Annotated in this window: 43 protein-coding genes (2 of these 43 only partly in view); 17 read left to right on the forward strand and 26 right to left on the reverse strand. The window is 53.1% G+C overall.

All coding sequences use genetic code 11. The features are described from left to right. The 4 genes from MTX78_RS17080 to MTX78_RS17095 all read left to right on the forward strand — a co-directional run. On the forward strand, positions 1-944 hold the 3' portion of the coding sequence (locus MTX78_RS17080; protein ID WP_243796823.1) for a bifunctional GNAT family N-acetyltransferase/carbon-nitrogen hydrolase family protein. 769 nt of this gene lie to the left of the window's left edge; 944 of the gene's 1,713 nt are visible here — the last part of the coding sequence; its start codon lies beyond the left edge, outside the window; the stop codon is at positions 942-944. 134 nt (positions 945-1,078) lie between these two features. Next, positions 1,079-1,495, forward strand: coding sequence for an RDD family protein (locus MTX78_RS17085; protein ID WP_243796825.1), 417 nt, complete (start codon positions 1,079-1,081; stop codon positions 1,493-1,495). A gap of 162 nt (positions 1,496-1,657) precedes the next feature. Beyond that, entirely contained in the window at positions 1,658-2,377 is a 720-nt protein-coding gene (locus tag MTX78_RS17090; protein ID WP_243796827.1) for an SDR family oxidoreductase, read from the forward strand. Between the two features lie 286 nt (positions 2,378-2,663). Beyond that, positions 2,664-4,643 (forward strand): DUF4394 domain-containing protein, encoded by a 1,980-nt coding sequence (locus tag MTX78_RS17095; RefSeq protein WP_243796834.1) that lies wholly within the window; start codon positions 2,664-2,666, stop codon positions 4,641-4,643. Between the two features lie 140 nt (positions 4,644-4,783). Here MTX78_RS17095 and MTX78_RS17100 read toward each other — a convergent pair whose 3' ends face one another. Further along, positions 4,784-5,506 (reverse strand): RDD family protein, encoded by a 723-nt coding sequence (locus tag MTX78_RS17100; RefSeq protein WP_243796836.1) that lies wholly within the window; start codon positions 5,504-5,506, stop codon positions 4,784-4,786. A gap of 180 nt (positions 5,507-5,686) precedes the next feature. On the opposite strand from MTX78_RS17100, the gene MTX78_RS17105 reads away from it, so the two are divergent. From MTX78_RS17105 to MTX78_RS17130, 6 genes are all read left to right on the forward strand, one after another. Further along, complete coding sequence (locus MTX78_RS17105; protein ID WP_243796838.1) at positions 5,687-6,676, forward strand: stage II sporulation protein M; 990 nt, start codon at positions 5,687-5,689, stop codon at positions 6,674-6,676. Between the two features lie 93 nt (positions 6,677-6,769). After that, positions 6,770-7,687, forward strand: coding sequence for a hypothetical protein (locus MTX78_RS17110; protein WP_243796840.1), 918 nt, complete (start codon positions 6,770-6,772; stop codon positions 7,685-7,687). Between the two features lie 76 nt (positions 7,688-7,763). After that, positions 7,764-8,528, forward strand: coding sequence for a DUF4129 domain-containing protein (locus MTX78_RS17115; RefSeq protein WP_243796847.1), 765 nt, complete (start codon positions 7,764-7,766; stop codon positions 8,526-8,528). 11 nt (positions 8,529-8,539) lie between these two features. Next, positions 8,540-9,952, forward strand: coding sequence for a DUF4350 domain-containing protein (locus MTX78_RS17120; protein WP_243796848.1), 1,413 nt, complete (start codon positions 8,540-8,542; stop codon positions 9,950-9,952). A gap of 168 nt (positions 9,953-10,120) precedes the next feature. After that, on the forward strand, positions 10,121-11,257 hold the full coding sequence (locus tag MTX78_RS17125) for an AAA family ATPase (RefSeq protein ID WP_243796850.1): 1,137 nt from the start codon (positions 10,121-10,123) through the stop codon (positions 11,255-11,257). 63 nt (positions 11,258-11,320) lie between these two features. Beyond that, complete coding sequence (locus MTX78_RS17130; RefSeq protein ID WP_243796852.1) at positions 11,321-12,676, forward strand: DUF58 domain-containing protein; 1,356 nt, start codon at positions 11,321-11,323, stop codon at positions 12,674-12,676. Between the two features lie 76 nt (positions 12,677-12,752). On the opposite strand, the gene MTX78_RS17135 is transcribed toward MTX78_RS17130, so the two are convergent. Together MTX78_RS17135 and MTX78_RS17140 are read right to left on the reverse strand one after the other, a co-directional pair. Continuing rightward, positions 12,753-14,555, reverse strand: a complete 1,803-nt coding sequence (locus MTX78_RS17135) for a hypothetical protein (protein WP_243796853.1) — start codon at positions 14,553-14,555, stop codon at positions 12,753-12,755. Positions 14,556-14,863: 308 nt separating this feature from the next. Continuing rightward, entirely contained in the window at positions 14,864-16,624 is a 1,761-nt protein-coding gene (locus tag MTX78_RS17140) for a T9SS type A sorting domain-containing protein (RefSeq protein WP_243796854.1), read from the reverse strand. A 613-nt stretch (positions 16,625-17,237) separates the two neighbouring features. On the opposite strand from MTX78_RS17140, the gene MTX78_RS17145 reads away from it, so the two are divergent. Next, positions 17,238-19,298: a beta-N-acetylhexosaminidase gene (locus MTX78_RS17145; protein WP_243796856.1), complete on the forward strand. Its 2,061-nt coding sequence runs from the start codon at positions 17,238-17,240 to the stop codon at positions 19,296-19,298. 68 nt (positions 19,299-19,366) lie between these two features. Here the strand turns inward: MTX78_RS17145 and MTX78_RS17150 are convergent, their stop codons facing one another. From MTX78_RS17150 to MTX78_RS17255, 22 genes are all read right to left on the reverse strand, one after another. Continuing rightward, a complete protein-coding gene (locus MTX78_RS17150) occupies positions 19,367-20,659 on the reverse strand; it encodes a cation:proton antiporter (protein WP_243796857.1) in 1,293 nt (430 codons plus the stop codon). Positions 20,660-20,967: 308 nt separating this feature from the next. Beyond that, entirely contained in the window at positions 20,968-21,939 is a 972-nt protein-coding gene (locus tag MTX78_RS17155) for a YitT family protein (protein WP_243796858.1), read from the reverse strand. Positions 21,940-22,128: 189 nt separating this feature from the next. After that, positions 22,129-22,530 (reverse strand): hypothetical protein, encoded by a 402-nt coding sequence (locus MTX78_RS17160; RefSeq protein WP_243796859.1) that lies wholly within the window; start codon positions 22,528-22,530, stop codon positions 22,129-22,131. 242 nt (positions 22,531-22,772) lie between these two features. Next, positions 22,773-26,543 carry a hypothetical protein gene (locus tag MTX78_RS17165; protein ID WP_243796860.1) on the reverse strand — a complete coding sequence of 1,257 codons (3,771 nt, stop codon included), beginning with the start codon at positions 26,541-26,543 and terminating at the stop codon, positions 22,773-22,775. A gap of 310 nt (positions 26,544-26,853) precedes the next feature. Then, the gene (locus MTX78_RS17170) at positions 26,854-30,450 is read right to left on the reverse strand and encodes a sensor histidine kinase (protein ID WP_243796861.1); all 3,597 of its coding nucleotides are present in this window, start codon (positions 30,448-30,450) and stop codon (positions 26,854-26,856) included. 247 nt (positions 30,451-30,697) lie between these two features. Next, on the reverse strand, positions 30,698-31,027 hold the full coding sequence (locus MTX78_RS17175; RefSeq protein ID WP_243796862.1) for a DUF983 domain-containing protein: 330 nt from the start codon (positions 31,025-31,027) through the stop codon (positions 30,698-30,700). Between the two features lie 68 nt (positions 31,028-31,095). Beyond that, positions 31,096-31,356, reverse strand: a complete 261-nt coding sequence (locus tag MTX78_RS17180) for a hypothetical protein (protein ID WP_243796863.1) — start codon at positions 31,354-31,356, stop codon at positions 31,096-31,098. Positions 31,357-31,394: 38 nt separating this feature from the next. Beyond that, the gene (locus MTX78_RS17185; protein WP_243796864.1) at positions 31,395-31,955 is read right to left on the reverse strand and encodes a DUF420 domain-containing protein; all 561 of its coding nucleotides are present in this window, start codon (positions 31,953-31,955) and stop codon (positions 31,395-31,397) included. Next, complete coding sequence (locus MTX78_RS17190; RefSeq protein WP_243796870.1) at positions 31,939-32,604, reverse strand: SCO family protein; 666 nt, start codon at positions 32,602-32,604, stop codon at positions 31,939-31,941. The genes MTX78_RS17185 and MTX78_RS17190 overlap by 17 nt, the downstream gene beginning before the upstream one ends. Positions 32,605-32,608: 4 nt before the next feature. Further along, complete coding sequence (locus MTX78_RS17195; protein WP_243796883.1) at positions 32,609-32,950, reverse strand: cytochrome C oxidase subunit IV family protein; 342 nt, start codon at positions 32,948-32,950, stop codon at positions 32,609-32,611. 122 nt (positions 32,951-33,072) lie between these two features. After that, complete coding sequence (locus MTX78_RS17200; protein ID WP_243796885.1) at positions 33,073-33,852, reverse strand: cytochrome c oxidase subunit 3; 780 nt, start codon at positions 33,850-33,852, stop codon at positions 33,073-33,075. A gap of 21 nt (positions 33,853-33,873) precedes the next feature. Then, positions 33,874-34,467: a cytochrome c oxidase subunit 3 gene (locus MTX78_RS17205; protein ID WP_243796886.1), complete on the reverse strand. Its 594-nt coding sequence runs from the start codon at positions 34,465-34,467 to the stop codon at positions 33,874-33,876. A 102-nt stretch (positions 34,468-34,569) separates the two neighbouring features. Continuing rightward, complete coding sequence (cyoE, locus tag MTX78_RS17210; protein WP_243802916.1) at positions 34,570-35,421, reverse strand: heme o synthase; 852 nt, start codon at positions 35,419-35,421, stop codon at positions 34,570-34,572. Between the two features lie 52 nt (positions 35,422-35,473). Further along, positions 35,474-36,517, reverse strand: a complete 1,044-nt coding sequence (locus MTX78_RS17215; RefSeq protein ID WP_243796888.1) for a COX15/CtaA family protein — start codon at positions 36,515-36,517, stop codon at positions 35,474-35,476. A 199-nt stretch (positions 36,518-36,716) separates the two neighbouring features. Then, positions 36,717-38,579, reverse strand: a complete 1,863-nt coding sequence (locus tag MTX78_RS17220; RefSeq protein ID WP_243796889.1) for a cytochrome c oxidase subunit I — start codon at positions 38,577-38,579, stop codon at positions 36,717-36,719. Between the two features lie 29 nt (positions 38,580-38,608). Continuing rightward, entirely contained in the window at positions 38,609-39,670 is a 1,062-nt protein-coding gene (locus tag MTX78_RS17225) for a cytochrome c oxidase subunit II (RefSeq protein WP_243796891.1), read from the reverse strand. Between the two features lie 95 nt (positions 39,671-39,765). After that, positions 39,766-41,091, reverse strand: coding sequence for a quinol:cytochrome C oxidoreductase (locus tag MTX78_RS17230; RefSeq protein ID WP_243796892.1), 1,326 nt, complete (start codon positions 41,089-41,091; stop codon positions 39,766-39,768). Then, entirely contained in the window at positions 41,091-41,837 is a 747-nt protein-coding gene (locus MTX78_RS17235) for a c-type cytochrome (protein ID WP_317258910.1), read from the reverse strand. The genes MTX78_RS17230 and MTX78_RS17235 overlap by 1 nt, the downstream gene beginning before the upstream one ends. Beyond that, positions 41,837-42,361, reverse strand: a complete 525-nt coding sequence (locus MTX78_RS17240; RefSeq protein ID WP_243796894.1) for a DUF3341 domain-containing protein — start codon at positions 42,359-42,361, stop codon at positions 41,837-41,839. Before MTX78_RS17240 ends, MTX78_RS17235 begins: the two co-directional genes overlap by 1 nt. Then, complete coding sequence (nrfD, locus tag MTX78_RS17245; protein WP_243796896.1) at positions 42,354-43,811, reverse strand: NrfD/PsrC family molybdoenzyme membrane anchor subunit; 1,458 nt, start codon at positions 43,809-43,811, stop codon at positions 42,354-42,356. The genes MTX78_RS17240 and nrfD overlap by 8 nt, the downstream gene beginning before the upstream one ends. A gap of 103 nt (positions 43,812-43,914) precedes the next feature. Continuing rightward, on the reverse strand, positions 43,915-46,953 hold the full coding sequence (locus MTX78_RS17250) for a TAT-variant-translocated molybdopterin oxidoreductase (protein ID WP_243796897.1): 3,039 nt from the start codon (positions 46,951-46,953) through the stop codon (positions 43,915-43,917). Positions 46,954-47,094: 141 nt separating this feature from the next. Then, positions 47,095-48,465 (reverse strand): c-type cytochrome, encoded by a 1,371-nt coding sequence (locus tag MTX78_RS17255; RefSeq protein WP_243796899.1) that lies wholly within the window; start codon positions 48,463-48,465, stop codon positions 47,095-47,097. A 384-nt stretch (positions 48,466-48,849) separates the two neighbouring features. On the opposite strand from MTX78_RS17255, the gene rpsF reads away from it, so the two are divergent. The 6 genes from rpsF to priA all read left to right on the forward strand — a co-directional run bounded on the left by rpsF (position 48,850) and on the right by priA (position 57,598). Beyond that, positions 48,850-49,227 (forward strand): 30S ribosomal protein S6, encoded by a 378-nt coding sequence (rpsF, locus tag MTX78_RS17260; protein WP_243796901.1) that lies wholly within the window; start codon positions 48,850-48,852, stop codon positions 49,225-49,227. A 9-nt stretch (positions 49,228-49,236) separates the two neighbouring features. Next, entirely contained in the window at positions 49,237-49,488 is a 252-nt protein-coding gene (gene rpsR / locus MTX78_RS17265; protein ID WP_022822548.1) for a 30S ribosomal protein S18, read from the forward strand. Between the two features lie 101 nt (positions 49,489-49,589). Next, positions 49,590-50,033: a 50S ribosomal protein L9 gene (gene rplI, locus MTX78_RS17270; RefSeq protein ID WP_243796902.1), complete on the forward strand. Its 444-nt coding sequence runs from the start codon at positions 49,590-49,592 to the stop codon at positions 50,031-50,033. A gap of 248 nt (positions 50,034-50,281) precedes the next feature. After that, the gene (locus MTX78_RS17275; protein WP_243796904.1) at positions 50,282-52,822 is read left to right on the forward strand and encodes a GSCFA domain-containing protein; all 2,541 of its coding nucleotides are present in this window, start codon (positions 50,282-50,284) and stop codon (positions 52,820-52,822) included. A gap of 66 nt (positions 52,823-52,888) precedes the next feature. Further along, the gene (locus MTX78_RS17280) at positions 52,889-54,925 is read left to right on the forward strand and encodes a thioredoxin domain-containing protein (protein ID WP_243796906.1); all 2,037 of its coding nucleotides are present in this window, start codon (positions 52,889-52,891) and stop codon (positions 54,923-54,925) included. A 129-nt stretch (positions 54,926-55,054) separates the two neighbouring features. Beyond that, complete coding sequence (gene priA / locus MTX78_RS17285) at positions 55,055-57,598, forward strand: replication restart helicase PriA (RefSeq protein ID WP_243796907.1); 2,544 nt, start codon at positions 55,055-55,057, stop codon at positions 57,596-57,598. 13 nt (positions 57,599-57,611) lie between these two features. On the opposite strand, the gene MTX78_RS17290 is transcribed toward priA, so the two are convergent. After that, positions 57,612-57,671, reverse strand: the end of a protein-coding gene (locus MTX78_RS17290; protein ID WP_243796909.1) for a DUF308 domain-containing protein. The gene runs 543 nt beyond the window's last position; 60 of the gene's 603 nt are visible here — the last part of the coding sequence; its start codon lies off the right edge, out of view; the stop codon is at positions 57,612-57,614.

Here is a 57,671-nt window from a genome sequence, read left to right on the forward strand (position 1 = left end):
GCATTGGCATTGTGCAGTGGCAGATGCGGGCTACCCGTAGCCTAGAGGACTTGTTGCAACAGATTGAGTTCTTCGTGGATACAGTGTCGGGCTATAAGGCCGACTGTGTGATGTTCCCCGAGTTTTTCAACGCGCCCCTCATGGCCCTCACCAACGAGGACTCGCCAGCAGTGGCTATCCGGGCCATGGCGGCCTTCACGGCGCCCATCAAAGCCAAAATGATGGAGCTCGCCGTGAGCTACAACATCAACATTGTAGCGGGCTCGATGCCGGTGTACGAAGACGAAAAACTGCACAATGTGGCCTACCTCTGCCGCCGCGACGGTACCGTGGATGAGCAGTACAAGCTGCACGTCACGCCCGACGAAGCCAGCTACTGGGGTATGCGCGGCGGCGACAAGCTGAAGTGCTTCGACACCGACTTCGGCAAAATCGGTATCCTGGTTTGCTACGACGTGGAATTCCCGGAACTAGCCCGCATGCTAAGCGACGAAGGCGTGAAAATCCTGTTCGTGCCGTTCTGGACCGATACCAAGAACGCCTACCAGCGCGTGCGGATCTGTGCGCAGGCGCGGGCTATCGAAAACGAGTGTTACGTGGCCATTACCGGCTCGGTGGGTAACCTGCCGCGCGTCGAGAACATGGACATTCAATACTCGCAAAGCGCAGTGTTCAGTCCTTCCGACTTCGCATTCCCTCACGATGCCATTGTAGCCGAGGCCACACCCAATACAGAGATGACCCTCATTGCCGACCTGGATTTGGACTTGCTCAAAGACCTCAACTCCAGTGGTGCAGTACGCAACCTGCGCGACCGGCGTAAGGATCTGTACTCGCTGAGCTGGACCATCAAAAAAACGGACCGTGACGATGAGTTACTGGCGCAGGGCACCGAGGAGCGTCATCCGCGCGTAACCAAGCGCAAAGCCATTGCGGCCGGGTGAGGCTGCTTTTCAGTGCTTCATACACTAGATAGCCTGCCCACTTGGGTGGGCTATTTTTTTACTTATCAGCTGGCAGTGGTCTCATAGCTGGCTTTGTATATATTACCCGCTCTTTCCAACCTAACCATCATTATATGGACCCCATTAACCCGCGTATCTCTAGTCCCTCTGATTCATCTGTTGTTCCCGTCGGTAAAGGCACCCGCTTTATCAATGCCTTAGTCGACGGCTTTCTGATTGGCATTGCCAGCAACGCGGTTTCGTACGCGGTGCTGCGCAACATGAACCTACCCAGCCTTGGGATTCTGGTTAGCTTGGCCATTCAGTTCTTCTATTACTATATGCAAGAGAAAAACGCCGGACAAACCATCGGCAAACGCCTCACCAACACGCGGGCTGTAATGGCGGATGGGTCGCCGCTCACAGACGAGGCGGCCCGTTCCCGTAGCCTCTGGCGCCTGATTCCGTTGATTGACGCCCTCTCTTTCTTGTTCAGCGATGTTGGCTGGCACGATAAGTATTCCAACACCCGGGTTGTGTCTAACCGATAAGGGTATTGGCAATCCACCCACCGCTTTTTCATCGGCCCGCCAACTTCGGCGGGCCGATTTGTTTTGTGTAAAATTCCAACCTGGTACGGGAGCTTGCAGCTTTTTCAGTAAACTTCGGCCCCCAGCCCCCATGTCCACCTCCACACTTTTTCAATTCCCCTCATGAAACGCATTCTTATTACCGGGGCCAACCGGGGCCTGGGCCTGGAACTCACCCGCCAGTACTTGGAGCGCGGCGACACGGTATTCGCCGCCACCCGCCAACCGGACTCGGCCACCGACCTGCACCAACTGCACACCCAATACGCCGACCACCTGCACCTTATCCAGCTCGATGTAACCAATGAGGCTTCTATCGAGGCCGCGCGGCAGGTTGTGGCAGGCGCTACCGAGAGCTTGGATATCCTGATCAACAACGCCGGTATTTTCCCCGGAGCAGGACCCGAAGACCCGGCCAAGCAGAATCTGGGCGGTCTGACGGCGGCCACTGCGCTAACCTTTCTGAACGTAAACGCGGTAGGGCCGCTGCTGGTAGCGCAAGCATTTTTGGAGTTACTGAAAGCTGCCAACAAAGCGCGTATCATCAGCTTGTCGTCGGGCCAAGGCTCACTGACGTGGAAAGCTTCCGGCGAGCCGTATCACTACTCGGCCAGCAAAGCAGCCCTGAACATGTACATGCGAGCTTTGGCAGCGGAAGTGGGCACCTACGGTGTGATTTCGGTATTGGTGGATCCGGGCTGGGTGCAAACCCGCATGGGTGGCGACACCGCCGCGCTACCTCCCGCCGATTCTGCCCGTGGCATTGTCCGCCTCACCGATCAGCTGCATGCCGAAGAGAATGGCAGCTTCGTAACCTGGCAAGGCCAACCGGTGCCCTGGTAGCCTACTCTTTTGTCTGATTGCTTGTTTGTTTATAGCCGTGCTATCCAGCACGGCTATTTTTTTGGCGCATCCAGTAAAGGTCACCTACGAATCAACCTATTCTTATTCAATAGCTTGATCTTGGTTGCTGTTGTTTTTGAACGCCTTGTACAGTGTATAAGTAGAAGATTACAGATTAATTTATAATTAAAGTCCATAATGTCACAATCCATTGTTGGCTTCTCTCCGTAAGGACTACAGTTCACCTTAACAAAAATTCTATTTCATCTCTTTACTTGTTGTTGTCATGCTAGAAAACGTTACTCGCTGGACTACCGCCTGCAAAAGCGTAGCCTTTGGCGCCTTGTTGGCTGGTGCTACTGCACTGCCTGCCGCTGCTCAAACCATCTATGGCCTTGGCGGCACTGCTGGAGCTAGCACCTTGCTTTCATTTGCTGCTGCCACTCCTGGCACGTTGCTTGGCACTACCCCCATTACGGGCGTTAGCACTGGGCAGACAGTGGTAGGTCTTGATTTTCGGCCCAACACAGGGGAGTTGTTTGCCCTCGGCTATGACGCTACCGCCCAGACTGGCCGGCTTTATACCATAAACCTGACTACGGGGGTAGCTACCGGAATTGGTGCTGCCGCGGTTGCTATGCCGCTAGGCGACGCCGGAGCCCGCATCGGCTTCGACTTCAATCCCACCGTTGACCGGATTCGGGTGGTTAGCTCTACAGGAGTTAACGTACGGCTGAACCCGGTAACAGGTACAGTAGCTGTAACCGACACCAACTTAGCTTATGCTACCACCGACACAAATGCTGGTGCAGTACCTGGTGTAGGTGCAGTAGCGTACACCAATTCCTACATTGGTAGCACCTCGACCCTCCTCTACGATATCGACGAGACAGTAAGTCGCTTGCTCACGCAGAACCCGCCCAATAATGGCACCCTGAACACGGTAGGCACTCTAACTACCACCACCACCGGCACCGGCCAAAGTACCGATCTGGACATTTACTTCAACCCAACCACTGGAGCCAATACCGCATACCTATCTGCGTCAGTTGCTGGCGTAGCAGGCTTTAGTGCTACCCTTTACACTTTAGACCTTACTACAGCAGCTACTACTTCGGTAGGAGCTATTGGGGGCGGCATAGTAGATGTGCGCGACATTGCCGTGCAAATAACCCGTCCGGCTACTCTCCCGGCTATCACGGGGCAGTTGGCTTACGGACTTGCCGGCACCAATTTGCTTACATTCGATACGGCACAGCCAACGCTGATTCGCACTTCGGTAGGCATTACGGGCGTAGTTGCCAATCAAACCTTGGTGGGCATGGACGTACGGCCCGCAACCAATACGCTGGTAGCACTGGGGTACAACGCAACAGATCAAACAGCCACGATATACAATGTAAACTCGGCTACGGGTGTAGCCCAGCCCGTAAATGCCACGCCATTTGCTTTGGCGCTTGGCGCAGGTAGCATCGGCTTCGATTTCAACCCAACCGTCGACCGTATCCGGGTGGTAGGCGCCAACCGGGCCAATTTCCGTCTGAGTCCTATTGATGGCACTGTTGCCGCTACTGATGGCCAACTGACTTACGCTGCCGGCGATGCTAATGCTGCTGCCACTCCTTCTGTTGGAGCAGCAGCGTACACCAACAGTGCTACCGGTACTCCTCCTACCACAACAGAACTGTTCGTGTATGACGAGGCGCTGAATGTTCTGGCGTTGCAAAGCCCACCAAACAACGGTACGCTGAACACCAGAGGTGCTACCACCCTGACAGCCACCGTTGCCCGCGACGTAGACATGGACATCTTTACCAGCGGCACTACCAACACCGCTTACTTGGTTGCCAACTCGGCTACAAACGCTAACACCAACTTCTATACCCTTGACACCAGCACTGGGGCCGCCACGCTAGTGGCACCAGTAGGCAATGGTATTGCTATACGCGACATTGCTATAGCCGCAGCAACTGGTGTGGTTAACTCTAGCCGCAAGACGGAACTGGCTACTAGCCTGTCACTCTATCCGAACCCACTGGCTGGCGAGGCCCGGGTATCGTTTGGCCTTCCCCGCGCCGCCCGCGTGCTACTAACGGTAACAGACGCTTTGGGCCGCACAGTTGACACCGTGGATGCTGGGTTGCTGTCCGCTGGTCAGCAGTCGGTACGCTGGAGCCGCAAGAATCAGGCAGCTGGCATCTACTTCTTCCGCCTCAGCTTCGATGGCCAGCCTGCTGGCACTCGCCAAGGTGTACTCACCGAGTAGAGCAACAAGAACTATTGCTTGAGCTACGTGAAAAAGGCCGGCCCATATGGGGCTGGCCTTTTTGTTGTTATAAAACTCACTCAGACGCTCTGGAAAACGCTGTTACCGTCAGGTTTTCCTTCGGCGCCTAGGTTGGAACACTAGCTTTGGCTGGCAGCCAAGTGGGCGTGGTCGCGGAGGATGGTGCCCAAGAACGCTTCGTCGGACAGCTCGGTTTGGATGCCAGTGAGGGCCTTCACTTTGTTGGCTACGTCATGGAGGAGCATATAATTTCCGTGCTCTAGGCTCTTAGCTAGCAGTTGTCGAATGGTAGCCACGTCGTGGTCGGCGAGTTGAATGGCTTGAGGAAACACCACCATATAGTCTTCGTGGGTGAAAGTGGGTGCCAGCGCCCCAGCGCTTTGCCGCGGCCGAGTGCTCACGACCGACGTACCCGCCGCCAGGTCGCCGAGGCGCTGCCCGCGGCCGTTTGCCAAAATTACGACGATGGCTATTACGCCACTCATGAAACCGGTATCGACGATGCGTAGCACCCACCGTAGCAGGTAGTCGCCGAGGCTGGGTTGGGTACCGTCGAGCCGAATTACCTTGATGTTTCGGGCTTTCTTGCCCAGGCTCTGCCCGTTAAAGAACACTTCAGACGCCAGATGATAGAAAATAAAAGGCAGTCCCACCAATACCACCCCCACTACCATAGCGGCCTCGCCTTTCAGATCCAGGAACGACAGGAGCAGCAGCGCGGCCCCTATCCAGGCAACCAGAATCAGGTTGTCGATGATGGCGGCCAGCATCCGCTCGCCAACGCTGGCTACCTCGTATTCCAGCGAAACGTTTTGGGTGGTTTGAATGCGAATCGTACTCATATCAGCAAGGCCCGATAGCGTCGGAATTAATAGATGAAAGTATGGAGCGGAGTCGGGAAAAATAACAATCTTCGCCAGCCTGACCAGTCTGCAAATTAGCGGCAAACCGGTGATTATTACATAGCGAGTTCTTTAGCGCAAATTTCGCCGTCCGTCCACTATTCAACAATCTATAATTCTATGCGTGAAGCAGTATTTCTGCGGCTAAACGAAGCACGCTGGAAGCAGTACGAAACAACTGCCGCAACGGGCCCGGAAGAGTTGGCCGCGCGGTTTGTTACCCTCACCGACGACCTGGCCTACGCTCAGACCTTTTATCCTGGTTCGCCCACTACGCGCTACCTCAACGACCTAGCGGCCAAACAGCACCAGGCTATCTACAAAAACAAAACCCAGCAGACCGGTCGTTTCAAGCAATTTTGGGCGCAGGAGCTGCCGCTGCTGGTAGCTCGCCACCACGTTCCGTTGGTGTGGGCCTTGTTGTTCTTCACGGTGTTCACGTTGGTAGGTGCCCTATCTGCTGCCTACGACGACTCGTTTGTGCGGGTGGTCCTCGGAGATGCCTACGTCAACAAAACATTGGAGAACATCGAGAAGGGCGACCCGATGGCCATATACAAGGGCACCAGCGAAACACCCATGTTCTTACTGATTACCATCAACAACATCTACGTTTCGTTGATGGCGTATGCGCTGGGCGCCACGTTTGGACTGGGCACCGTGTGGGCGCTGTTTCGCAACGGCATAATGCTAGGCTCGTTTCAGTACTTCTTTTTCCAGAAGGGCGTACTGCTGCCCTCTTTGCTTACCATCTGGATTCATGGCACGCTAGAGATATCCGCCATCGTGTTGGCAGGCGGGGCAGGCTTTGTTATGGCGCGCGGCCTGTTGTTTCCGGGCACCTACTCCCGCACTGCGGCTTTCCGCCAAGCCGCCCGCGACGGGTTGAAACTGGCTATCGGGCTGGTACCCATCTTTATGGTAGCAGGTTTTCTGGAAGGATTCGTGACGCGGCACACCGAAATGCCCATGGCGCTAAGCTTGAGTATTATCGGTGCTTCGGCTGCTTTCATTGTCTGGTATTTTATTCTGTATCCGCGCCATCTCACGCGTCGCTTGGCACTGGCATCAGAGGCAAGCGCACCCGAGGGGCTTATTTTCAGCAAATAGGAAAAGCCGGCATATCAGCTGCTTTTTGTGTATTTTCTCTCCCTATACTTTCTGGTTGCGGAGGCCACGCTATCAAACACTTTCACTTGTATCATGCAATCAAGATTTACCAAGGAAGCTGACTTTCGACAGGAGCGGGACTTTGGAGCTAAAATGTCTGCCTCGTTTGAGTTCATAGGTGCCCACTGGCGACCATTGGGCCGCTGCCTGCTCTACTTTGTGGTGCCGGTAGCGCTGGTTATGGGCTTGCTGTTAGGCATAGCACAAAATGATAACATGCGTCTCCTTGGTCGGAGCGACGTTCCGCCCGCCGAGCAATTGAGCGAGATTGGCTCCTTTGGGCCCACCTATTGGTTGGCCCTGCTGGTGATGCTTATTTCTTACGCCTCTCTGGCAGCTACTGTATACGGTTACGTCCGCGCACGAATGGATACACCTCCCGACCAAGAGGTTACCCCCCAGCAAGTTGGCGAACAGTTGCGTCTGCTTGTGCCGCGGTTAACCCTTTCGGGGTTAGCAGTGGTTCTCGTTGTTATTGTAGGCATGGTGCTGTTGCTAGTGCCAGGCATTTACCTTTCGGTAGCACTGAGCATGGTATGGGCTATCCAGGTGTTCGAAAACCAAGGCATTGGGAGCAGCTTCAGCCGTAATATCAACTTGGTGCGCGGCAAGTGGTGGTCGACGCTGGGCCTATCTTTCGTGATGTCAATCGTGATTGGGTTGATCGGCTTGGTGCTGCAAATACCCCAGTACATCATCATGGCCGGGAAGGTATTGCATTGGGAGTGGCTGGGATCAGAGGTACTGACGGTAGCCGTAACGGTAGTTGCCTCGGTGGGCCAAATGATATTGTACACGCCGTTGCTGGTAGCCCTCATGTTTCAATACTTCAACTTAGTGGAGCGCAAGGAAGGCGTAGGCATGCGCCACCTCGTGGATAGCCTCGGTAGCGGCGCCCCTCCTATGGCCTACAACAACACCTACCGCCCCGACGACGACGGAGAGTACTAGCCTGCCTGGCAGCTTTCATAGTGGTAGCTTCCGGGCTGCACTACTCTTGACTATCCTTTCAACTTCTTCTGTGTTTTTGCTTCACTTCTTCGTCCGGCGGCTGCTTCCATTTGCCTTTGGGGTGCTGCTAGCGGCGCAGCCCATGCAGGCGCAGCCAGCGCGCAACGCGGCGGCCCAGCCTCGGGCTCTCCCCTCCGACCAAGCTACTACCATCCAGTTTCGGCCGCCGGCGCCCGAGCGGTTACGTGCGTTTCGGGAACAGCGCGAGTTTCGGTACGTGACCGTGAAAAGCGAGATGAGTGCCTGGGACCTGCTGTGGCAACGGTTCTGGCGGTGGGTGGCCGAATTGCTGGAAACGCAATCAGGGCAGTTTCTTTGGAAATACGGCATTTATGCGGCCTTACTTGCCGCTTTCGTGTTTGTCGTGCTGAAGCTGATGCAAGTGGATATTACGCGTGCGTTTGGCCGTGCACCGGCGCGGGCACCGCTTTCTTATGATGCGCAATCCGAGGATATTCATGCCCTCGATTTCGATACATTGCTGCGCGATGCCGAAACAACCGGCAACTACCGCTTGGCCGTGCGGCTCGGCTACTTGGAAGTGCTCAAGCAACTCACCGACCGGGGCCTCATCCGGTGGCAACCCGACAAAACCAACCACGACTATTTATTTGAATTACCGCCTGGGGCGTTGCCGGAAGCTTTCCGAGAGCTGACCCGGCAGTTCGATTACGTGTGGTACGGGGAGCACGACGACCTGACGCCAGACCATTATGCGCAGGCCCGCACCACCCGGCTGGCCTTCCAGCAGCTGCTTGTCGCCTCCCGCCGCGCTGCTTAGCCCCTGCCTCTATGACAACTTTTCGCTGGTATTTGCTGGGGTTGGCGCTGCTCTTTGGCGCGTACGTGGCCGTGGAATACTACCGCCCCAAAGCCCTCGACTGGACCCCAACCTTCCAAAACAAAGACAAAATTCCGTACGGGGCCTACGTGCTCTACGATGTGCTACCCGACATTATGGGCGTCGATAAAGCCCAGGTGCGAACCATCCGCGTTCCAGTCTACAATCAGATTGAGGTTGAGGGCCAAGAACCAATGGAAGACTACTCGGAAGCCCGAGACGAACCCTCTCCGGGGGACACTACATCCAGCGCTACCGAAGATTCTGTAGCAACAGATGCGTCGGAGCCACCTGCCACCGCACCCAACAACGACGCCACCAACAGCTCAAACGAGGAAGATGATTATGAGGCGGGCCTTGCAGAAGCAGGCTATCCTAAAGCCACCTATGTTTTTGTGGATGATGAGTTCAAAATAAGTGCTTCCGACTGCCGGGCGTTGCTACGCCATGTGGCCCGGGGCAACGATGCCTTTATTGCTGCCGAGCAATTCGACCGGCACTTTGCCGACACGCTGGGGTTTCGCACATCGGCCTTCACAGGCCGACGCAAGCGCCAGCTAAAAACCACTGACGCTGCGCTTCTGGATTCGGTGCAGTTGCAGCTAAGCAATACCAAGCTAGCCAACGCAGCGGGGAAAGGCTTTCGGCTGCCGGCATTGGGCGCCGCTTTCCGCCTGTTACCTGATAGTGCCCTGCCTGCCACTCAGCTAGCTTCTGACACCGCCGGACGTGCCGTATTGGTGCGTGTTCCGCACGGACGGGGGCATATCTTCCTTTGCACCGTACCGTTGGCTTTCACCAATTATTTCGTGTTGCAGCCCCGCACCGGCAACTTTGCCTTTGCTGCCCTCTCTTACTTGCCAGCGGGCCGCACCGTATGGTGGGACGAGTACCAGAAGCAAGGCCGCCAGGGCGAACAGTCGTTGCTGCGCGTGCTGCTCGCGCACGACGCGCTCCGCTGGGCCCTGTATTTAGCACTGCTGGGCGCGGTGCTGTTCGTGGCGTTTGAGGCCCGCCGCCGGCAGCGGGTCATTCCTATCCTGAAACCACTTCCTAACACCACGTTGCTTTTCACTCGCACCATAGCCGGCCTGTACCGGCAAGGCAACAACCACACGGCTATAGCAGAAAAGAAAATTCAGCTGTTTCTGGAGCATTTACGCACGCGCTTCTACGAACCGGGCCTCGACCTCAACGACGAAGCCGCCCGGGAGCGGCTGGCGCAAAAAACTGGTATTCCTCGCACTGATGTTGACGCACTTGTTCGGCGCATCAACTTTCTGCTCACCGCTCCACAAGTATCCGATGCTGATTTGCTGGGCCTCAACAAAGCACTAAACGACTTTCGCAAAGCCGCTGCATAAGAATTGCACTATCACTTAAAATTGAATTATACCATTTTATAACTATTCCTATAAACACTTTATTCATGCTTTATGACCTATTATGAGCGTTAATTAGAGAAATTAAATGAAATTATTACCACTGCATTTTCAACTTGAAAGCTTGTATCAGGTTTCTGATTTTTAAACATGGATAACACTCTTGACGCCACGGAGAATACTCCGACGCCCAACCCGCCTACTCCTCTTGCATCTGTGAGCGTACCAGAAACAAGTACTCCTGACCTAGCTTCCACTTCGTCGGGGCCGGAGCCTGAAGAAGCAGCAAGTCCAGACCCGACGGCTTCCTCGGCTACCACGGCCTTTGCTGCTCGCACTGATCTTAGCACTCTAAGCCGCCACGCCGAAGCCATTCGACAGGAGATGAGCAAGGTGATTGTGGGACAGCAGGCGCTGGCAGAGTTGCTGCTAACAGCTATTCTAGCCGACGGCCACGTACTGCTGGAAGGCGTGCCAGGCGTGGCCAAAACACTCACGGCCAAATTGCTGGCTCGTACGCTGGATGTGCCCTTCAGCCGCTTGCAGTTCACCCCCGACCTGATGCCTTCCGACGTGCTCGGCACCTCGATATTTCGGCCCAACAAAGCGGATTTTGAATTTCGCCCCGGTCCTATCTTCGCCAGCATTGTGCTGATCGACGAAATCAACCGCGCTCCAGCGAAAACACAGTCGGCTCTCTTCGAGGTGATGGAAGAACGGCAGGTGACGCAGGATGGCACTCGCTACACCGTTCCCGACCCTTTTGTGGTGTTGGCTACCCAAAACCCCATCGAACAGGAAGGTACCTACCGCCTGCCCGAAGCCCAGCTCGACCGGTTCTTGTTTAAGCTGAACGTGGGCTACCCTACGGTGGAAGAAGAGGTAAGCATTCTGCAGGGCCACCACGCCGGTTTCGGGGGTATGCCTCTCGAGTCGGTGCGCGCCGTGCTGACGGCTGACACCCTGCGCACCTTACGGGAGCAGGTACGGCGGCAGCACGTTGAGCCGAAATTGCTGGAATACATTGCCCGGCTGGTGGGACAAACCCGCGCCCACAAGGGGTTGTACTTGGGAGCTTCTCCTCGCGCTTCTTTGGCGCTGCTCAACGGCGCCAAAGCCCTGGCCGCCTTGCGTGGCCGCGACTTCGTGACGCCTGAGGATGTACAGTATCTGGCTGCGCCGGTGCTACGCCACCGCATTCAGCTCACGCCGGAGCGCGAAATGGAAGGAAGCACGGCCGACGACATTGTGAAGCAGATATTACAGCAGATTGAGGTGCCACGCTAGATGATGGGCAAGGCCAGCACGGTGCTCGACCAGACCGCGGCAGTGCCAGCAGCAACCAGTTAAATGAAATCCTTCTTCCTCACGCGCCGCTTCTTTCTCGTACTCACCGCCCTCATAGTTGGGTTGGTAGTAGCCTTTTTCCTGCCGGGCTGGCTGCCTTTGGTGCAGTTGGTGCTTGGGCTGCTGGTCGTCTTGACGCTATTTGACGTGGGGCTGTTGTATGCCCCGGCCCGCGGCCAGGCAGGCCATGTGTTCGGACGGCGCGTGCTGGGCGACAAGCTTGCCAACGGCTCCGACAACGATGTGGCCATCTACCTGGAAAACCAGTATCGTTTTCCAATCCACACCGAGACTATCGATGAAATCCCGCACCAGTTTCAGCGGCGCGACGTGTTGTTCACTGCCACCGTGAAGCCAGGCGAAACCACCGTTATCCGCTACCAACTGCGCCCCGTGAAACGCGGTGAATACGAGTTTGGCGCGGTGAATGTATACGTAGCGTCGCCGCTAAGCTTGGTTCGGCGGCGCTTCCGGTTCGACGACAGCCGAGTGGTGCCCGTGTACCCATCGTTTCTGCAGATGCGACAATATGAGCTCCTGGCTATCAGCAACCGCCTGACGGAGGTAGGCATAAAACGAATCCGTCGGGTGGGGCAAAGCATGGAGTTCGAGCAGATTCGCCCATACGTAGCCGGCGACGACCCGCGCAACATCAACTGGAAAGCCACGGCCCGGCGCGCTACCACCGGCTACGCAGCCGAAGCGTTGGTTGTCAATCATTATCAGGACGAGCGTGCCCAGCAAGTGTACTGCCTGATCGACAAAGGCCGGGTGATGCGCATGCCCTTCAACGGCCTCAGTTTGCTGGATTATGCCATTAATGCCACGTTGGTGGTAAGCAATATTGCCATTCTTAAGCACGACAAAGCGGGCTTGGTTACGTTCTCCCACCAGGCTGGCACCCTGCTACCCGCCGACCGACGGGGTGGGCACATGGGCAAGTTGTTAGAGGTGCTTTACCGCCAACGCACCAAGTACCTGGAAACCGATTATGAGCGGCTCTACATCACAGTCAAAACCAACATCCGGCAGCGCAGCCTGCTTATTCTGTTCACCAACTTTGAAACGCTAAGCGGGATGCAGCGCCAGCTGCCCTACCTGCGCCGCCTCGCCAAGGACCACCTACTGTTGGTGGTGTTTTTTGAAAACACTGAACTGCGCACTTTCCTAGACGCCCCCGCCGACACCACGCAAGACGTTTACAACCAAACCATCGCCGAAAAATTCGCCCAAGAAAAGCGTCAGATTGTGCGGGAACTCAACCAGTACGGTATTCATTCGCTGCTGACAGCCCCACACAACCTGACAGTTGACACCATCAATAAATACCTAGAATTCAAGGCACGAGGTTTGATTTAGGCGCTCTTTGCGGCGTTCGATACCCTCGCTCCCTCTTCTAGACTAGGGTTAAACCGCCTGGGAGATACTCCGGCAGCTACTCATCAAACGCCTCTAGCTTGGCGTTATCGAGGAGCAGATTCGCGGCGGTGCCGTAGTAAAGGAAGGTGATGGAGATGTTGTCGAAATCCTCTTTGGGCGTGTGTACATCGAAGTGCAGCGTTCTGGGCCAGCCTGGCTCCAAAGCCCGCTGGAAGCGTACGGTTCGAGCCCTGAGAATATCGTCGCCACGGCGAAACCGGATTACATACTGTGTCATTCGGTTCAGGTCCCACTCTTTATCAGCAGCGCGCACATCGGCATAAGCCCGCAGCCACTCGAACTGCCCGGGCCGCGCCGGAATCACCCATTCTTGACTACGGGAGTGGGTGGAATCTAGAGCCAACGAGCAGTTTCCTTGCAAAGCAGGTGTGCCGCAAATACCCGGCGCGGGCGCCTCGAAATCCTGCTGCCAAAGCACTCGGGCGTTGCGGGCAGTGCCAGTAAACTCCGCGTTGCTGTCAAGCAACAGAGTGGTTTCAGGTGGCACCTCGTAGCGAAACAGAATGCGCCACAGATACGTGCGGGTCATTTCGCCGGCCGCAAGCAGGCCGGTGCCGCCCGGCATGGCCATCTGCGTGAGCCAGTAGCCGTAGGCACATCCCAGCACAGCCACTACACTATACGCAGCAGCCCACCGAGGGCGGCTCTGCAGCCAGCGCAAAGCCGCCGCCATTGGCCAAGCTAGTACGGCATAGCTTTCAATCATTGCCCTGATGCCAAGGCCGCCCCCATACGTCCACTCATCCCAGGCAAACGTGACGTAGGTGAAGAGCACCGTGAAAACCAGCATGGCCCAGAAGGCCTCCGGCTGCTGCCGGCGTAGCGGCCTGAATCCGACGAGGGCTGTTAAGAGCAAGGGTGAGTACATCAACCATCCGCTACGGAAGCTGAAGATACCGTCCCAGAGGTGAGGTTTAAACCAGCTAAATCCTTGCTCTTGATAGCTATACACCACCCAGTCGCCGCTGACATAGTGCCAATACAGTGGCTGGATACTTAGTACGGCAGCTCCCACCAAGGCAGCCAGCAAAAGCAGGCGGCTGTGGGCCTTCCAAAACACCAACCGTTCGCGCACCGCTGCCCGGTTGGTCAGGCCCCAAAGCAACGGAATAAGTAGAGCCAGAATTTCCGTGGGCCGGGTTAGAGTCATTAGGCCAATAATGGCCCCGATGCTCACGGCCCGCGCCACGGTAGGGCGGGTGTAAAACGCAGGCGTAAGCAGCAACACTCCTGCGTACCAGGTAAACAACCAACAATGCGTCATGCCGCCATGGCCAGCCCCGCTATAGACCGTGTAGTTGGTACCCAACACTATAAACAGCAAGGTGAGGGCTGTTGGCCACTCCCCAAACCGCGGCAGCAAGGCCCGGCGCACCAGCCACAACCCCAGCACCGATACCAGCAAACTACCCAGCTTAATAGCTACTTGGTACGGCTGAGAAAACCCATCGGCTGGATAGCCGAGCGGTTTGGCCAAGGTGTGCGCCGCCAAAAAGAACGGCAATTCCTGGACAGCTAGGCCGGCCGGGTATTTCATCACGAAGTTGCCACTACCGGGGTGCCGAAATGCCTGGTAAAAGTCCGGCGTGGGGGCATAGTCCTTGAGCAGTTGGTCGCGGAAGTTTAGCTCCCGCAGGTCATGATGCACGAATATGGAAGGCAGGTAGAGGTAGTAGCCCGACGCGTCCCAATTGAGAACCGGTGACGTCCGCCCAACTTGGGGTGGGTAATACCACCAGGCTATGGCTACTAGCAGTACGGTGCAAAACCATCCGGCTATTCGGGAAGGAGAACTCATAAACACAAGAAATCAGATAGGCTGTTGCCAGAACCAGAAGCAGATAAACGGCAATTTGCGTGAAAGGTAAGCGCCACACCATCCATCAGCAACCTATCGGTAGGCGCTGTGCCGCTTTGCGCCTGTTCGTAGCCAGCCCGTATACTACCGGCGTATCGAACCCCACAACGCATAGCTAACGTGTAGGCGTTAGGCCCATCCTTGTTTGTGGGGTGCGTGCAGCTTGTACGCACACTGCCCGCTGCAAAGCCCCAGTGGTGGGTTTAGCAGCGGGCAGTGTGCAACGAAGGCGTTTTCCGACAGAAAATCTACTCAATCACTACGGCCTGTCCATAGCGTTTTCCTGCCCAAAGAACTTCCAACTGGTAGCGCCCTGCTGATAAGGTGCTGAGCGGAACACGCAGCGTTGTAGCACTATTGGCAACTTGCGCGGGCGAGTACGTTTCAGTGAACTGTAGCCGGCCCATCGAATCATAGAGTTTGACTGCCACCGGCGCACGGCCAGTCGTGCCGTTGTTTGCAAGAGTGAGGTTCAACGCTTCGCGAGTCGGATTCGGATAGAAACTGCACCACGCGGCCATAGCTGGCTGGCTGTTGCTGGCTACAACGCTGCCTTCGTGTGCTCCAATGGTACGACCAGCTCCGCGAGCAGGCGTAGGCGTACCGAAGAAGTCGCGGGGCCCCGGATGCACCCCAAATTCGGCCATCAAGTCCAGCCCGGAACTCAATAAGGTGGAGTTTGTTTGCAACTGATAGGAGTTGAGCGAAGTGAGCGGACGCCCAGCAAGCGTGCCTCCAGCACCAGGCTGTAACAACCCCGGGTCAGCTACTACCCCGGTAGCGCGCGTGCCAACCTGCTCTTGCCCAGTAGCTGTACGCCACGTTTCCAACGAATGGTAGTCTGCGCCGCACTGAAACAATAACGGAGAGCCGCTACTCCAATAGGCATTGCCTTGAAACACCACGCCTTGCGTGGCAACATTGTACACTAGCGCCAGCCCCCCACTGGTTTGTAGCAGGTTGTTTCGGAACACAATACCACTGATACCGTCGCTGGTGATGTCAATGGCTTTGGGCCGCGAACCATCGGCCGGGGGGCTCAGAAATATAGTGTTATTATGGATGTTAGCCCGCTGAATTCCGCCACTGGAGCCCGAAGACCAGAGTTGGACGGCCCCATGATTGTAGCGCCGACCGTCGTTCTCGCTGATGTTATAGCGAATTGTTACATCGGTCAGAGGAGGCGCGCCGACATACTGTGCTAGCAAGTAACCGGGGCCCTCGTTGTCGTGGGAGTAATTGTATTGCAGGATGGAGTTGGTACAGCCCCCATCTAGGTCGAAGCCGCCACCGTCTTTCGAAGTTCCTGACTGGTTATGGTGCGACTCACAGTATTGAATGACTAGTTGGTTGCAGTTATAGCCCCAGATGCCAACAGGTCCGCCACCGGGGTTGGCGTTCAGCCAGCCGTTGTGGTACGCCTCACAATGCTCGATTAAGGCTCCGTCAATACCGCCCAGCACAATACCATTGCCGGTATGGATATCCGTTATGTCGGTCCGTCCGGAATTATCGAAGGTCTTGCAGTTACCCACGTACCAATCGTGGTGAGCAGCCAAGTCTTCCGAGTAAGAGGATATACCAGCCTCGCCATTGGCTGAGCTCACGCAATTGGTAATGCGCACCTGATTATAGCCACTACCACCCTTCCAACTGCCAATAGAAATACCCGACTCACGGTAACCATGTACCTGTACACCATCTAGCACAACGTGCGTCAGGTGAACGTTGGCCGAATCCAGATAAAAAACTACACCCGAGTTAGTGTTGGTAAGCCGGCCAGCTCCTTCAAATGTCAGGTTGCGTAGTTCTATACCTCCTGCATTGTGGGCGTAAAAGCCATATGACGTACCGCTGTTGATAAAAGCTCTACTCGTACCGTACGACCCAAACACAACGGGTTGTGTGGCAGTACCTTGAGTGGCACTCCGCACCGATATGCTACCTAAGAACGTACTTCCACCTTCGAAAAGAACAATATCACCTGCTGAGAAAACAGAGCTATTCACCTTGTTGATGCTACGCCACGCTGTAGTAACTGAACCTCCAGAATTAAGATCGTTTCCTGAAGAACTTACGTAGTAAGTGCTACCACGAGAAGAAAACGGCAACGTTGACATCAGAAGCAAGAATAGTATTCGTAGGCGCATTAAGTGATTCTTTAGATTCGCACCGCAATATCACTTTTTTGCTTTTATTATAATAATATGATAAAAACTCAAGCTTCATCTATCGACAACAGCTTGTATTTGATTGTTTATGCATCAAAAGGGCAGAAGACAATTATATATCTTGGTATTGGCACACGCAAGTATAATTTATAATTATTTTGTTATAACGGAAGGAATTAGCCAGTGAAACGAGTTTGATAACGGCAACCTTAACTACTCTTACCACTCGACCAGTTTCCGATAATAATCGATGAATGAAATAGCACTACTTACTACGTTGTACCCTATACTCTACACATACTATAATTCAATTTCCGTCATTTTCTTTCAACTACCGAAGTCTTCCCGCTATCCTCTGCACGAGTCCTGGCGGCGTACTCGGCACGAATGATGCAGAGTTCAACTCATGACACGGCCACAGCCGTATCTTTCGCTACTAGTTGCTGTTGCTATGCCTATACGCTTTCGTCTTTTAGTTGCCTTAGGGCTACTCTTACTGGTTGTAGCGCCGTTAACTGCGCAGACTGTTCCAGCTACTCGTAACCTTTTACCACTACCCAGCTCGGTACGGTGGGGCTCAAGTAGTTTAGGCTGGAAAACGTACCTGCGTCCTCAGTTAGAAGGCCCTATCGACCCTAAGACGGCCGCGGCTGTTACACGTACGCTATTCCGCCTCCACCGTGACGGCACCACCTGGCCAGTGGGCGCCAGCGTACTGCCCTTCCAGATTCGTTATGGTAAGGTGGGGCTACCTGAGGCGTTCGATGATGAGCGGTATACCCTGCGTATTACGCCCAATGGCGTACTGCTCGATGCGCCCACTAGTTTAGGTGTGCTCCGCGGACTGGCAACCCTCGAACAGCTGCCACAGACGGACGGCCGCCACACGTCCCTGCCGGAGGTAGATATTCAAGACCAGCCACGGTTTCCGTGGCGAGGATTATTGATTGATGCAGCCCGGCACTTTATGCCGGTGCCGCTCATCAAGCGCAATTTGGATGCTATGGCGGCCGTGAAGCTAAACGTGTTGCACTGGCACCTCGCCGACGACCAAGGCTTCCGCGTGGAAAGCAAGGCTCTGCCTAATCTGCATCAAATAAGTGGGCAGCATTACACCCAGCGCCAAGTGCGCGAAATATTGGCTTATGCGGCCGCCCGTGGCATTCGGGTGTTGCCCGAATTCGATGTACCCGGCCATACTATTGCCTGGATAGCCGCCTACCCCCAACTCTCTTCCAACGACTCGACCTATACGGTTTACCAGAGCTGGCGTCTTGCCAATGTAGCCCTCGACCCCAGCAAGGAAACCACTTATGCCTTGCTCGACAGTCTTTTCAAGGAAATGACGACCCTGTTCCCTGATCCTTATTTTCATATTGGAGGCGACGAAAACGATGGGCGGCAATGGCGGCGGAGCCCGCGCATCATGCAGTTTGCCAAAGCAAACAACATGATGAAAGCCGACGGCAAAACGCTCGACAAACACCTGTTGCAAACGTATTTCAACCGTCGAGTGCTCGCCATCGTCAGCAAGTACAACAAGAAGATGGTGGGCTGGGACGAGATACTAGGGCCAGGGTTACCGCAAACAGCTATAATTCAAAGCTGGCGCGGCAAAAAGGGGCTTGTAGAAGCTGTTCAGGCAGGTCACCCCACGTTGCTTTCCAGCGGCTACTACCTGGACCTCAACTATTCTGCGGCCACTCACTACACCAACGACCCGTTGCCCGCCGATACCCCCCTGACGCTTGAGCAGCAAAAGCTAGTGCTGGGTGGCGAGGCAACTATGTGGTCGGAGTTTGCTGATAGCCTGATTATGGATTCACGCATTTGGCCACGCGCCGCCGCCGTAGCCGAGCGGCTATGGTCGCCGGCGGCAGTTACCCAGAACGTGCCGGATATGTACCGTCGCTTGGCAGTGGTAGCCACGCAGCTAGAAGGATTTGGCTTACAGCATCGTAAAGTACCAGCGCAGCTGTTGAAGCAACTGGCCGGCTCCGCTGACGTGGCACCGCTACGCACCTTAGCGGAAGTAATTGAACCCGTGAAGGAATATAAACGCCATTTTCAGGGGTTCACGTATACTCCACAAACCCCTCTGAACCGCCTAGTAGACGCCGCCCCAGCTGAGTCCAACCGGGCCCGGGAGTTTGGTGTAGCTGTTGATTCCTTGTTGACTCGCCGACCTACGACAAGCAAGGAACCAGCTAAAGCCGCTTTGTCTGCCGTCCGCAACCAGCTGACGCTTTGGCAAGCCAACGACCCCAAACTACAGCCCCTACTCGCGGCCTCTCCCAGCTTAACCGAGTACGCTCCGCTTTCTACCCAACTGCGCCTCCTGGCCACGCTCGGTTTGGACCGTTTGCAGCAGATGGAACGCGGCCAAGCTCCTACTCCCACCTGGCTGGCGGCAGCGCAAAAGCAATTAGACGCTGCCAAAGCCCCAGCAGGACAGGCAGAACTAGCCATATTACCTGCCATGCGCAAGCTGCTTCAGCAAAGCGTGTTGTAGGTAGCTTCCCGAGACGCACAGCCCGCCTTGGTAGGCAACCTCTACCGGGTAGTTTGCTCTTAGCTTGCTTATTCCTGGCTGCTATCGGCGTCCTCCCCTTCGGTTTCCATGCTTAGTTCAGCGGCGGTCTTGCGTCCGTGCCGACGGTCCAGCCAATCCATAACCGGGGTGGCCAGTATCCCGTGCAGCCCAATAGAAAGCAGCATTGTGAACCCTAAAATCGACCATAGCTCCCGAGCCTGCTTGAACTCGGTTTTTTCCAGGGCATAGGCGAGGTAGAACACCGATCCAATTCCCCGGATACCAAAAAAGGAAATGACGCTACGCTCTGCCCAGTTCACTCGCTTCGAGCCCAGCAAGGTGAGCATGCCACCCAAAGGGCGCAATACGAGCACCAGAAGGAGGCCAACGGCTGCCCCTGACCAGGTGAGTGACGCTAAAAGGCCAGTGGCAACAGCGCCTCCAAACAACATCAGCACTATCACAATCAGCAGCCGTTCCAGCTGGTCGGTGAAGGCGTGCATTTGCTTGTGATACTCGTGCTTACGCTCATGGCCACGCAAGGTCACGGCGGCCACAAACACGGCCAGAAACCCGTAGCCATGCAGCAGTTCAGTGAACCCATAGGTAGTGAGGGTGACAGCCAGCGCCACAAACCCATATGCGCTGGCTTTGATGCTCACTCGCTTCGGCAGGTTGAAAATCAGGTAAGCCAGCAGCCTTCCTGATAGCCAGCCCAGTAGCACTCCGGCCGCCGTGCGGTACAACACATCAACCCCCAGCCAATGCACCACACGCTCTGATAGGGGCTCGGCGGTGGGCAACAAGGTAAGGGCCAGATATACGAACGGAAACGCAAGCCCATCATTCAGGCCGGCTTCACCCGTTAGCGCAAACCGGACGTTGTCTTCCCGCCCCTCACCAGGGTCACCTACCTGCACGTCGCCAGCCAGTACGGGGTCAGTTGGCGCGAGTACGGCAGCTAGTAGCAAGGCCGACGCCGGAACCAGGCCGGCTATAGCCCAGCCTGCTGCCGTTAGCCCACCGATGGTAAGCACCATCAGCACCAGTACGAGCAGCAACGGCGTGCGCCAGGCGCGCAAGGAGAATGGCCGGTCAATCTTCAATCCAGTACCCGTCAAGGCCACAATCACGCATAACTCCGACAGATGCGTCACCAGTTTGGGATGCTCCATGGGGTCGGCGTTGGGCAGATCCAGCGGCAACATGTATACCCCCATTCCTAGCGCAATGTAGAAAATGGGGTATGAGAGTGGGTATTTCTCCAGCAAAGACGGCAGCCAAGCTACCCCCAGAATAGCGACGCCGACCAGCATCAGCGCAATATTATAGAATGACATAGGCAGAAAATTTAAATGCCTCACACCCCAGCTCAAGCCGAAGCATTCACCTGCTTTGTTGCAGGTTGGCGAGATGAGAGGCGCATCTGTTTCGCTGGCCTGCATGATGTGCAGCAGCAAAACGCAGCAGCAACTGCGAGGGCACAGCAGGAATGCGAGTATCCGGCAGGGGAAGTGCGCGACCTTTCACGAACGGGCCTACCGTTCGGGTTTGCGCACGCACAGAGCACGCCCGTTTACTGCCGTATACAGAGAAATAGGCTCGTTTAGGACGAGCAATTGCGGATAATTGTGAGTTGAAGTGCCAGCTAGTGCAACGGGCGCTTTTTCACCATGCCACCTTTTGTTTCCCGCACGCTATGCATCACCACGAAAGCCTGACTATCAATCTTATCAATCTCCGCCTTCAATTGGCTTACTTCCAAACGGGTGGTCACGGTGAAGATGATGTCGATGGTTTGCCGCTGGTGCCCGTGCGAACCGTAGCCGCGTTTGCCGGCATAAATGGTAGCTCCCCGTCCTAGTTTTTCGGTGAGCATTTCCCGGATTTGTTCGCTACGCGACGATACAATGGTGACGCCCGTGTATTCCTCAATTCCCTCAATGATGAAGTCGATTGTTTTGGCCGCCGACAGGTAAGCCAGAATAGAATACAGCGCCGTTTCGACGGAAAGCAGCAACGCTGCCACACCAAAAATGAGCAGGTTTATCAACAGGATAACATCCCCTACTGAAATGGCTGTTTTCCGGCTCAGGTACACAGCCAAAATTTCGGAGCCATCCAGCACCGCTCCGCCCCGCATGGTGAGGCCAATGCCCGCCCCCAGGAAGAAGCCGCCAAACACGGCAATCAGAAGCTTGTCTTGGGTGAGGGTAGGAAAGGAAACGACCAACAGCACCAGAGCCAGCCCCAGGGTGGCCCCCAGCGTTTTGATAGCTACCCCCCGCCCTAACTGGTAATACCCCAGTATGATGAAGGGGATGTTGATGACCACAATCAGGACCGACAACGATACATCGGTAAGCTGGTTGACGAGCAGGGAAATGCCCGTTACGCCCCCATCAATGAAATCATTGGGTAGCAGAAACCCTTTCAAGCCCAGAGAAGCCGACAGAATACCTAGCCCAATCAGAGCCGCCTGAATTAGCTGTTGCTTCAGGTCCCAGCCTGGCTGTGGTTCTTGCGGGGTGGTATCAATGATTGGCAATTCGGGTGAGGCAGTGGCTAGCTTTCGCTTTCTGTCTCGGAAACGTTGAGAAATAAGTTGTTGAATAGGCATGAAGATGCTGGTTTTCTGCACCGCTTCGTTGGGACGAGATGCTGGCCTGCCGAAACAAGCCACTAGCAAACTACCCGTACTTGGCAAGTCGCAGCTAAGGTGATTATCAGGAGAAATGAAACCGTACCCCTCCCGGCCTCAAGTCGGAATAGTGGGTGCGCAATGCGGACAATCTTGGTCCTACACCCCCTAAGGAGCGTTGGGCGACAAAGCCGCCAGCAAAAGCCGCAGCCGAAATACGTTCGGCACTGCTGAAGGCCGAACGGGCAAAACCAAGCGCACCACAATAAATCTATTCAGCAAGCAGCCCGTAACGGCCGCCAACAGAGCTGGCCCGAGCAGTAGCCAACTATTTCCTTCTGAACCGGAAGAAACTACGGCTTCGTGGCTGATTGTAGCTTGCTCCAACAAAACGGCTACCGGCGCTGGCTGCGGGTTTCCTTGGCTAGCCTGCATGGTCGTTTTGGTGGGCAGCACGGGAATAGCCGCAATGGGCTGTGCTGCTGCCACCGCCCATATCAAGCACCCCACCACCATAGCCCAAGCCAAGCGCCAATAGGGCAGCAGAAGCATGGCAACGGGACGTGGCATAAGCGGCAAGGCAGTAGGTGTTAGCAACTCATAATACGCAACTATTTTCAATTCAGCCGATAAAAAGCCGAATGAAACTCAAGTATACTCGTTCAAAGGTAGTAGTTGTTGCGTGGCAAGTAGGTGCTCCGGGTATGCTCTAAGCAGTGGCGTTGTCTGATGCCTGCTATGTGCTTGTATCCGGCTACGGGATAAAAAACCCGAATACCTTACCCATACACAAAATCCACGTTATCAATTCGTTAGAACAGTACGGACACTTGCATTCGGCCGGTATGCACCACGTTCAGGCCGTTGGCTTTGCGGCCGTCGTACGCGAGATTAACGTTCAGGCCGTTGCTGAGGCGTTGCTCTATGTTGAGGTTCCAGGTGAAATTGCTGCCGTCGCGCAGGGCATTCAGGATTTCCAGGCCGACCACCGAGTTAGGATTATCGCCTTTATAGTCGACACCTACGTAGCGCGTGCTGCCCGTAATGGTGCGCTTACTGACTTGGCTGAGACGCACTTCCACACCGAGCTCATCGAAGGTACCCCGCGCTTCTGAAGCCGCATCTATGGGCGTAGTATTCGTTTTGGTGGTGCGCAGATAGGTACCCGTAAAGCGAATGGTGCCGTTGGGCTGGTAGCTGATTTCGGGGGCTACTTCATAAATTAACAGCCGGAAATTACGGTCTAATAGATACGTGGAGTTGTTCTGGCGGATAGTGCGGGAGGTAGTAAGCCGACCCGTGAAAGACTGCGCCAACGTCCGGCGCAACAGCAAGCTTTGCGCCGCCAGGTTCCGGATATCAGACCCTTGTGCCAGCAGCACCTTTTGCTGGGTTTGCTGCACCGTAGCCTCGGCCCCAAAGATTGGATTGGAACGATTGAAGTACAGCGTGTTGCGCAACAGCTTGTTCAATGAAAGCAGCAACGAATCTTCGGTTTGAAACGCAAACGGATTCAGGCGTGACGACAAGGTTTTGTCGGTGGTGCGGCGGTCCAGCGTAACAGTGCTAATGGTTGAGAAGCGAGCTACAGCCGAGCGCCAACCGCCCGCCTCACGCCAGGTACGCGGAGCGGCAGTGGTGAGACGGTAGCTGAACCGGTTGGTGAAAGCAATGATGTAGTCGTCGGTGGGCAGATACACTTTGATGTGCGTACGATACACGGCATCGGGCGTAGGGGCCTCGAAAAACTCGTTTTTCTGCTCCACCCCGTCCCCATTCACGTCTTGGAAGTAGTGGGTGCCCTGCCCATTGGGCACAACCAAAAACGAATAATCTCGCCGCAGCTCGCGCCCGGTGGCCACCGAGTAACTCAGTTCCGACCGCACCTGGTTTTGCAGGAGGTTGGCATTCCAGTCGATTTTGGTGAGTACCGTACGCTGGCGGGCACTGTCGCGGGCAGCTAAGTCGCGGTAGGTGGCCAGTACGGCTAGGTCCTGGCTGCGGCCGAGGCGGGTGTTCATGGTCCCCTGCCAAGTTTGGGCGGTGCCACGGCGCTGCAACTCGTTTTGCTGCGCATTGGGGGCTTGGTCGCGGCGGTAAGTATAGTCGGCGCGAAAACGAGTTTTGGCCGAATCCTGGCTCTGAATGAACACATTGTGCTCATCAAAGTAGTTGGCCGAAGACAGCACCACCGAGTCGGCCACTGGTGCTGTCACACGGTTTTTGTCGAAGCGGTAGGCGTAGCCGGGTATCACGGGGCTGCGGACGTAGCGCGCCGTGGCTTCGCCCCGCGCCCATTCTGATTTGCCGGTGCCAGCTTCAGAATTCAATAGAAACAAGCTACCCCGCATCTGCACACCCCCCACTTGGCGGGCGGCATCCAGCCAATGCTGCAGGCCATTTGCTTCACCGGCCCGGAAACGGCGGCTCAGGCGGTAGTTCACGGCGTTGTCGGCATCCTTGGCGGCCCCCAGTGCGAAATTCAGGATGTTGTCGGCGCGGGCTTCTCGGCGGGTGGCGTTGCCTTGTACCGTACTCACCGTACTCCAGTTCCGGTCGAACTCGATGTCCCGATACCGATCAATAGGGGCAAACTCAGGGCTCGTGTACTCGTAATCGAGGGCGCTGCGGAAACGGTAGTCCTTGAGAAAGCCTAGCCCTGGCAGCTTGCGGTCCTGCACCACATAGCCGATGCGCATAGCGTGCCCCTTGTCCGACTGGGGAGAAAACCGGTTCAGGTCCAGCTCGGAGGTAGCCAAATCCACAAATACCGTCGAGTTGGCATCCACTTGGTAGCTGGCTCCACCCGAAATAATTTGCTTTTGCAAGGGCGCAGGCAGCAGGCGCACCGCTTGGTAGTTGCCTAGCTGTGGGCCTACGTACTCGTACACTCGCCCATTGGCACTGGCATTGGCTGCGCTCAAGCGGTAGTCGCCGTTGCCTTGCCCTACATCCGTGAATCGCACGCTGTACGCCTCGCGCAACGAATCGGTTAAGTAGACATATACTTCCACCTGCTGCCCGCCTACCGTCCGGGTTTCGCGAGTGTACTGCACCTGCTGGCGGTTGAAACTACTATCACGCGTAGCACCCGGAACGCGGGCCTGCGCCACGTTTTCGCTTAGATTGCGTAAGGCGTCGCGGTCGGCGGGCGACAATACTAGGTTGGGCGAGTTATCGGGGTTGTCGGCTTCGCGGTAAAAGTTACCGTGCACCGACAACTTGCCTATTTGCTGGTAATGGCTGGCCGAATACAAGGCCCGTGCATAGTTGAAGTCGGAGTATTCGAAGTCAATTTTGATGCGCGAATTGTTGGTAATAAGGTGCTGCGGTGAGAACGTAACTTCGGCCTGGTTGTAGTCGATGACGTAGTCGTTATCGAAACCGCGCGTCATCAGCCGGCCATCCAAATACACCCGCTCGGAATTGGCCAGCACAATAATGAACTGTTCGCCGTTCGGGCCGCGCAGGCGGTAGGGTCCTTGCACGTTCTCAATGGGCGTAACGTCGATGCTGGCAAACTTGCCCTTAGCCACCCCGCCTGCCACCGTCGTAGACGACCGGATTGGGCCCCAACGGCCTTGCTCCACTGCGCTTTGCGTACTTGCTACCACACCACCTGGCGTTATCTGCCCGGGTGCTGTAGGGGCCGCGCCTTGGTTTGGCGTGGGGGTTTGGCCGCCATTGGTAATGGCCGTAGTGGAATACGTGCCTGGGTTGACGCCCGGAAAGCTAGGCAGCGGCGTCAGCTGGGGCGTGCTAAAGCCGCTGAGTCCGGCCGCTGCTTGTTTGGAGTTCACCTCCAAAGCCGCACCCTGTACGTTTTTGTAGAAGCGCAGAAAGTAGTCGGGCTTGTTGCGCAGCACTACGTCGCCGGCTGTTAGGTTCCAGCGCGGACTCGTAAGCGTGATATAGAGCCTGTCGAATTCCTGGAGTTGCTGCGTGTTGCCTTCCGGTTGGAACGGAACGCTTTGGTCGCTGATAGCGGCCGTCAGGTTGATGTTATCAGTTAGCTTGCCTTCCAGCTGTAAATTCAACGAAGAGTTGACAAATACGTTTTGGGCGTTGCCAAAGCTGATTCCGCGCGCCAGGTTACCGGTTTTGTTGATACCCGGCGTGCTCAGAATCTGCTCTTTCACCGTGAAATCCTGCTCTCCAAACGTTCGGCGCGGAAAATCCACACTATCCAGCAGGCCCCGCGCCCGCCGAAACTGTGGGGCCGCCAGCCGCAACGGCAACACCCGGTAACACACCAGCACCGAATCCAAGCCCGGCAGCACAAGATCTGGCTGCCCCAGCTCGGGAGCCGGAACGCGGCGGGACTGCACGTAGCGGTACCGGTCAGTCCGCGAATCGTAGGCTACGGCCCGGCCATTGATACTCACGGAACTCGGAACCACAGTCAGCGAGTCGGAGAGCATGAATTCGGTTAGGTCTTGGTCGAGGGCCAAGCGCACCCACACGCACCGGCGGGTATTAGGAGGCAGTTCGGGCCGCAACTGGCCGGCAGCAACGGCTGCCGTACCCAATAGAAACAGCAGCAGCCAAAAGCGCAGAAAGCGGGGCGTAAAGCTGCTGATCATCGATGCGAATTAAGTACAAAGGTACGCAGGCTCAACAACGTAAACAGCCAGCATATTCGTGCCGAACTACCCATGCGCACCACCCAAGTTAGTTGTTCTACTGGCTGAAACACCCCTCTATCATGCTGAGTACACTCCCCATGTTTCGGCTTGTTGTCTGATCAGCAGCACAAGGCATTTCAGACCCCAGATCTATTGTGCGGCTCCTGTACAGTTCCAACCCCAGGATCAGCTCTCGGCAAGACAACGGCACAACTACCAGCAGGCACCCTATCCGATACACGGTAATGCTTTCTCCTGTTCTGTTGTCTTACCCTGCAAATGGCAGTTCAATATAGAACGAGGTGCCAGTGTCTTCCTCTGTTTCAAACCAGATGCTACCGCCGGCGCTTTCGATGCCCCGCTTTGCTACGGCCAGCCCAATACCAGAGCCTGTGGCTTTCGTGGTGAAATTGGGCACGAATATCTTCTCTCGAACGGCCTCCGGTATGCCAGCGCCGTTGTCTTGAATACCAATTCGCAGCCGCCCTTCGGAGTACAATTCCAAATAGACTTCAATGATTGGGAGACGTCCTTCTGGTACGGCTTGCAATGCGTTTATCAGCAGGTTGTTGAATGTCCTGACCAGTAAGTTCTCATCGGCAAATACCTCTACCGCCTCATCCCCTTCCGGCAATATCAACTGAATCTGAGCGTCGGGACGGCTGCCTTGGTGTAGTTGCACGCACCGCCGCAGTACCGGCACTACATCTAGCCGTTCGGGCCGCATAGCGGGCAGGTTGGTGAACGTGGAAAAAGACGTAGCTATATCCGTCAGCACATCAATTTGGGTGATGAGCGTTTGCGAAACCTTCGCTAGCAGGTCATTGATATTGGGGCGGTTGTCTTGGATGGCTCGTTGCAGGAATTGCAAGCTCAGCTTCATCGGCGTGAGCGGATTCTTGATTTCATGCGCCACTTGACGGGCCATTTCACGCCAGGCAGCCTCCTTTTCCTGCACTGCTAGCTCCTGCTTGCTTTCTTCCAGCTTCAGCAGCATGGCATTATACTCGCGCACCAGCAAGCCAATCTCGTCGTTGGACTGATAGTCCAGCGTTTCGTTCTGTCCGGTCAGCGTGGTTTTCTTTAGCTTCTCAGTAAGCAGATTGAGCGGATTGGTTAGCACTCGGGAAGCCACGAAAGCCAGCACCAGCAGCAAAATAAACATCACCGTGAAGGTATTCAGGATGATAGCAATCAAGTCAACGAGCTTGTTGTCGAGGTCCTTCTCGGAGTCGAAAAACGGAATGCCAACATAGCCTAACACAGCGCTGGCCCGCTCATCGGCATCGGCGGCGGCACGCAGGGGCAGATACAGCGTATTAAACGACAAAGAGCCGGCCCGTTCTAGCAGCAGCACCCGGGGCTTCACTTGCTCTTTCAAGTCGGCCACGGCCTGCGGATTCATCAGCGTGCTCAGCAGCCCCGACTCGAAGATGATGGGCTGGCTGCTTACCAGCAATCGGCCGCGGGCGTCGTACAGGTTGAGGTCGGTTTCGGTAAGCAACGACACATTGTCAGCAAGAGCTAGTAATGCCGCCCGACTTGCCGAATCGGCTAGCAGCTTACTGTTCTCAAGCAGATTTTCCTGTACGGCCCGGCCCCGCCGCTCGTAGGTGCGCCGCAAGTCGCGCTGATAGGACTGCTTGACCTGGCTAATGGTTGCCACGCTCACTACAATTAGCGGCACCAAGATTCCTAGGTTCAGAAACAGCTGAATTTTGGTGCTGAAGTTGGTACGAAATACATTCAGATAATTGCCGCTCCTCAACAGATAAAGCCCACTGCACAGCAGCCAGGCAAAGGCATGAAGCAGAAACAAGAACGAGAAGTTGGCCAACCAGTCGGAGAAGCCATACGTCGCCGTAGTTACAACCACTGTACGGTGCTGCGTCTCGTCGCGCATCGCGAAATGGTGAAAGCGCCCTACCACCAAGCCGCTCTGATACAAGCGAGGGTTCTTGTACAGATCCGGAGTCAGACGATTGACATAGTCATAATCTCCTTCGCTGTACACCAACTGGTCGTCTTCGTAGCCAGCGTAACTTAGTTCGGCCCCTAAGCCTGGCTGAAATACCTTCTGGTCAACCAGCAACTCCGGCACTACACTGTAGGTGGTTAGCTTTTTCAAGGTCAGTTCCAACAGCACTATGCTGTTGCCCTTGGCGGTCGGAACCGTCACAAAATCCACATACCGCCTGGTACTAAACGAGTTGCTGCCACGCACCAAGAACAGGTTAAGCTGATCGGTACGGGCCGCGGAGCGCAACAACCGTGCACGCATCTGCGGAAGGGTTTCTGCCTCTGCTTCTACCCCTACCGGTTGGCCAGTGGAGTTGAAGAGGGAAAGCTCTACTTCGTACTTATCGAAGTAGTCCCGCAGATAGGTTCTTACTATTTTCTGGCGCACCATCTCTACGTTCACAGCCGGATTACGCAGCATCACCCGCAGTATCATGGTGCGCAACGAAGGGTCGGCTGCCATTTTCTGGCCGCGTTCGTTTAGCAGGAACTCCCCTTCCAGGTCGTTTTCCACCAGCAGATTTCCAGCTAAGGTTTGCTTGTTGAGAACCAACTGCCGGTCGAAGTGCTCGAATAAGGCTAGTGCCCCTACAGCCGAGCTAACGCTTAGCATCAGGAACAGGAACCAATACGTTTGGTGCGGTATCATGGAAGCAATGCTCCGCAACCCCGTAAGCCGCTGTAGAAAGAAGAAGAGGAGCGTGATACCCAGCAGCACCAAATCAACCTGCCCGATAGCCAGCCCTAGTGGCAGAAAAACGGCTGTGCTCAAGCCCAACGTCACGAGTCCTAGCTGCCGCGTCTCGTAGCGCACGGTGGTTCTGAACAGTTGCACCAACGCGTAGAACCCCACTAGGTAGGCACATGTATGCAGCACAATAGCCAAGCACAATAATGCCTTGAAGCCGGAGACGGATATGTCCTGTGTTATGTCTACTACTACCTGCGAGTTGTTGAAGCTGTTCGAATAGAACTGAAACAACATTCTGACCAGCCCAAAGAAGCTGAACACCAGCACTGCCCCCACCATCATGCGCCTTGATACTCGCTGCACTTGCTCGGGCCAACGTGCCACCTCATAACGCTGGAAAAGCCGCAAGCCATACCAGGCAGCCACCATCAGCAGCAGCGCGTTGATGAGCAAGTCGCCGAGGGAGGGTGACAACCACGACGCAGCGTACACCCGAGGGTTAAACAGGGATATTTCTATAAAAGAAAACGGCAAGCCATAATGCAGCAGCACAGCTCGCAAAGCCCCTAAGGGCAGAAGTACAGCTGCCGTTCCCACCAACTCCAACTTAGCCCGAAACAACCGACGTGCCCATATTAGCCATGTGGCAATGTATAAGCCTAGGCCCAGCAGCATCAACGCTAACGGCAGATACTTACCAGTAGTGGGATTAGGCTGGAGGCTCTCCAGCGAAAACAGATAGTTGCCTTCATTGGAGTATAGCTTCGGCAAATCGGAACGGCCGCCGTCAGCCACTAAGCGTAGGTTGAGGCCCCGGAAAAGCGCCTTCTCTGCTCCCTCCCGCAGGTAGCGGTTGCTGATGCCATATCCCTTTTCGAGTGGGATATAAGTGAGCACCGCGTACGGACCCGCGGTGTGCCGAAGCGCCAGATAACGCCCGAACTGCATAGTCACAAGCTTCTCGTGGAAATCTTGCCGGGCATTTTCCATGTCTGGCCGCACCGTATGGTCAGACCAATACAGCAGTTGGTCGCCCCTGAAAATAAAGCATGGGTACGTGGTTTGTCCGATTAAGGCTCGGAAGTTCAGCTTGCCGTCCTGCACCCTCGTGGCTACCGCAGTGGCTTCCTGCTCGGCACTGGTTTCCGCTTCCATGACCAACTGTTGCAGTCTAGCCGCATCAGTACGGAGTAGCACGCTTGGCGCCTGGCCAAAGCGGTTGCTTAAGTAAGCCCCTACAAAACACGAAAAAGCGGCCAGCAACAATGCCAGCGGCAGCAACCTGAAAAGCTTCAAACTATACGTATTAAGGCAAGTGGCTCTAGACGGTTCTCACCGGACTGGCACTCAACAAAAATGCCGCCAAAGGGCGGCATTTCCTACTTTTTGGATGGGAGGCTAGCTAAGAAGGAAGCCTCGGCACTAGGGTCGGATCGTAGCGTATCCCTCCGAAAAAATATAACATCACCACTCGGGCATAGCGGAAGAGCAGTGGCGTAAGCGCTAACACAATAGTAGCTACTACTGTCACGTACACCCGCACCTGCGGATCATTGGCCAGATAGTAAAGTGCTACCCCTGTAAAAAAGACGATAATTGTAGAGAAGCCGTAGCTGATATACATGGCTCCCCAATAGAACCCCACTTCCGGTTCATAATACTGTCCACACGCCACACAGTCCTCGTACATCTCGTCGAACCGGCGCAGGTTGAATGCCGAATGTTTAAACAACGGACCCTGATGGCAACGCGGGCATTTCTGAGCCACCATTGCCAGCAGTGTAGAGTCCGCAGCGGCCACTACTTGCTGGTAGCCTTGCTACGAGGATGCGTGTTGCGGTACCAGAAATAGCCAACAGCACCCATCAGCAAATACGGAATGGCCGCCATATACAGAATGCCTTTGTTCAAGCCCGAAAAGTCATAACCATCCTTTTCTGTGCGCGATGCTTCCACCTGTGTTTTACACATGGTGCATTGCGCACTAGCCGCTAACGGAGCCAACGTGAACAGCAGGCCAAGTACCACTGCGAAAAACGAGTTTACTACTAGCTTCTTCATACTATTTCCAACAACAGGACGCGAGCAAAGTTTCCTTACTAAGCTGTGTAATAAGGTGAAATCATGAAATACACGATAACACCCGTCACGGATACATAAAGCCACACGGGAAAAGTCCAGCGAGCAATCCGGCGGTGCTTATCAAACTGCTGGGTGAGAGCAAAGTAAAGCGTGAAAAGTACTAGCCCCACTGTAACAATAGCCAAGGTGATGTGCGTGAGCAGCAGAGTGAAATATACGTATCGAATCAAGCCTTCCCCGCCAAACTTGGTGCTGGCTTCCTGTGAGTGGTACACTACGTAAGAAATCAAAAACAACGAGCTAATCAGGAAGGCGGTGCCCATCATGGCACGGTGCTTTGTAATCTGCTTGTTGCGGATGAATACGTACCCCAACACCAGGCAAATAGCTGTCAAGGAATTGAGTACGGCGTTTAAGGCAGGCAGAAACTTCACTTGGGCACCTGGTACCCGAAATGTTTCAGGGAAGTAGTACAACACAGCTACTACTAAGGGCACTGCAGCAGCTAATACGCCAAGCGTTACTTTGTACTTAGTGAAATTGCCGGGTTCTAGCGCCGGCTTACTGATTGTGGTCATAGGTGTAGAGCAGCACGTTGATTTCCGTCATGAGGCGGTCCACGTCTTTGGCCTTGGTACCATCATAGATGCCGCGCACGTGCTTATCACGGTCTATCAGGTACAAGTTTTGGCTATGCACGATGCCTGGTGCTGCACCGCTTGGAGCCGGCAACTTAAACTCCTCGGTAACTAACCGGTAAATAGCCGTTTTGTCACCAGTGAGGAAAAACCATTTGCCAGCAATAGCTCCGTACTGCTCGGCATAGCGCTCCAGTACTGCCACAGAATCGTTGGCGGGGTCCACCGTATAGGAAACCAATTTCACGCGCGGTTCGTGCCGGAATTTCTCTTGCACACGCGTCATTTGGCTGTTCATTTGAGGGCAGGCCCCAGGGCAGGTGGCAAAAAAGAAGTTAGCCACATAAATACCCTTGCCCAAGTCTTGTTGCGAAACTAAACGACCTGACTGAGAAGCCAATTTGAAATCACTCAGCTTGTGGAAAACAGTATCGCGCCGCCACTTTCCCTCTACCAGCGTCGAGTCGACACGGTCAGGTAAGAAAGTGGGCAGCGCGAAACGGTTGGTGCCGAACGTGTAAAGAAACACAAAAGCCAGCACCGGAACCAACAGCATGAGGCCCAATAACAGGACGTGTTTGGGCCTCATGTAATTAGTTGAAGGCGTTCTGGATGGCCTGACCGCCGTACGTTCCTTCCGAAACCAAAGCAATCAACAACCACACAAGAAGAGCCATCGGGATAAGGATAGTCCAGATAAGGGCTTTTACTTCATGCTTCAAGTGCATGAACTCGGCCACGATGAAGAAGGCCTTGAAGATGGTCAGAACGATGAATATCGAGTTGCGAAGCGTACCCGGATCCATAAGGAACACGAAGACGAACTCAAGGGCCGTAATACCTACCAAAACGAAGAAGGTCTTCCAGATCCAGCCAACGTTAGGCTTTGGAATCTCCCCGGCTGGTACCGGTTCAGTGTTTGCGTGATTAGCCATTGTTGAAAGGAGTAATGTAATAATCAGAGTTGCTGAGGGCGAGTATGATAGTGGATACGCATCCATTATCACTACGACTAACTAAGAATGCAGACTTGCCGCTCTAGCCCAAGTACTCTGAATTAAACGAGATAGAAGAAGGTGAAAACAAACACCCACACGAGGTCTACAAAGTGCCAGTATAGCCCTACTTTTTCCACCATTTCGTAGTGGCCACGCTTGTGGAAAGTATCGTTGGTGGTAGCAATGAAGCAATACACCAACAAGCATACACCTGAGAATACGTGCGTCCCGTGGAAGCCTGTGATAAAGAAGAACAGATCAGCGAAGAGAACCGGACCGTACTGGTTCTGTGCTAAGTTAGCCCCGAAGAAACGGCTGCCATCTGCCATCAGGGTACCTTCTACGGTACCATGGATGAAGTGACTCCACTCCCAAGCCTGAGAACCAAGGAACGTGGCACCAAAAAGAATAGTCCATAGCAACCACTTCTGCACATCCTGCTTGTCCATCCGGTGACCTGCTTCTACTGCTAGCACCATTGTCACGGAGCTAAAAATCAGAATCATGGTCATCAAAGCCACGAACCCGAGAGGAACGTTGGCGTGTCCCATGCCGGGGAAGGCGTTGAACACTTGGTCTGGAACAGGCCAGTACGCCGTCGAAAACTCGAATACTTTACCAGCGGCAGCGTCGAAAGCCGGGTAACGATGGCGGATAAGACCGTATGTGGTCAGGAAAGCAGCGAACGTGAAAGCGTCCGACAGCAGGAAGAACCACATCATGAGCTTGCCGTAGCTAGCTTTGAAGGGTTCGTTGCCACCGTCCCAGTTGCCGCTCCGGGGCCGATCAGTGGCGGAGGAGGCAGTGGTTTGGGGCTGCGTCGTGGTGATGGTGGACATAGCGTGCGGGGTAAGACGAAACTAGTGGTTCAAAAGTAGGAACAAATACAAGTACAACCAAAGCCCGCCGAGGAAGTGCCAGTAGATGGTGACATTACCAATGGAGAGCATCTGCCGCGAATGCACCTGATAGTTAAAGCTTTTGCGAAGAACACGGAGCAGAAAAATCAATCCCGTAATCAAGTGGAAAGCGTGCACACCCATCAGCACATACAGAAATGAGCCTGATGGATTAGCATCAACGCCACCGAAGTGAATCTTGTTGCGCACTAACTCACCCCATACGTTCCACTGACCTACTAGAAAGAGCAGACCCAACACAAAAGTGATAAGAATGCCTGCTTGTACTCTCCGCAGTTCGTCTTTGCGTGCCGAAGCGTACGCCCACTGAATGCTGGCGCTGCTCAACAGAATGATAATGCTAGTGAAAAGCAGACCACCCGGCAGATCAAACTCCAGCCAGTTGCCTTCTTCACGTCGTACGATGTAAGCACTGGTGTAAGCAGCAAAAATCATGGTGCTGCTTACCATCATGAGCCAAAGAAGCACGCGTAACGGGTGGGTCCCAATAGCCGGCTCTCGGTCTTTAAGAATTTCTAATTCTGAGGAATGCATGGCAAAAAATTGTATGGTTTTGAGCGACGCTCAGCTTATAAGAAACACACACAGATGAAATGTAGTTTGCATATTCCTAACATCTCCCCTGTTTTTCTTGGCTCACAGCTTATCGAGAACCAATGCAATTTGTACAACCGGTAGATATAGGAACGAGCCAAACATGATGCGCATAGCGGCCTTTTTGGTACATGTACGCATCAAGTACAAAGTCTGCATCAAGAACAGCACACCACAAAGCACCGCAATCAGAGCAGAGGTCTTGCCAGCCATATTCAACTGCAGAGGCAACAAGCTCAACGGAATGAGCAACAACGTATACGTCATGATCTGAAACGCAGTGCGAAGGTCTTTACGCCCGGGAGAGGGTAGCATCTTGAAACCGGCCGCTTTGTAGTCATCATCTAGCACCCAAGCAATTGCCCAAAAGTGAGGGAACTGCCACATGAATTGAATCCCGAACAGCACCCATGCCTCTGGCCCAAGAATGCCTGTAGCAGCCACGTAGCCAATCAGAGGAGGCATGCCACCAGGTATGGCACCTACTGCCACACAAATTGGTGAAATGGTCTTGAGGGGAGTGTAAATGAACCCGTACAGAATCAGTGAAATCAAAGACAGTGCTGCTGCCAACGGATTGAAGAAGTAGGTTAGGATACCTAGTCCTAATACTCCCATGAGCACAGTGAATACCCAGGCTTCTGTAACACTCAACACCCCCTGAGGCAAAGGTCTTTTAGCGGTCCTCTTCATCAGCTTATCGAGATGAATCTCGTAAATCTGATTGATAGTGTTGGCGGCACCTGTAACCGCTAGTCCGCCTATCATGACCAGTAGCGCCTTGCTCCAATCAAAAGCCTGAGTCCCCAGCAAATAGCCGATGGCGCTCGAGAAGGCTACTGTTAGCGCCAACCGGAATTTTATTAACTGGAAGTATGCCCTGGCTTTGGTCATCAGTGGGTAAAACAGCACGCCCGGTGGATGGACTCCAAACCGGGCCGCAAAGTTACGCAACAACGCTTGCATAAGCGGCCTGCGGTTGCGTTTTAGCTTGGCGGGCGTATCGAATAATGGTCAGAAACTGGGCGCCGAACAACACAGTGGCCACAGTAAGGTGTATAGGCTGCACAGCAGCAGGCAAAGCTAAGTAAGCTAATGTCACGCCGGCCGCAATCTCCAACCCTAGCAGCCCCATCGTAACTGTTGCCAACAGCTGCAAGTTGGCATTACGGGTTTGATAGAGCCGATAAGCTACGTACACATTTAAGGCGAGTAGCACCAGAGAGAAAGAACGATGTATTTTAAAGGTGTTGCCCAGCTGTTCCACCCATTCAGCTCTGCCCAGATAGTTAGCCGCTGTAGCTACTATATCTATTTGCTCACGCACTTGGGTACCAAGTACTATCTGCCCAAAAGTAAGCAGCGCGGTTAACCACAGAAGAGGCGTTAATGCTTTAGGAAGAGCTTGCTGCCTATAGGGAGTAGCACTATTCTCCTGCTGAGAACGGTCAACAGCATAAATCAACATGGCAACAATCAACAAAGCCAGCGCCATGTGTACAGTTACAAGTTCTGGCAACAAGTTGGTGGATACAACCAACGACCCCAACCAGCCTTGAAACCCTGTGAGTAAGAACGACGCAAATGCCAGCCAAAAAATAGCTCGGTCACGACGCCAGTAAGGCAACGATAACACAACGGTCAGGAATATAAACACGCCTATCAGAGCTCCTAAGAGCCGGTTGACATATTCAATCCACGTCTTGGTAGCATTGAAATCTGTCTCGACAAACTGAGTAGGATGAGCAAAGATCTGGCTGGCCACCTGTTTGAAACCAAGGCGCTCCAAAGTCTTCGCGAGCTTCTTGTTTTTTGCGACACGCTGCGCAGTGTAAATCTCCTTGTAGCCCTCTGGCAACTCACTTACCTGTGTTGGCGGCACCCATGTTCCAAAACACTTCGGCCAATCAGGGCACCCCATGCCAGATCCTGTACTCCGAACAATTCCTCCCACCAAAATCAGTAGGTAAACGGACACCACAGTTAGCATACCGAAAAACCGAAAGCGGCGCACGAAAGCAGGTTGGGTCATGTATATTTTATTACTAGTGTTAACTGAGTAGTAACAATTGAAACCGTTTTTTGGTGTCTGATTCCTTGCTCAGATTACGTGATTTAACTTGCTTGAGAAACACAAAACGGGCCGCCGTAAGTACAGCGGCCCGTTCCGGGTATTGAATGAATGCTTACTACTCGTTTTCGTTTTCGTACGGCAGGTTAGAAGACTGCGTCTTAGAATACGGCACGTTTTGTGGGATGAAATCCTGCTCGGCACCTGGCTTGCTATAATCATAGGGCCAGCGGTATACTGCGGGAATCTCACCAGGCCAGTTACCGTGCCCAGGTAATACAGGAGTAGTCCACTCGAGCGTTGTAGAACGCCATGGGTTCTCTGTAGCGCGACGACCACGGAAGATGCTATAGAAGAAGTTGAAGACGAACACGAACTGTGCGAAAAACGCTAGGATAGCAGCAATCGAAATGAACTTGTTCAAATCAGCAAACTGACTGAACATATCGAAACCGGTCCAAGCGTAGTAGCGGCGTGGGAAACCAGCGATACCAACGTAGTGCATTGGCAAAAAAACCAAGTACACGCCTATGAAAGTCAACCAGAAGTGAATATATCCTAGTTTTTCATCCATCATACGGCCAAACATCTTTGGGAACCAGTGATACACACCAGCAAACAGTCCAAAGAAAGCAGAGCTACCCATTACCAAGTGGAAGTGAGCTACCACGAAGTACGTATTGTGCATCTGAATATCCAAGGCAGCATTGCCAAGGATAATACCGGTAAGACCACCCGAAATGAACAGGGATACGAAACCAATGGAGAACAACATAGCCGAAGTGAAGCGAATGTTACCACGCCACAGTGTAGCCAGCCAGTTGAACGTCTTCACTGCCGATGGTACAGCAATGATAAGAGTCAGGAACATGAAGACAGACCCAAGGAATGGATTCATGCCTGTCACAAACATATGGTGAGCCCATACTACGAACGACAGCAACGAAATTCCCAAGAGCGAGCCAATCATAGCCCGATAGCCGAAGATTGGCTTGCGAGAGTTGGTAGCGAGAATTTCAGATACCATACCCATTGCAGGCATGATAACGATATATACTTCGGGGTGACCTAAAAACCAGAACAGGTGCTGGAAAAGAATAGGAGAACCACCCGTGTTAGGCAATGCCTGTCCAGCAATGTAAATGTCAGAAAGGAAGAAGCTAGTACCAAAGCTACGGTCAAAGATCAGTAGCAATGCTGCAGAGAACAATACTGGAAAAGCGAGCAAACCCAGGATAGCAGTCAAGAAGAACGACCAGATAGTAAGCGGCAGCTTACTCATGCTCATTCCTTTGGTACGCAGGTTGATTACTGTTGTGATGTAGTTTACACCACCTAACAGCTGTGAAACGATAAACAATGCCATCGACACCAACCACATGGTCATACCCATGCCGGAGCCAGGAATAGCCTGAGGTAAGGCGCTAAGTGGAGGATAGATTGTCCAGCCAGCCGAAGCAGGTCCAGTCTCCAAGAAGATAGACAAGAACATAATAACGCTCGACATAAAGAAGAACCAATACGAGAGCATATTCATGAAGCCCGAAGCCATATCCCGGGCACCAACTTGCAGCGGAATCAGAAAGTTGGAGAAGGTACCGGAAAGACCAGCTGTCAGTACAAAGAACACCATGATGGTGCCGTGCATTGTAACCAGAGACAGATAGAACTCGGGGTTGAGCTTACCAGCTTCTACCCACTTACCGAGAACTGGAGTCAACCACTCCATGGTAGACTCAGGCCATCCTAGTTGAAGACGGAACAAGCTAGAAAGGGTACCACCTAAAATTGCCCAGAAGATACCCGTGATAAGGAACTGCTTAGCAATCGTTTTGTGGTCGGTGCTGAATACATATTTGAACAGCCAATGCTGATCGTGATGATGATCATCATGAAGCGCGTGCTCATCGTGCGTAGTTTGCGGCTCGGTAACCCCGATACCACCTTGCACTTGCGCTTGATTTGGAAGATTAGCAGCCATATAAGAAGCGTGCGATTAACTGAGTGAAATTAGAGCGAAGCTTTGGTAGCAGGCGTAGCTACCGCAGCGGCAGCCTCTTTTACAACCAGTTTTTCCTCCTTCTGTTTGAAAGAAGCCAAAACATCTGGGTTCTGTTCCGAGAAGGATTTTTGCTGAGAGAACCATGCTACATAATCATCTGGCTCGTCTACTACAATGGTAAATTTCATTGCAAAGTGCCCACGACCGCAGATTTGATTGCAAGCAAGTTCATAGTTGAACTTAGGGTTACCTAATTGAGCACGCATCTCGTCTGTAGTCTTAGTAGGCGTAAACCAGAATTTGGTTGGCATACCAGGTACTGCATACATCTGCACTCGGAAGTGCGGCATGTACACTGCGTGTAATACATCACGCGAACGGATCTTCAACAATACTGGGTGGCCTTTAGGCACATGAATTTCTCCAGGAACAAAGTCATCAAGACCAGACTTGTCACTTAGATCGAAACCGAATTCATTGGTAGCATCAATCAAGCGGTAGTTAACCACACCGAGCTTCATATCACGGCCGGGATAGCGTACCAGCCAGTTGAACTGCTTGCCCATTACTTCGAGTACAACAGCATCCTTGGGAGCCGGGCCAGTAATACGGCTCCATTCTTTCCAGCCAGCAAACACCAAAGCAGCCATCACAATAGCTGGAATCACCGTCCAGATGATCTCAATCTTGTTGTTATGGGGAAAGAAGTAAGCCCGACGGCCATCCTGATGCTGATACTTGTAAGAGTAAAAGAACAGGAGAACCTGAGTTAGCACAAATACCAACCCGATAACAATCATGGTAGTCCAGAACATGCGCTCTGTAGCATGACCGTGCACCGAAGCAATTGGTGGGTTCATCTTGTCGTAGTTGTCGCCAAACGACCAAGCGAAAGCAGCACCACCTACGACCAAGAAAACGAGCATTAATACCGCATTCACGCGGTTGCTGGTCCCGAGTTCACGCGCCGAGCTACCAGAAAAAATCGAAGTTAGAATCTGGAGTCGGAACAAAAGGCCAAAGACGACCAACACCAACACCAGCACCAACAAAATACCAAGAGCAGTCATTCTGTAGAGGTTTGAAGAGAGAACCTAGATATAAGTTAAAACAAATAAAGACGGTAAATGTCTGGCGTTTAACTCGGCAATCTTGGCCCTAAAAATTAAGTTGTATGATGAACGCTTTCATCGAGGAACGGATGATGCAACGGCACCAACGATGCCTGAGTAAGACGCTTGGTCATCAACAGCAAGAAGCTTCCCAAGAACACTAACGCAACCCCGAACTCTATTACAAACCCATTGTTAGCCTGCATAGTTGCCGGCATGATCATTAAATAGAAATCAAACCAGTGGCCTACCAAAATGGCGATGCTAACGATCTTTAGCATAATCATTTGCCGCTTCGCGTCCCGCGTCATCAACACCAAGAATGGGAAAGCGAAGTTGATAAGCAGGTTAAAAAAGAACAACCACGTATACTGACCATTGAAGCCACCTAAACGCTGGTTGAAGTATACAGCTTCCTCCGGTAAGTTAGCATACCAAATCAGCATGAACTGGGAGAACCATACATAGGTCCAGAAAATGCTGAAGCCAAACATAAACTTACCTAAGTCATGCAGGTGACCGGCTTGGATGAAAGGAAGATAGCCGGCTTGCTTTAACAGTATTACACAAAGAGTAGTGGCAGCAATGCCTGACACCCACCATGAAGCAAATACATACCAGCCAAACATAGTTGAGAACCAGTGCGTGTCGATAGACATCACCCAGTCCCAAGCTGCCATTGAGGAAGTTACTGCAAACAACACCAAGAAAAGTGCAGAAGCCGTGATGCTCTTATGGAAATACTCAGTACCTCCATTTAAGTCCTCGGCTAGAGACAGAGCACGCAGCTTATTTGTGAAGACCACCCAGATGGCTATGTAAGATATAGTCCGGATCAGGTAGAAAGGAACACTAAGAAAGCCTGCTTTACCAGCAATGATAGGATCGTAAGTAGCGCTGCCCTTGGTCATGATGCCTGGCAACGTCCAGTGAAAGATGTCGTTGTTGATGAGGCTCAAGCCAAACAGCACAACTAGTATAACTCCACCGGGCAATACCCAAGCACTAAGTGCTTCGTTAACGCGCTTAATCAAAACAGACCAGCCAGCATAAGCCACGTATTGGATGGCCATAAACACAGTACCAATTACCGACACACCGGTGAAGAATACATTATTGTGCCAAAGACTAACCAACAGACGCTTCAGCCAAAGTGGGCTGCCGTGATGAGCTGTTCCTTCATGACCAGCAGCTGTTCCACCGTGAGCAGCGGCGGCACCGCCATGTGCTGCCTCACCGCCACCTAGCGTAGCGAGAATCAAACCTATTACCAGCAGAACTACGCCAGCAACTATGATCGTGATAAATCGTTTGCGTGTACTCGACGAAACCTGGAGGTATTCAGCCGTTACACCTTCTTGATGGGTCAGTGTTGCCATTAGTTCTGTGGTTGTGCTGTTCCGTTTCGTGCCTCCACGCCACCTTGTCCGGGAGTATCAGATGCCTTGTCGGCCTGTGCTTCTTGCACTGGACCCTGATTTTGTGAATCAGTGGATTCCGATGTTTGTCCGGAATCTTGGCCTTTAGATTTCAAGAAGTCAGTCATACCGTCAGGACCTTTTCCTTGCTGTAGCATGCGTACATACATAGCAATTTTCCAGCGCTCCGAAGGGTTTACCTGTGAGCCGTGTGGCATCATTCGGCCCTTGCCCCACTGAATAACGTGGTATATATGCCCGTCATTCATGGTTTTATAAGCACCTGCCGAATAAGCAGGTACACCTTTGAACTTAGCAGCAACCGGACCCTGGCCGTCACCTTGCTCTCCATGACAGTGTTGGCAATTACGCACATACAGCGTTTGCCCTTCCTGGAGGTTGTCTTTAGTGTAAGCCTGAGGATTTTTAAGGGTCCTTTCAGCTATACCAACACTATCTTTTGGAATGTGTGAGTAATAGTTGAGTTTGCCTAAAGGAACAGTACCGACTACTGGGGTGCGTTGATTAATACCCATTGGGTTGATGGTATTAGAGTTCAACTGCTTCAGCGGTTCGTACGGAATCGGATAGTACATCTCCGGCGCGTACTCCACGCCAGGATCATCGGCGCGGTTGCAACCGGTACCTAGCACCGAGGCAAACAGGAGAGCCGACGCTTGCAAACCTAGTTTCAGCGAATGCGTCATTAGAATTTAGTCATTTCTTTTTCGTTCACCTCTGAAGCACCGTTGGCGCGTAGCAGTTGTGTCAGACGGTTAAGATCAGTCTTCTCGTTCATCTCAATCGCCATCACAAACTTGTCATCGGTGGACCGTACATCTAGTACTGGAGTCTTCCAGCGCGGATACAGGTTACTGATTGTATAGAAGGTGATGACCATCCCGTGACAAGTGAAGAACACTGTCAATTCGAAGGCTACAGGAATGAAAGCTGGCAGCGCAATATGCGGCTTACCTCCAATAATCATGGGCCAGTCAAAGCCCAACGTATATATCTGCAACCAGAGAGCAAAGGCTAAACCAGTCATGCCTAAAAAGAAGGCAGCAATGGGCAACCGTGAACGTTCGATTCCCAGAGCATCATCGATGCCGTGAACAGGAAACGGAGAGAACACCTCATAGATTTTCACGCCCGCTTCGCGGACATTTTCAATTGCGTGCAAAAGCACGTCCTCGTCTTCGAAGATGCCGAGGGCAAAGCGCTTACTCATGCTTGTTGTAATTTACGGGTGCAGAAGCAGGAACACCGTGGGTGGCAGGTTGATGGGCTTGTTCGTGATGACCATGGACACCAGTGTAAGTTGGGCCATTGTCTACTGTGTACTTCAAGATGGTTTTCACTTCAGCCATGTTTACTACTGGGAAAAACTTGGCGAAGAGCAAGAACAGCGTGAAGAACAAGCCCAGCGTACCTACATAGATGCCGATGTCGATAATGCTAGGCGAGAACATTACCCAGCTTGATGGCAGATAGTCGCGGTGCAAGGAGGTTACGATAATCACGAAACGCTCGAACCACATTCCTATGTTCACAATGATGGACAGAATGAAAGTCAACGGAATGCTATAACGTACCCGACGGAACCACACCAGCTGCGGCGTGATAACGTTACAAGTCATCATGGAAGCATATGCCCACCAGTAAGGACCGGTAGCACGGTTGATGAAAGCATACTGCTCAAATTCAACCTGAGAGTACCACGCAATGAAAAACTCTGTGATGTAAGCAACACCTACAATAGAGCCCGTCACCATCATGATTTTATTCATCAGAGCAATGTGCTCCAGCGTGATATAATCCTCCAACTTGAACACTACCCGCGTGATAAGCATCAGCGTGAGTACCATAGCAAAGCCAGAGAAGATAGCACCTGCTACGAAGTAGGGAGGAAAGATGGTGGTATGCCATCCTGGTACAACAGAGGTAGCAAAGTCCATCGATACAATGGTGTGTACCGAAAGCACAAGGGGGGTGGAAACACCAGCTAGAATCAGCGAAACCGTTTCGTAACGTGACCAATGCTTAGCAGATCCTTTCCAGCCGAAGCTTAGCAAAGAGTAAGCAACTTTAGCAATTGGGCCTTTAGCCCGGTCACGAATGGTAGCAAAGTCAGGTACCAAGCCTGTGTACCAAAAAACCAGCGATACCGTGAAGTAAGTCGAGATGGCAAATACGTCCCACAACAGAGGGGAGTTGAAGTTCACCCACAACGAACCAAAAGTGTTTTGCAAAGGGAACACCCAGTAAGCTAACCATGGACGGCCCATGTGTAACACAGGGAACATAGCTGCGCAGATTACGGCGAAGATTGTCATTGCCTCAGCTGCCCGGTTGATGGACGAACGCCACTTCTGGCGGAAGAGAAGCAATACGGCTGAGATCAAAGTACCAGCGTGACCGATACCTACCCACCACACGAAGTTGGTGATGTCCCATGCCCATCCTACAGTTTTGTTGAGTCCCCACTCTCCTATGCCGTACCAAAGCGTGCGGTAAACAGAGTAAAAGAAGACGCCGAGGAAGAAAAGCGCAACGCTCAAGGCGGCCATCCAACGGATGTTGGGTTTGGCCTCTACTTGACGGCAGATATCTTGTGTGACGTCGTGGTACGTTTTCCCCCCGGTTACGAGCGGCTCCCGTACAGGCGATACGTGCTGCATATATTTATTGGTTAAGTAGGGTTTAGAAACTCGGGAACTGGACTTCCTCTCTTTTGCCAAACATGAAATCCGAGGTCCAAGTCTCTAAGACCCCAAATCTAGCTTAGGCGTTGAAATCCGACTTCTCTCTATTACGGATCTTAGTCAGGTACGTAATGTTCGGTTGGGTGTTGATCGAGTCAATCACTTTGAAGGCCCGCTCACCATCCTCACGACGCCAGATCTGTGCAACCCGAGTTTCTGGGTCACGCAGGTCGCCGAAAGTAATTGCTTGGGTTGGGCAAGACTGCGCACAAGCAGTTACCACTTCACCATCCCTAGTGCGGCGCTTTTGCTTTTTGGCTTCCAGCTTGGCAAGCTGAATACGCTGTACGCAGAAGCTGCATTTCTCCATCACACCACGAGCACGTACGGTTACGTCAGGGTTCAAAACCATCCGGCCAAGATCCGTGAACATGTGGCTGTTTACGTCCTCAAACTTTTCGTTCGAGTAGTAAGAGAACCAATTGAAGCGACGCACTTTGTACGGGCAGTTGTTGGCGCAATAGCGGGTTCCTACGCAACGGTTATAGGTCATCTGGTTGAGACCCTCTGAGCTATGCGTAGTAGCAAGTACCGGGCACACCGTTTCGCACGGGGCGTGGTTGCAATGCTGGCAAAGCATAGGCTGGAAAATAACCGACGGGTTTTCCGAAGGGTCTTCCATAGCAGCGTAGGTATCTAGCTTGCCTTTTGTCTCGAAGTCCTCTTTATGCGCGTCTGAACTGTAGTAACGGTCGATACGCAACCAATGCATTTCGCGACGGTTGATAACTTCCTGCTTGCCTACAACAGCAACGTTGTTTTCTACTTGGCACCCAATCACGCAAGAGCCGCAGCCAATGCATGAGTTGAGGTCAATAGACATACCCCAGTGGTGATTCTTGTATTCGTAATCCTGCCAGAGCGAAACCTTGTTAGGCTTCTGTGGCCCTTCTGGAGTCGAAATAGTTTCGTACTCGGTTACCTCTTTCGGGTTCTTGATATACTGAGCAAGCGTAGCCTCTTGCACCACCGACTTACGGTCCATGATGGTGTGGTGAGTCTGAGTCTGCGCAATTGGAGAAGTGGAATCTGTCTTCTCTAGCGTTACCGACGTTGCATACACAAGTCCGTTTCCGCCCTGCACTACGACGAAGGGGTAGGCGTTAGCACCTACTTTGTCGCCTACACGGCCCGCCTTCTCTCGGCCGTAGCCAAGGGCAATGCTGACCGAACCTTTTGCTTGTCCAGGCTGAATCAACACAGGAAGTTCGATTGACTTACCGTTAGCCGTAACCTTCAGTACATCGTTTTGCTCCCACTTGTTGGCTACTGCCATATCACGTGGTACAGCAACATAGTTACCCCAAGTAGCTTTGGTTACTGGATCAGGCAACTCTTGCAGCCAAGGGTTGTTAGCTTCGCAGCTACCAGGACCGATACCAACTTTCTCGTACAAGCACAACTCAACGCCCGACACTTTAGGAGCCGCAGATACGGCCGCAACAGCTTGATCGATGCCCAAAGCAGGTGCTAGCTGTGGTTGTACCGCTGCAGACAAAGTGCCAACAGCTACTCCATCATGTACTGCTTTGTCCCAAGCTTTCTGGAAGTCGCCGGTTAATACTTTGCGCCACGAATCGCGCAAGTAGTTGTAGTAGGTTTGTGGACTTCCAGCCCACGTCAGCAAGCTATCCTGTGCTTGACGAGTAGCGAAGAGCGGTGAAATAGCAGGTTGAGCTAAGCTCAAGAAACCACGCTTTGGCTCATAGTCATTCCACGATTCGAGGAAGTTATGATCAGGGCAAGCATAGTAGCAAAGAGCTCCAGTTTCGTCTAATCTGTCGTTCAAAGAGATGCTGACGGGAACTTTAGCAATACCTGTTTTTACTTTTTCAGCCAGAGGATGATCGTAGGCTGGGTTAGCGTTGTAGAAAATAACTGCGCCTACACTGCCGCTGTTCATGTCGTTTACCAGACGTAGCAAACGAGCATCATCTCCTTGGCGCAGAAGCGAAGCATTGGTTAAGTCAACAGAGGTACCAACATTGCCCAAGTTCTGGTTGATAGCGGCCACCAACGTCTGAACTGCTACATCGTTGGAACCTGAAACAACCAAACTGCGTCCGCGAGCAGCCTTCAGCTCAGCAGCAGCCTGTTTCAACTGCTTGTTGGTTGTATTGCTAGTGCCTCCTACAATCTCGTTATACAGGGCCAAAGTGGTGGCACCCATTTCCGATGGCTTGATTGGAACACGGATATCAGCATTTGAGCCAGTCAAAGACAACATAGTCTCGAACTGGAAGTGGCGCGACATGCTCCGCTTCTCACTAGACACCTTGCGGTTCGTGATATACTGTGAAGCATATTCAACAGGAGAAATCCAGGTACCTAAGAAGTCAGCACCTAAACTTACAATAACGTCGGCTTTGCTGAAATCGAAAGCAGGCAGCACTCCACCGTTGGCCCGTAGCAATGCCGACTGTGAGTTGGCATCATACATTACATGTTCGGTGTTTGGGTACCGAGCTGCGAAGTCAGCAATAACCCGCTTTGTGCTAGGGCTAATAATAGTTGGCGACACAATGGCAATTCGGCCCGTAGCGCTAGCTAGCTTAGTCCGAATTTCCTGATCGACCCGATCTTTCTCTGCTGGCTGGCCCTTGATAGCAAAGTGCTGCAAACGGCCTTTGTCGTACAAGTTCAAAACGGAAGCCTGAGCACGCGCTGATAAGCCACCACGTGTTACAGGAGACTCAGGGTTACCTTCCAGTTTGATTGGACGCCCTTCGCGAGTCTTTACGAGGATACTGTTATAGTCAGTACCGTTGAAATAAGTAGATGCGTAGAAGTTGGCGATGCCTGGATCTACTTCTTCTGGTTTGTTCAAATAAGGAATAGCCTTACGAACAGGGGCCTCACAGCTAGCCAATGTAGCAGCCGCGATACCAAAACCCATGAGCTTGAGAAAGTCACGGCGTGGAGCAGCCGAGGTATCCGAAGAACCACGGGACTCCTTTATGGGCAGATAGTCCGAGAATTCGCTGAACGCGTTTTTCACGAACTCTGGCGAGTTCTCTAATTCCTCAATTCCCTTCCAGTACTTGGGCGATTCTTGCATTTGTTATGGGGACTTAGGGTCTTGGGCAGTTGGAGTGTAATGTTGGCTCCATATCACTCCCAAGTTTTAAGGCTTATTGTTAAAGCTTTGTGAAGGGAGCGTGCCAGTCCATAAGAAATAGACTAGCACGCTCCTAGCAACTTAGTAGTGGCACTTCGAGCACTCCGTACCGCCGTTTGACGATACCGTGAACGGAGCAGCACCATTGGCTTGGTCATGCAACTTCACCAAGTTATTGTAGTACCCGTTACCCTTTGTGTTGAGTGGCGTCTCGCGGTGGCAGTTAATGCACCAGCCCATAGTCAACGGCGAGTACTGATATACCACTTCCATATTCTGGATAGGGCCGTGGCAAGTCTGGCATTCAATACCTCCTACCTGCGTATGCTGGGAGTGGTTGAAATAAGCCAAATCAGGCAAGTTGTGTACACGTACCCATTGGATAGGCTGCTTACGCTCAATAGCACGGTAGATTTTCTTGATTTCCTGCGACTCTGTTTTGATCTGCGAGTGGCAGTTCATACAGATGTTGGCCGATGGAATGTTTGCTGACTTACTCTTATAAACCGAAGTATGGCAGTATGCGCAGTTGATCTGGTGTTCGCCAGCGTGCAATTTGTGTGAGAAAGCAATGGGCTGCGTAGGCTGGTACCCTTGCATCAAACCGATGCCCATGGCTCCTTGTACTGATTCGTAGAGTAACACCAAGGTGAATACCACACCAGCACCAATACGAATAGCAGAAGACTTGTACAGCTTGCTCCAATCGAAACGCTGCTCTAGAATTTCTACGTCGCGGCCATCGAGGTCTTTACGACCACGCAGGACATCTTTCATGATGTTGGCAATAATAACCAACGTCACTACAAGCACGATAAGAACAACCACCAACACAATCAGAAGGATGTCAGCGTATTGTCCGGCACCAGCGGCACCTTCGCCTCCTTCACCAAGTTTGGTGTCAGTTGCAGGGTTGTCTTTGTTGACACCAGTGCCACCACCTGTAGCGGATGCTCCTCCACCTTCTTGGGAAGTAACCCAAGCCAGAATAGAAGTGATTTCCTGATCTGACAGCTGGAAGCTAGGCATCTGCTGCTTCTGATACTGGTTGAAGATCTTCACAGCATACTCGTCACCACTGGCCACGACTTTGCTGGAGTTCTTGATCCAAGGAATCAGCCAAGATACCGGACGACGCTTGGTAATGCCAGCCAAGGCTGGTCCAACTACTACATCATTCACAGCGTGGCACTGAGCACAGTTGCCTTTGAATAATGCGTCACCAGCGGCAATGGCAGCTGCGTCGCCGCCACCGGCACCGGGAGTTGCTCCTGCAGCGGGGGCAGCAGCAGCGGCGGGTGTTGCTCCGTCAGTGGAGCCTGGGGTTACCCCTTCTTGGCTCACGGCCGGAGCCGCGCCTACGTCTTGCGCCGAGGAATTACCCACGGCGGTAAACGTTAGAAACAGAGCTAAAAAGAGGTGAGAAAAGGAACGAAGGCGAATGCTATTCATAGCACATTTTTACTATAAGGAAAGAAACGCGAGGGGGTGCTTCAAGGCCACAAATGTAGGTCAGGAATCGTAGAGAACAAACCAGAAAAGCCTAATTCTCGCCTAGCTGAGCTTGTTTGGAATCATTCTTGATACCATTTGTCTTGCACCTTATACTATAGGTGCAGCAAGCAGACCTAACCCGGCTTCCCTCTACTTACCAGCCCACGACTGCTTGTCATTTAGCTAACCTATTTCGCACGGCGAAGGTTTGCTAACTGACACCCAAATTGTTAAGAACTGTAACTTAGAAAGATTTTATCACTGAAGGTGGGAAGCGCGCGGGAAAAACTGTATCTTTGCCGGCTCATTAATTTTTTCACAATCAAATTCTACCCCGTCGTAATGGAAGTAAGAAATTACGAGACGGTCTTCATTTTGACTCCCGTGCTGAACGAGGGCCAAGTGCAAGAGACGGTCGAGAAGTTCTCGCAGGTGCTTAAGGAAAATGGCGCCGACATCATCAACACTGAAGCTTGGGGCCTAAAAAAATTGGCGTATCCAATTCAGAAAAAAAATACGGGCTACTACTTCCTCGTGGAGTTCACTGGCTCGGGTAACATCGTGGACACGCTGGAACTTGCTTTCCGCCGGGACGAGCGGATCATCCGCTTCCTCACCACCGTTTTGGACAAGCATGCTGTAGCCTACAGCCAGCGCCGCCGCAACGGGGAGATGAACCAGCAGAAAGCCCAGAAACAATCGGAAGCCGTAGCCCAGTAATTTAGCCCCATGAGCCTCGCCAACGAACGTATCCACAAGCAGGATACCCGCAAAAAGTACTGCCGCTTCAAGAAGAACGGTATCAAGTATGTTGATTACAAAGACCCGAACTTCTTGTTGAAGTTTGTGAACGAGCAGGGCCGCATCTTACCCCGCCGTATCACAGGCACCAGCCTGAAGTTCCAGCGTAAAGTAGCTCAAGCCGTGGCTAAAGCCCGTCACTTGGCTCTCATGCCATACGTAACCGACTCTTTAAAATAGATGATTGTTGAATTGTTGCTTGTTGATTGCTAAGTGACTGACTTCTCAGGACTCTTTTCAATCGACAATTCAACAGCTAACAATCAACAATTTAAATAATCATGGAAGTAATTCTGAAAGACGACGTAAAGGGCCTGGGCTACAAGAACGACACCGTAACGGTGAGACCAGGCTACGGTCGCAACTTCCTGCTCCCGCAGGGTTTGGCTATTCTAGCCGATAAGACCAACAAGAAAATTGTTGCCGAGAACATCCGTCAGGCTGCTCACAAGGCTGACAAGATCAAAGGTGACGCGCAGGCTATTGCCGACAAGATTGGCAATGTAGTGCTTGAGATTCCTGCTAAGGTTGGTGAAAGCGGCAAGATTTTCGGCCGTGTAACCACTCTCCAGCTTGCTGAAGCGTTGAAGAACAAAGGCATCGACGTAGAGCGTAAGCGTCTCTCTTTCGATCAGGAGCCTGGTGCAGTAGGTGAATACACTGCTACCGTGGACCTGCACCGCGAAGTGAAGCACAAAGTGCGCTTCAACGTGGTAGCTGAGTAAGCTTACTTATATTACGAGAAAGGCCCGGCTGTTCGCAGTCGGGCCTTTTTTGATTAAGTTCTTGGAAAAGAACAGGTATCCTCTCATTGCTTGTCTTGCGTTAGAGGGGTTACTAACCTATTTAAATAAGTAAAAATAACTCGGCTGTACTCCACACAGCTGATTTCGGTAGGCCTCGTTTTTGGCTGAACGAACGATGTTGAGTAGGTTGCTTGTCCGTTGGCTGTATTTGGCCGTATTTGTTTGGAATGTTCCGTACTGAATTACCTTTTACTCCCATTCCGCACCAGTTGCCGCTATCCGCGCGCGTACTGACGATTGGCTCTTGCTTTTCCGATACTATTGGAAGCCGGCTGGAGGCAACGAAAGTACACACGCTGACCAACCCCTTTGGCACGGTGTTCAATCCGCTTTCTGCCTGTAAGCTGCTTCGGGCAGCCGCTGGTGAGGATACGGACTGGCAACAGCACTTGGTAGAGGCCCGAGGGCGCTGGCAGAGCTATGACCTACACGCGAAGCTAGGGGCCGACTCTCCCGTGGAGTTGCTCCAGACGCTGCAGCAGCAGTTACGAGACACAGGTGTGTTTTTAGCTACGGCTGATGTGGTAGTCATAACTCTTGGGTCAGCTTGGGCTTACCGCCTAAAAGAAACCGATGAGTTTGTTAGCAACTGCCACAAAATGCCGGCAGAGAAATTCACGAAAGAATTACTCACGCCTGACGAGGTTATCAATGCTATAGCGGAAACACACGCCTACTTGCGGTTGCGCAACCCGAAGCTGCAATTCGTACTGACGGTTAGTCCGGTTCGGCATTTGAAAGATACGCTACCGTTGAACGCGGTGAGCAAATCAGTGCTACGGGTAGCTTGCCACTATTTAAGCGAGTTGCTTCCTGATGTATCTTATTTTCCAGCGTACGAGCTGTTACTGGATGATTTGCGTGATTACCGCTTTTATGCGGCCGATATGCTGCATCCCTCCCCAGTAGCAGAAGACTACATCTGGGAACGGTTTGCTCGAACTTACTTTGATGTAGAATTTGGGCGATTCCGTAAGGAATGGGATGCTGTACGGCAGGCGCTCAACCATCGGCCGCTGTATCCGGTGGCTCCTGAGCACCGGCAGTTCTTGACTAGCACGCTAGAGAAGCTGGAGAAGTTGGCCGGACAGGCAGATATGCGGATGGAGATTCTGGATGTTCGTCGGCAACTACAAAACTTGCCGGCTCCAAAACCTGAGCCCGTACCCGAGTCTGAAGAGGAAGATGACGATGAGGAGCGCATTGATGTGGGCGAAACACTTACGAGCGCACCAACTCCTCTTCCAGAACATACTATTCTATTAGACGCAGTAGTTGAAACAGTTGAGGTAGAACCGAATGCTACAGAGCCTTTGAGCGAAGCTGAAACTCTGGTGGAAACCATGGAAGAAGTGGCTCAGCCCAAAAAGAGACGGCGTAGCCGGGGTGGGGCAAAGCGTAACAAGAAAAAACATGCGGCTCGGCTGGCTGAAGAAGCCGCTGCACAGGCTATTGGCGCTGAACCAGTGGCTGAAGATGTAAGCCAAGTGGAATCGGAGCCAGTAGCAGAAGTCGTGGTATTTGAAGAAATAGCTTCTCCCAATGTCACGCTGACATTCAATCCAGATGCGCCTTTGCAAACTGCTATGGAACGCCGGAAACGGAATTCACGACGTGGTAGAGGCCGCAAACAGTCAAACGAAACACCAACTGATGGGCTAGGCGACCAAACTGCAGAAAATTCACTGCCAGCTAATGCCGAGCCAATAGCCCTGCTCACACCTGATGAGCCAGAGACTATAGAAGCTACCGTGCCAGCAGAGCCACAATTACCCGCTACCGAGCAAGAAAGCTCTGCTGCAGCCGTTGTGGATGAACAGCCCTCGGTGAATGTGCAGCGCCCCGTTCGGACGGGACGCTCAGCCAGTGAAGTTCGAGCTGCTGCTTTGCGCAAACCCCGTCGTCCTGACTCCAGGATAAAGACGCTGTATGCTACGCCCGTAGACACAGCGTCTGCTCCTGTGGAACCATCAGTACCTGAACCAGAAACTACCGCCACAACTCCGGAGCCAGTCACTCCCGTAGCTGAATCATCGGTTATCGTGACTGCTCCGACGGATTCTGTACCCGTACAGGATACTGTAGAGCCTACGCGTCTGCCTGTCGTTAGTGCCATTCCTCCTGTTAAAGGCACTGGCGCTTCCGGACGCTTGAGTGCTTCTGGTCAAGCTACCCTCAACACCAAACCAGACCGTATAAGGCCAGCTATTGTTGCGCCAGTTACTCCGGCCGCAGAGGAAAGTATATCCCAAGCTGTGCCGACAGAGGCAACCCCAGCAGCAACAACGGAGCTACCTCCTGCCGCAGCAGTAGAACCGAATGATTCAGCAGCCCATGAGACGGAAACTACTCCGGCTCTATCAACTCCAACTCCTAAAAGACCAGCGCGCAAACCTGCCAGCCCTAAACCTCAAAAAGCGGTAGCTGCAACAGAACAACTGCCAACAGCTACAAGCCAGCCTGATAAGGGCAACCCCAAAGCCAAGAAAAAGCCAGCGGCTCCGGTTGAAGCACCAGCCCCTGCTCAGGCGCCTGATCCAGCAGAAGAAACAGCCGCTGCCAGTAAGCCCCCGGTAGCTCGTCGGCGGAAGCCAGACACAAAGCCCGCTGATTCAACCACAGCGCCGCCCGTTGCTACTCCGAAACGGGCGCCAAGGCCGCCACGTCGGAAACCTGCGGCGCCCGACGAGCCATCGGATGCTTCCTGATTTTAAATTGATTTAAAACCCGGCCCCTTACGGCCGGGTTTTGTCTTTCCAACCTCCCTCCTGCCGATGAACACCGACAACAAGCCTGCGCACACTAATCGCCTCGCGCAGGAATCAAGCCCCTACTTGCTTCAACATGCACACAATCCCGTGGATTGGTATCCGTGGGGAGAGGAGGCACTGAGCCGTGCACGGAACGAGCAGAAACCTATTTTGGTGAGCATTGGCTACGCAGCTTGCCATTGGTGCCACGTGATGGAGCGAGAATCCTTCGAAAATGCACGGGTAGCGGCCGTTATGAACGAGCATTTTGTGTGCATTAAAGTGGACCGTGAAGAACGCCCGGATGTTGACCAGGTTTATATGGAGGCCTTGCAAGCTATGGGCGTGCCGGGAGGGTGGCCGTTGAATGTGTTTCTGAACCAGGAAGCAAAACCGTTTTATGGGGGCACATATTTCTCGCCTGGCAACTGGGCGCAGTTGTTGAAAAGTATTGGTGAGGCATATCAAGGCGAAAACCGGACAGAACTAGATGCCTCGGCCGAGCAGTTTGCTCGCGTAGTACAAGCCAGTGAGTTAGAGAAGTACCGCATTCCAGCGGCAACCGCAGGATTCGCACAAGACGAGTTCAAGCAACTCGTAGCCAACCTAGCTCAAAAGTTCGACCGGGAGCTGGGTGGTATGAACCGGACGCCAAAGTTTCCAATGCCCAGTATCTGGCGCTTTCTGCTCCACACCTATCAGCTTAGTGCCAGCCAACCTCTGCTGGCTCAGATCAACCTCACGCTACGTGAAATGGCGTGGGGTGGCCTCTACGACCAGGTAGGAGGTGGATTCGCCCGCTATTCAGTGGACGAGGCATGGTTGGTACCGCATTTCGAAAAGATGCTCTACGACAACGGGCAGTTGGTAAGCCTGTACGCGGAAGCCTACCAAGTAACGCAGGATAGGCTATACCGGGACGTGGTGTATGACACCATCAGTTTTGTGGAACGCGAGCTAACCAGCCTAGAAGGTGGGTTCTACTCCTCTCTTGATGCCGATAGTGAAGGTGAGGAAGGTAGGTTTTACGTTTTCACTAGAGAAGAGCTGCGCGATATTTTAGAAGAGGAGGAGCCGCTGGCGGCCGATTACTACAGCTGCACGGCCGTTGGCAATTGGGAACACAGCCGCAACATTTTGCACCGGCGCGCTTCCGACGAGGATTTTGCGGCAGCGCATGCGCTTGAACTTGATGTAGTGGCTACATTGGTGCGTAGCTGGAAGCAAAAGCTGCTGGCCGCTCGCAACGAGCGTGTCCGTCCGGGGCTAGACGACAAGATTTTGACGGGCTGGAACGCCTTGATGCTGCAAAGCCTGCTGGATGCTTATCGTGCATTTGCTGAGCCAGAGTTTCTGGCCCTGGCCCTCTGGAACGCACAGTTTATTCAAGAAAAGCTACGCAACGGAGCAGGATTATACCGCAACTACAAAAACGGCTGCGCTTCTATCAGTGGGTTTTTAGAAGATTACGCGCTGGTTATCCAAGCATACTGTAGCCTGTACGAAGCAACGTTCGACGAAAGCTGGCTACAGGAAGCCGCAGGTTTGATGGAATACGTACTAATGCACTTTTTCGACCCCGAAGAAGAGCAGTTCTTTTACACTGACGATACGGGCGAGAAGCTTATTGCCCGCAAAAAAGAGCTGTTCGACAATGTTATTCCGGCTTCTAATTCTGTCATGGCACATAACCTCCATCGGCTGGGCTTGCATTTAGAAGTCAGCCGCTACACTGACTTAGCCACGGCTATGCTACGCCGCGTCCAGAATTTGGTGGTGCAAGAGCCACAACACTTAACCAATTGGGCCTCTCTGTATGCCAAAAAACTGAAACCAACCGCCGAACTTGCTATTGTAGGGCCCGGTGCTACTCATTTACGGCAGGAGCTTAGTCGTCAGTACCTACCCAACACAGTCTTGGCAGGCACTACCACTACGAGTACGTTACCGCTGCTGCAAGGCCGGGAGGCCCGCAACGGCCAGACCACAATTTATGTGTGCTACAATCATACTTGCCAGCAGCCAGTGCATACCGTGACGGAAGCACTGACGCAGATGTAGTTTGGTGCTGGCAGCCGTGGGGGCAGCGGGCAGCTATATAGTTGTGGCCGGCGCCAATTTGCAGCCGCAGGCACACAGCACAAGCACTGCCCTGTTATCTTTACTTTCCGCTTCCAGATTGATTTTCCATTGAGTCTTACGTTCGACTTTGTTCAGCCACAGCCAGAACCCGCTGCCGACCGTGTCACGCTATTTGCCGACGTGATTCTGCCGTTGCCGCTGCCCAAGCTCTACACTTACCGGGTTCCTTATGAGCTGAACGACCAAGTCGTGATTGGCGGACGTGTGATTGTGCAGTTTGGGGCCAAGCGGACGCTTAGTTGTATTGTAGCGGCCGTGCACGAAACGCCGCCTAAAGAGTACCAAGCAAAATACATTCTGGAGTTCATCGACGATGCTCCCGTCGTGACGCAGCCGCAGCTTCAGCTGTTTCGCTGGCTGGCCGATTACTACATGTGCACCATAGGCGAGGTCATTAACGCCGCGTTGCCGTCGGCCCTGAAGCTTAGCTCCGAGTCGCGGGTGCAGCTACATCCTGCTTTTGTCCGCGAAGAAAATCCGTATCCGCTCAGTGAGCAGGAAGAGAGAATTGTCGAGACGCTGAGCACGGGAGAAGACGGCAAATCATTGACTTTCACAGAAGTGGGAGAGTTGCTCGGGGTTGCCTCGTTTCATAAGGTGATTAAGAGCCTGATGCAGAAAGACGTAGTGTTTCTGTTCGAGCACATGGCCGACAAATACGCGCCCAAAGTGGTGAAGAAGGTGCGCCTGGCCCATCACTTTGTAGCCGAAGCGGCCTTGGAAGGCTTGTTCACCCAACTCGCCACCCGGCCTAAGCAGTTAGATGTGTTAATGCGCTACCTGCAAAAGGTGCCCGTCTATCAAAACGAATTCACCAATCAGAACGGTATCGAGAAGGCCTACTTAACGTCGGCGCCCCACCTCTCCCCTTCTGCTGTCAATACACTCATCAAAAACGGGGTACTCGAACAGTTCGACGTGATTGTATCACGCTTCCCGCTTGATGACGCTACCCAGGCCAACATGCATTTCACGTTGAGTGAGGCCCAAACCGAGGCCCGCGACGAAGTGATGCGCATTTTCAACACCAAAGACATTGTGCTGCTGCACGGCGTAACGGGCGCTGGTAAAACGGAAATCTACATCGACCTTATCCGCAACGCGCTGGACGGCGGCGGACAGGTACTGTATCTACTACCCGAAATTGCCCTTACTGCTCAGATTGTAACCCGTCTCATGCGCGTGTTTGGCTCCCGCCTGGGCGTGTATCACTCGAAATTCTCCGACAACGAGCGAGTGGAAGTGTGGAACGGAGTGTTATCGGGGCGGTTTCAGGTGGTGATAGGCGTGCGGTCGGCGGTGTTTCTACCATTCGACAATCTGGCGTTGGTGATTGTGGACGAAGAGCACGAGTCAAGCTACAAGCAATATGACCCGGCCCCGCGCTACAACGCGCGCGAGGTGGCGTTGATGATGGCCAACTTCCAGGGTGCCAAAACGCTGCTGGGCTCTGCCACTCCAGCCGTTGAAACGTTCTACCAAACCCGCACTGGCCGCTATGGGCTCGTAACGCTCAGCAAACGGTTTGGCGAAGCTGGTTTGCCGGAAATAGAATTGGTAGACACGCGCAAGAGCAGAGAGGCTAAGAAGATGCTCAACCACTTCACGCCCGAGCTACTAACCGCCATCGAAACCAAGCTCAGCATTAAAGAGCAAGTAATTCTGTTCCAAAATCGGCGAGGCTACTCGCCTTTTATTAACTGCGTGGACTGCGGCTGGATTCCGAAGTGCATGAACTGCGCCGTAAGCCTGAGCTACCACAAACAGGCCCACGAATTGCGCTGCCACTACTGCGGCTACCACGACCGGATGCCCGTGGAATGCCCTGCTTGTGGCTCCCGCAACATCAAAACCGTAGGCTTCGGGACCGAGAAGATAGAAGACGACCTCAAGGTGATGCTACCTGCCGCCAACGTGCAACGCATGGACCTGGACACCACCCGCGCCAAAAATTCCTACCAACAAATCATTGGTGATTTCGAGCAGCAGAAAACCAATATCCTAGTAGGCACCCAAATGGTGACGAAAGGCCTGGACTTTGCGAATGTGAGTCTGGTTGGCATCATCAATGCCGATAGCATCATTCACTACCCTGATTTCCGGGCGCACGAGCGGGCCTTCCAAATGTTTGTGCAGGTAAGTGGCCGGGCTGGCCGCAAGGGCAAGAAAGGAAAAGTTATCATCCAGACGGCCGACCCACAACAGGTCATCTTCGACAAGGTAATCCGCAACGACTACCTGGAGTTCTATGACTACGAAATCACGCAGCGGCGCGAGCATGGCTACCCACCCTTCATGCGCGTCATCCGGCTCGCAGTGAAGCATATGGACCAGTTGCTGTGCGAACGGGCGGCTATTCTGCTCACAGGCGAATTAGTGGCCAGGCTTGGCCGCGAGGCGGTATTAGGGCCGGAAGCGCCTTATATCTTCCGTATCCGCAACTTTTACTTACAGGAAATCACTATCAAACTGAGCCGGGAGCATACCGTTCTCAAATCGGCTAAAGCCGATATCCTAGAAGCCATACATGTGGTAAAAGATCAGAAAGACTACAAGCAAGCCCGCTTCGTAGCCGACGTTGACCCGATGTAGTGCACCTCTAAGGCTATTGTTGGCTTCTAGCAGCACGTCGGACCGCTCGACGCTCTTCAGCTTTTCGCTTGCG

Origin of the sequence: Hymenobacter tibetensis, assembly GCF_022827545.1 — a bacterium.
In the GTDB taxonomy this organism is placed as follows: domain Bacteria; phylum Bacteroidota; class Bacteroidia; order Cytophagales; family Hymenobacteraceae; genus Hymenobacter; species Hymenobacter tibetensis.

Coding starts and splice junctions, on each gene's coding strand:
- MTX78_RS17085 (WP_243796825.1), top strand. CDS start 1,079: ATGGACCCCATTAACCCGCGTATCTCTAGTCCCTCTGATTCATCTGTT.
- MTX78_RS17090 (WP_243796827.1), top strand. CDS start 1,658: ATGAAACGCATTCTTATTACCGGGGCCAACCGGGGCCTGGGCCTGGAA.
- MTX78_RS17095 (WP_243796834.1), top strand. CDS start 2,664: ATGCTAGAAAACGTTACTCGCTGGACTACCGCCTGCAAAAGCGTAGCC.
- MTX78_RS17100 (WP_243796836.1), bottom strand. CDS start 5,506: ATGAGTACGATTCGCATTCAAACCACCCAAAACGTTTCGCTGGAATAC.
- MTX78_RS17105 (WP_243796838.1), top strand. CDS start 5,687: ATGCGTGAAGCAGTATTTCTGCGGCTAAACGAAGCACGCTGGAAGCAG.
- MTX78_RS17110 (WP_243796840.1), top strand. CDS start 6,770: ATGCAATCAAGATTTACCAAGGAAGCTGACTTTCGACAGGAGCGGGAC.
- MTX78_RS17120 (WP_243796848.1), top strand. CDS start 8,540: ATGACAACTTTTCGCTGGTATTTGCTGGGGTTGGCGCTGCTCTTTGGC.
- MTX78_RS17125 (WP_243796850.1), top strand. CDS start 10,121: ATGGATAACACTCTTGACGCCACGGAGAATACTCCGACGCCCAACCCG.
- MTX78_RS17130 (WP_243796852.1), top strand. CDS start 11,321: ATGAAATCCTTCTTCCTCACGCGCCGCTTCTTTCTCGTACTCACCGCC.
- MTX78_RS17135 (WP_243796853.1), bottom strand. CDS start 14,555: ATGAGTTCTCCTTCCCGAATAGCCGGATGGTTTTGCACCGTACTGCTA.
- MTX78_RS17145 (WP_243796856.1), top strand. CDS start 17,238: ATGCCTATACGCTTTCGTCTTTTAGTTGCCTTAGGGCTACTCTTACTG.
- MTX78_RS17150 (WP_243796857.1), bottom strand. CDS start 20,659: ATGTCATTCTATAATATTGCGCTGATGCTGGTCGGCGTCGCTATTCTG.
- MTX78_RS17155 (WP_243796858.1), bottom strand. CDS start 21,939: ATGCCTATTCAACAACTTATTTCTCAACGTTTCCGAGACAGAAAGCGA.
- MTX78_RS17160 (WP_243796859.1), bottom strand. CDS start 22,530: ATGCCACGTCCCGTTGCCATGCTTCTGCTGCCCTATTGGCGCTTGGCT.
- MTX78_RS17165 (WP_243796860.1), bottom strand. CDS start 26,543: ATGATCAGCAGCTTTACGCCCCGCTTTCTGCGCTTTTGGCTGCTGCTG.
- MTX78_RS17170 (WP_243796861.1), bottom strand. CDS start 30,450: ATGGAAGCGGAAACCAGTGCCGAGCAGGAAGCCACTGCGGTAGCCACG.
- MTX78_RS17180 (WP_243796863.1), bottom strand. CDS start 31,356: ATGAAGAAGCTAGTAGTAAACTCGTTTTTCGCAGTGGTACTTGGCCTG.
- MTX78_RS17185 (WP_243796864.1), bottom strand. CDS start 31,955: ATGACCACAATCAGTAAGCCGGCGCTAGAACCCGGCAATTTCACTAAG.
- MTX78_RS17190 (WP_243796870.1), bottom strand. CDS start 32,604: ATGAGGCCCAAACACGTCCTGTTATTGGGCCTCATGCTGTTGGTTCCG.
- MTX78_RS17195 (WP_243796883.1), bottom strand. CDS start 32,950: ATGGCTAATCACGCAAACACTGAACCGGTACCAGCCGGGGAGATTCCA.
- MTX78_RS17200 (WP_243796885.1), bottom strand. CDS start 33,852: ATGTCCACCATCACCACGACGCAGCCCCAAACCACTGCCTCCTCCGCC.
- MTX78_RS17205 (WP_243796886.1), bottom strand. CDS start 34,467: ATGCATTCCTCAGAATTAGAAATTCTTAAAGACCGAGAGCCGGCTATT.
- cyoE (WP_243802916.1), bottom strand. CDS start 35,421: ATGACCAAAGCCAGGGCATACTTCCAGTTAATAAAATTCCGGTTGGCG.
- MTX78_RS17215 (WP_243796888.1), bottom strand. CDS start 36,517: ATGCTAACTGTGGTGTCCGTTTACCTACTGATTTTGGTGGGAGGAATT.
- MTX78_RS17220 (WP_243796889.1), bottom strand. CDS start 38,579: ATGGCTGCTAATCTTCCAAATCAAGCGCAAGTGCAAGGTGGTATCGGG.
- MTX78_RS17225 (WP_243796891.1), bottom strand. CDS start 39,670: ATGACTGCTCTTGGTATTTTGTTGGTGCTGGTGTTGGTGTTGGTCGTC.
- MTX78_RS17230 (WP_243796892.1), bottom strand. CDS start 41,091: ATGGCAACACTGACCCATCAAGAAGGTGTAACGGCTGAATACCTCCAG.
- MTX78_RS17235 (WP_317258910.1), bottom strand. CDS start 41,837: ATGACGCATTCGCTGAAACTAGGTTTGCAAGCGTCGGCTCTCCTGTTT.
- MTX78_RS17240 (WP_243796894.1), bottom strand. CDS start 42,361: ATGAGTAAGCGCTTTGCCCTCGGCATCTTCGAAGACGAGGACGTGCTT.
- nrfD (WP_243796896.1), bottom strand. CDS start 43,811: ATGCAGCACGTATCGCCTGTACGGGAGCCGCTCGTAACCGGGGGGAAA.
- MTX78_RS17250 (WP_243796897.1), bottom strand. CDS start 46,953: ATGCAAGAATCGCCCAAGTACTGGAAGGGAATTGAGGAATTAGAGAAC.
- MTX78_RS17255 (WP_243796899.1), bottom strand. CDS start 48,465: ATGAATAGCATTCGCCTTCGTTCCTTTTCTCACCTCTTTTTAGCTCTG.
- rpsF (WP_243796901.1), top strand. CDS start 48,850: ATGGAAGTAAGAAATTACGAGACGGTCTTCATTTTGACTCCCGTGCTG.
- rpsR (WP_022822548.1), top strand. CDS start 49,237: ATGAGCCTCGCCAACGAACGTATCCACAAGCAGGATACCCGCAAAAAG.
- rplI (WP_243796902.1), top strand. CDS start 49,590: ATGGAAGTAATTCTGAAAGACGACGTAAAGGGCCTGGGCTACAAGAAC.
- MTX78_RS17275 (WP_243796904.1), top strand. CDS start 50,282: ATGTTCCGTACTGAATTACCTTTTACTCCCATTCCGCACCAGTTGCCG.
- MTX78_RS17280 (WP_243796906.1), top strand. CDS start 52,889: ATGAACACCGACAACAAGCCTGCGCACACTAATCGCCTCGCGCAGGAA.